The organism is Streptomyces sp. 142MFCol3.1, from assembly GCF_000424945.1.
Classification (GTDB): Bacteria; Actinomycetota; Actinomycetes; order Streptomycetales; family Streptomycetaceae; genus Streptomyces; species Streptomyces siamensis.
Genome location: NZ_AUKV01000002.1, coordinates 399290 through 456325, shown reverse-complemented (window position 1 = coordinate 456325; position 57036 = coordinate 399290). Strand labels below are relative to the sequence as shown.

The window sequence follows — 57036 nt, the reverse complement described above, 5'->3', positions numbered from 1 at the left end:
AACAAGGGTTTGACCATCAAACTCACTGACGAGCGCGAGTCGGCGAAGGCCACCTCCGGGGCTGACGAGGCGGGTGCGGACGACACCGCCGAGGTCAAGACCGTCACGTACCACTACGAGGGCGGCATCGTCGACTTCGTGAAGTACCTCAACTCCCGCAAGGGAGACGTGGTGCACCCGACGGTGATCGACCTGGAGGCCGAGGACAAGGACAAGAGCCTCTCCCTCGAAGTCGCGATGCAGTGGAACAGCGGCTACAGCGAGGGCGTCTACTCCTTCGCCAACATCATCCACACCCACGAGGGCGGCACGCACGAGGAGGGCTTCCGTGCGGCGCTGACCTCGCTGATCAACAAGTACGCGCGCGACAAGAAGCTGCTTCGCGAGAAGGACGACAACCTCACGGGCGACGACATCCGCGAGGGTCTGACCGCGATCATCTCGGTCAAGCTGAGCGAGCCGCAGTTCGAGGGCCAGACCAAGACCAAGCTGGGGAACACGGAGGCCAAGACCTTCGTGCAGAAGGCGGTCTACGAACACCTCAACGACTGGCTCGACCGCAACCCGAACGAGGCCGCGGACATCATCCGCAAGTCCATCCAGGCGGCCACCGCGCGCGTGGCGGCCCGCAAGGCGCGTGACCTCACCCGCCGCAAGGGCCTCCTGGAGTCGGCGTCCCTGCCGGGCAAGCTCTCCGACTGCCAGTCGAACGACCCCACCAAGTGCGAGATCTTCATCGTCGAGGGTGACTCCGCCGGCGGTTCGGCCAAGTCCGGCCGCAACCCGCAGTACCAGGCGATCCTCCCGATCCGAGGAAAGATCCTCAACGTCGAGAAGGCGCGGATCGACAAGATCCTGCAGAACCAGGAGATCCAGGCGCTGATCTCGGCCTTCGGCACCGGAGTCCACGAGGACTTCGACATCGAGAAGCTCCGCTATCACAAGATCATCCTGATGGCGGACGCCGACGTCGACGGCCAGCACATCAACACCCTGCTGCTGACCTTCCTGTTCCGCTTCATGCGGCCGCTGGTCGAGGCCGGACACGTGTTCCTCTCCCGTCCCCCGCTCTACAAGATCAAGTGGGGCCGGGACGACATGGAGTACGCGTACTCCGACCGCGAGCGCGACGCGCTGCTCGAGATGGGCCGCCAGCGCGGAAAGCGCGTCAAGGAGGACTCGATCCAGCGCTTCAAGGGCCTCGGTGAGATGAACGCCGAGGAACTGCGCATCACGACGATGGACCAGGAGCACCGCGTCCTCGGCCAGGTCACTCTCGACGACGCCGCCCAGGCCGACGACCTGTTCTCGGTGCTGATGGGCGAGGACGTCGAGGCGCGCCGCGCGTTCATCCAGCGCAACGCCAAGGACGTCCGCTTCCTCGACATCTGAGTCGGTCTCAGCTGACCGCACCAGAAAGGATCTTCACCAGCAATGGCCGACGAGAACATTCCGAGCATCCCTGAAGACGAGGGTCTGGCTCTCCGTGTCGAGCCCGTCGGGCTCGAGACGGAGATGCAGCGCTCGTACCTCGACTACGCGATGTCCGTCATCGTGTCGCGCGCGCTGCCCGACGTACGGGACGGCCTCAAGCCTGTCCACCGCCGCGTCCTGTACGCCATGTACGACGGCGGCTACCGGCCCGAGAAGGGCTTCTACAAGTGCGCCCGCGTCGTCGGCGACGTCATGGGCAACTATCACCCGCACGGCGACTCCTCGATCTACGACGCGCTGGTCCGCCTCGCGCAGCCGTGGTCGATGCGGATGCCGCTGGTGGACTCCAACGGCAACTTCGGTTCCCCGGGCAACGACCCGGCCGCCGCCATGCGGTACACCGAGTGCAAGTTGATGCCGCTGTCCATGGAGATGGTCCGCGACATCGACGAGGAGACCGTCGACTTCACGGACAACTACGACGGCCGCTCCCAGGAGCCGACCGTTCTGCCGGCTCGCTTCCCGAATCTGCTGATCAACGGCTCCGCCGGTATCGCGGTCGGCATGGCGACCAACATCCCGCCGCACAACCTCCGTGAGGTCGCGGCCGGCGCCCAGTGGTACCTGGAGCACCCCGAGGCCTCCCACGAGGAGCTGCTCGACGCCCTTATCGAGCGCATCAAGGGCCCCGATTTCCCGAGTGGTGCCCTGGTAGTGGGCCGCAAGGGCATCGAGGAGGCGTACCGCACGGGCCGCGGCTCCATCACGATGCGCGCGGTCGTCGAGGTCGAGGAGATCCAGAACCGCCAGTGCCTGGTGGTCACCGAACTCCCCTACCAGGTCAACCCGGACAACCTCGCGCAGAAGATCGCCGACCTGGTGAAGGACGGCAAGATCGGCGGCATCGCGGACGTCCGCGACGAGACGTCGTCCCGCACGGGCCAGCGGCTCGTGATCGTGCTCAAGAGGGACGCCGTCGCCAAGGTCGTCCTGAACAACCTCTACAAGCACACTGACCTGCAGACGAACTTCGGCGCCAACATGCTGGCGCTGGTGGACGGCGTCCCGCGCACGCTGTCGCTCGACGCGTTCATCCGCCACTGGGTGACGCATCAGATCGAGGTCATCGTCCGCCGTACGAAGTTCCGGCTGCGCAAGGCCGAGGAGCGCGCGCACATCCTGCGCGGCCTCCTGAAGGCCCTGGACGCCATCGACGAGGTCATCGCGCTGATCCGGCGCAGCGACACCGTAGAGATCGCGCGCGAGGGCCTGATGGGCCTCCTGGAGATCGACGAGATCCAGGCCAACGCGATCCTCGAGATGCAGCTGCGCCGGCTGGCCGCCCTGGAGCGTCAGAAGATCATCCAGGAGCACGACGAACTCCAGGCGAAGATCCGCGAGTACAACGAGATCCTCGCCTCGCCGGTGCGCCAGCGCGGCATCATCAGCGAGGAGCTCGCCGCGATCGTCGAGAAGTTCGGCGACGACCGCCGCTCGAAGCTGGTGCCCTTCGACGGCGACATGTCCATCGAGGACCTGATCGCCGAAGAGGACATCGTCGTCACCATCACGCGCGGCGGCTACATCAAACGAACCAAGACGGAGGACTACCGCTCACAGAAGCGGGGCGGCAAGGGCGTACGCGGCACGAAGCTGAAGCAGGACGACATCGTCGACCACTTCTTCGTGTCGACCACGCACCACTGGCTGCTGTTCTTCACCAACAAGGGCCGCGTCTACCGCGCGAAGGCGTACGAGCTTCCGGACGCCGGCCGTGAAGCGCGCGGCCAGCACGTCGCGAACCTTCTCGCCTTCCAGCCGGACGAGGCGATCGCCGAGATCCTCGCGATCCGTGACTACGAGGCGGCGCCCTACCTGGTCCTGGCCACCAAGGGCGGCCTGGTGAAGAAGACGCCTCTGAAGGATTACGACTCGCCCCGTTCGGGCGGCGTCATCGCCATCAACCTCCGTGAGACGGAGGACGGTTCCGACGACGAACTGATCGGAGCCGAACTCGTCTCGGCCGAGGACGATCTGCTGCTGATCAGCAAGAAGGCCCAGTCGATCAGGTTCACCGCGACGGATGACGCATTGCGCCCCATGGGCCGTGCGACCTCGGGCGTCAAGGGGATGAGTTTCCGCGAGGGCGATCAGCTTCTCTCGATGAATGTTGTTCGACCCGGTACGTTCGTGTTCACTGCGACAGACGGTGGGTACGCGAAGCGGACCGCTGTCGACGAGTACCGCGTCCAGGGTCGCGGTGGCCTCGGTATCAAGGCCGCCAAGATCGTCGAGGATCGCGGCTCCCTCGTCGGTGCGCTGGTGGTCGAGGAGACCGACGAGATCCTCGCCATCACACTGTCGGGCGGTGTGATTCGTACGCGAGTCAACGAGGTCAGGGAGACGGGCCGTGACACCATGGGTGTCCAGCTGATCAACCTGGGCAAGCGCGATGCCGTGGTCGGTATCGCTCGTAACGCCGAGGCCGGTCGTGAGGCGGAGGAGGTCGACGGTGACATCACCGTGGACGAGTCCGCCGAAGGCGCCGAGGCCATCGGTACGGACGAGGGCGAGCAGTCCTCGGCCGAGTAGCGCGAGGAGTGAGTCATCGTGAGCGGAGCCACGGGCGCCGGATCGACCGGTACGGAAACGGACGGCGGCCGTGGCCCCGCCACGGATGCGACTGACTCCCATGACTCTCATGTTTCCCAGGGGGGAACTGTGACCGACACCCGAGGCCCGCAGGCCCAGCAGTACGCGGGCGGCCAGCCGGCCCCGGCAGGGGCGCCCCTGGCGCCGGGTTCGCCGCTGCCCGGGGAGCGACAGCCCCAGCAGCCAGGCCAGCCCTATCACCCGCCGCAGGCCTACCCGGCCCAGACGCCTTCGGGCGCGGTGCGCCGGCCGCGTACGGGCGCACGTACGGCACCGCGGACGCGCAAGGCGCGACTGCGGGTGGCCAAGGCCGACCCCTGGTCGGTGATGAAGGTCAGCTTCCTGCTCTCCATCGCGCTCGGCATCTGCACGATCGTGGCATCGGCGGTGCTGTGGATGGTCATGGACGCGATGGGCGTCTTCTCGACCGTCGGCGGCACCATCTCCGAGGCGACCGGGTCGAACGAGTCCAACGGCTTCGACCTCCAGTCGTACCTGTCGCTCCCGCACGTCCTGATGTTCACGTCCGTCATCGCGGTCATCGACGTGGTCCTGGCGACCGCGCTGGCCACGCTCGGAGCCTTCATCTACAACCTCTCCGCGGGCTTCGTCGGCGGTGTCGAGCTGACGCTCGCCGAGGACGAGTGAACCCCCGTTCAAACGTCTCCCGACTATCGATTTTGGGACTGGCCGCGTCGTGCGCTAATCTTCAGAGGTCAGCGCGCGGGACACACACCGCAAAGCGCGGCGGGGCTATAGCTCAGTTGGTTAGAGCGCATCCCTGATAAGGATGAGGCCACAGGTTCAAATCCTGTTAGCCCCACCAGCACGAAGACCCCCGGTCCATACGGACCGGGGGTCTTTGACGTCTACGGCTGACATCAACCCATGAGGCGCGATGACTGATCCATCCCGACGGCTTCCCGCTCGCTGTCGCCGACCGCGTGCGTGTAGACGTCCATGGTCATGCTGATCCGGCTGTGCCCGCAGGATCGCTTGGGAGACGGGATGGACCTTCAGAAGGACGAACAGGGTCCCGCGGCTCCGCCTGCCGGTGCATCGACCGGCGGTCGGATCCTCCGGGGGCTCACCGGGCTCACCGGGCTCACCGGGCTCACCGGGCTCACCGGGCTCACCGGGCGCAGGGGGCGCAGGGGGCCAGGTGAACCGGGACCCGGTCCGGTGCAGGCCGACGCGTTCCACGGGCCGGACGATCGCGTTCCGAGCCCTCTTCGCACCGGAGCGTGCGCCGTGCAACCTTCCCCCCGGCTCACGAGTCTTCACGCTGTACTTCGTCCCGCACAGCGTGAAAGACCTCCGTGCTCCGGAAGAGTCTCGTCGCCGCCCGGACCGGTGCTGCCCTGTGCGCCGTCGTCCTCGGCAGCCTGCTGACCGCCGCTCCGCAGGCTGCAGCCGCCGACGTCACCTGCTCGACCAACGTCTACAAGCGGACGTTCTACAAGAACACCTCGTTCTCCGGCTCTCCGGTGAAGACCGACTGCGACAGTGCGATCAGCCAGAGCTGGTCCGGCAGCCCGGTCTCCGGAGTGCCGTCGAACGGCTTCGGCGTCCGCTGGTCGGTGACCCGCGACTTCGGCTCCGGCGGCCCCTTCACGTTCACCGCCTCCGCCACCGACGGCGTCCGCGTCTATCTGGACGGCGTCCGCAAGATCGACCTGTGGACGGGCACCGGTGACACCGCCCGCTCCAAGAGCGTCAATCTCACCGTCCCCTCCGGCAAGCACACCCTCCGCGTCGACTACGTGAACTGGACCGGCGCCGCGAAGGTCAAGTACACGTACACACCGCGGACCTCGGCCACGTACGACAAGACGAAGCCGCTCGCCCCCACCGGCGTGAAGACCGCCTACAACACCACCACCCGCAGGACGACCGTCTCCTGGTCCGCCAACAAGGAGATGGACCTGGCGGGTTACTCCCTCTACCGGCGGCCCGTAGGTTCCGGCACCTGGACGAAGGTCACCACGACCACCGCCCGCAGCCACACCGACCCGCTGGTCAACCCCGACGACCGCACGCCCTACTACTACGAGGTCCGCGCCCAGGACAAGGCGGGCAACGCCTCGTCGGGCAGCACGGACACCGTCGTCCGGCCTCTGCCCGTCGTCGCCTCCCTGACCGGCACCTACGACAAGGCGACCGGCAACGTCACCCTGAAGTGGCCCCTCAACACCGAGGCGCACTTCGACCACTACACCGTCCTGAGCAACGACAAGGTGGACGGCTCCTACGTGTGGGTCCCGCTCGGCACCACCAAGGGCAGCACCTGGACCACCGGGCCCGTCACCGCCGACGGCGAGACCCGTCACTACCGCGTCCTCGTCACCAACGACGGCGGCACCACCACCTACAACCCGCTCGGGCTCGACTCCACCGCCACCAACGAGCTCTGGCTGGACATCCCCGACGGCATAGCCCCCGCCTACGCCCCCGATCTGACCCTGGGGACCTGTGCGGGCGGCATCCAGGCGACCGCCAGCCACAGCACGCCGGCTCCGATACGCGACTTCGTCGGCTTGGAGGTCGAGCGCCGCGAAGCGGGGACGGGCACCTGGTCGGTGGTCCTGCACAAGGGGTTCGACCCGCGCCTCGCCACCGCCACGGCCACCGCCTGTGACCCGCTGCCCGCCGACGGGCGCAGCTACGACTACCGGGCCCGTACCTATGACGCGGCCGGCAACTACTCGCCGTCCAGCACGATCGAGACCGTGCGGATCGGCTGACAGGCACGGGGGCCACGCCCTGCGGGTGGGTCCACCGGTCCGAAGGCCCCCGACCGATCAGGGCCGGGGGTCTTCGTCGTGCCGGTCACGCGCCGCGTACACCGCGCGCGGGGGCTCATCAGCCGCCGTGGCGCACTTTCCCAGGCGAGGAGATGCGCCCGCTCCCGGTCCAGGGCGTCGCTCAGCCGCTCGTACGCGTCGGCGTGCCGCTGCCAGGCGGGTCACCTCGTGGTGGGAGGCGTGCGGTCCGCGCTCCTTTGTCACGGAGGTTCGTGGATTCGGCGCAGGCTTCGCGAGCCGTAACGAGAAGTACTCAATCTGCGTGTAGATGTAGATTCACACGGTGTGGGTGAGGGGTTGCGCGAGGCGCCTGATCCGTCTGCCGCCGTGCGGTGGCGGCTGGGGTGGCGGGGGCTCAAGTGATCGAGGCTATCTACAGTACTCGTGTAGATGTAGATTCAGTCAAGAGTGCGAGGCCCGTGCGAACTGGCGACGGGGGTGTGGGGCGTGCGGTAGTGCGTGAACAGGGCGGAGTGCTCCGTGCTCCGAGAAAGCCGGATGTCAATCTGCGATCTACTTGCGCATGTGGATGTTGTCGGTCGATGCTCGGGAACGTGACCAAGCAGCCTCATCAACCCGGCGAACCCGGCTCCGGCGAAGGTGTCGCCCACGGGGGTGAGGACCTTGCCGCACTGCTGGAACGTCTCCTTGCTCAGGTGCCGGACAGGACGCAGAAGGATCTGGCCGAGCAGGCCGGCATCTCGTATCCCACGCTCAACGCGTGGATGAATCGGACCCGTGGAACGTCCCGTATCGATCCTGAGAAGCTCCGCGCGATGGTGGAAGTGTTCCGTCGTTGGGGCGTGAAGACCACGCCGCGGGAATTCTTCGCGACCGTCGGCCGACCGGTTCCCGGCCCCAGTGGGGACGAGCGGGAGGCCCAGCTGCTGAAGCTCTACCGGCAACTGCCCGAGTCCAGGCAGCGCGCCCTGGTCAAGAACGCCGAGGCGATGCTCCAGCTCAGTCGCGTCATCTGAAAGTGGCTCACGTCTGAGGGTCGTTCACATCTGAGGGTCGTTCACGGTCTGCGTTCGTTCAGGTCTGAGGTCGGCTGGTCGTGCGCAGGCCGTCCGTCGCCCGAAGGCCGTATGTCGTCTGCGGGTCGTATGTCGTCCGTGGGTCGTGCGTCGTCTGAAGGGCCTGCGCCGGCCGGTTGGCCCGGACGCATCGGTGGAAAGTCCTGGGGGTGGTCCGGGGCACGGCCTTCTGCGTGGTGCGGACATCCGGGCGGAACACGTCGACGGCTCTCGTACGGCTTGGACGCGTGAGCACGAACGGCGGGCCGCTGGCCTCCCGGAGCGGGATCACTTCATGCCTGGGGGCATTTCCTGGGGAGGTAGCCGTGGGCATCCTGATCTGCGTGGCGGACGATCTGCCGAAAATCGCCGTCCGGGACCCTGACGAGGTCAGCGTCCTCGTGGCGAGAGGCGGCGAGACCGGCGAACTGCCGCGGGAAGTGCAGGAGATCCTCACGATCGACCTCGGTGCGCCGGCCACTGCCGACGCGGCATTTCTCTGCTTCTGCGGCACACGAGTGGAACTGCCGGGCGAACTCGCACGTCTCGGTGCGGTCGAGGCTTCCGGCACCCGCTGACACGCAGAGCGGTCGATGCCCGTCACTGTGTACCGGTGTGGCAGCCGACCATGGAGGGGGAGCCGGCCGTGTCGACGTGGTCGGGGGCGGCCGTGGAGTCGTTCAGCGCGTTCATGAAGGCGGTCGTGTCCGTGGAGGGTCGGTGACGGCATGCGGGGGAAGAGCCGTGTGCCTCGGCGCGGATCCGCTGCTTCATCGTCGGCGGAAGTCCCCTGTCGGCGGACAAGGCCGGGGACCAGCTCCGGGGCGACGGCTCCGGGAGCCTCGGGGCCGGGACGCCGGTGTTGCGCTCGGGCTCGGGCTGGGGTACCGCCGCGGCGGCGGTCGTGGTGACGAGGCCGAGTGTCGTGCACAGGGCGAGGAAGGCGGTGACGATGGCGGTCCACAGTTTCATGACCTGGTTCCTGGCCATGTTCCCTCACTTTCGGGTTGGGCGATTTGCGTACTTTCCTCATGATGTGTATGGGGTCCTCGAAGTGGTGGACCCACGCTCGTGGCGCGTCGATCTTCTGATGAACACCCACTCGGATGGGTGCATGAGAGCTGCAAAGTGGAGGAGAAGGGCTTAGAGGGGACAAAGTCACCTTCCGTGGAGGTGTGCTCACCCTCTGGACGCAGCGGATCGAGTGACTTCTACTGCGCTGTACCGGCCGTGAGTTGGGGGGCCGACGCAGGTCACCGATCGATATCGGGCGGTGTGTATAGTCGGGCGCCAGAGGTCCCCTACGTCAACGAAAGACGAGGTCGCGCGGTGAAGAAGCTTCTCCTGGTCGCACTGGCCGCCATCGGCGGGCTCCTCGTGTACCGCCAGATCCAGGCGGATCGCGCCGAGCAGGATCTGTGGACGGAGGCGACTGACTCCGTGCCCACGGGTTCGTGAGTATCGACAACAGTCTCAGAGCAGACCCCGGCCGCCCTCGCGGTCGGGGTTTTGTGTTCTCCGCGGGCGTTTGCGGCGCCGTCGGTTCTCCACGGCACATGAAGTGACGACCGACGGCCTGCGTGTGTTCGGCGCACCGCGCGACGAGAGCCGCGTGCGTCTTGGGCGTCGCGCCGTTTCGGCCGCTTGTGCGGATAGCGCGGGTGGTGCGGCGGCGGGCGGGGCAGGATGGGCCCACGATTCCGGGGCCTCGACGAGGGGGTGGCGCGTGATGGGGCGGCGCACGGTGTGGTGGCTCGGCCGGGTGCTGCCGGCCGCCGGAGCTGCGCTGGTCGCGATGCTCGCGCCGACCTGGCAGACCGCCACGGCCGACACGCAGCCGGTCGGGGGCGACCGAGGTGGCGCGCGCCCGATCGCGGCCGATGCGGGCACGATGCGCACGGTCAGCGCCGATGGGGGTGGCACGCGTACGGCCGGGGATGCCGCGGTCGACGCGGAACCGACGCCGTACGCCTTCGCCGAGGACGCCACGAGCGTGGACGGCGCCACCGGCACCACGGGCGCCGCACGACTGGAGCCGGGCGAGGCCTACCGGAGCTCCATCGGCAAGGACGGCAAGCTCTACTACCGCCTCGTGCTCGACGACGTGTCCAATGCCTACGTCTCCGTCACCGCCGTCCCCAGGCCGGGTACGAGGGTCTCCTACTCCGACGGCATCAAGGTGTCCGTGCAGGACGGCAACAGCCGCAACTGCTCCTTCTCCGGGACCGCGCACTTCGGCGCCACGCAGAGCTCCCACCCGATCGCCGCCTGGGCGACCCGGGAGACGAGCGGCCATCCGTACGCGTGCCAGACGGCGGGGACCTACTACGTGGTCGTCGAACGCAGCGGCACGGCCGGGTCCTCGTCCGGCGTCTGGGACCTGGAACTCGACTACGTCTCGGAGCCGGGCCTGCGGAAGGCCGGCTCGACGAGCGCCCCGGAGACCTGGAGATCCGCCACACCGGAACCCCTCACGGGCGATCCGGAGCGCCGGCGCGGCGGCGCCGGGTTCAGCACCGCGACATCGCTGCGCCAGGGCATCTGGCAGGACGGGATCAGCCCCGGGCAGACGCTGTTCTACAAGGTGCCGCTCGACTGGGGACAACAGCTGTACGTCACCGCCGCGCTGGGCAGTTCGGGCCGGGGCGAGGGCTCGGTGGGCACCGCGCTGGTCATGTCCCTCTACAACCCCGTGCGCGGTTTCGTGGACGACGTCGGCTCCGGATACGACGGCGGGCAGCGGTCCGCCGCGCTCGAACCGCTGCCCGCGGTCGCCTACGAGAACCGGTACGCCCTCAGCGACCGGGTGAGCGGCATGCGGTTCGCGGGCTCGTACTACCTCGTCGTCCATCTCGCCGCTCAGGTCGCCGACCGGTTCGGCGACGGGCCGCTGGGCCTGACGCTGAGCGTGCGCAGGGACGGTGCCGTGCGGGCCGGGCCGTCGTATGCGGGGCGACCCGAACCCCGCGACGCGTTCGACGTCCCGGCGGACGACTCCGACGACCAGGCCGACGACGGGGCCGGCGCCGACGGTTCGGTGGGCGGTGCGAGTCCCGGGGAGGGCGGCAGTGACCGGGCCGACGGCGCGGATGCCGGCAGCGACAGCGCCACGATGAAGGTGGTCGCCGTGGGCGGGATCGGCACGGGGAGCCTGCTGATGCTGATCCTCGGGGTCTGGACGGTGACCGCCCGGCGGCGCCCTCTTCCCGCACCCGAGGACGCGGACACGGCCTCGGCCGCGGTGCCGGCGCCGGCGCCGTGGGAGCGCGGGGCGCCGAGGAGTCGGTAGCGCCCTCCTGGTTCGGATCTGACCGGTTCGGATCTGGCCGGTTCAGATCTGCGTGAGCGCCCAGAAGCCCACGGCGAAGCAGGCCAGCGCGATGAGGAACATCGGGACGGCCACCTTCGGGGGCGGTCCCGGACGTGGCCGGGCCCGCCTCGCACGATGCACCGGAACCCGTCGGGCCTGAGGCGGAACCTGCGGGGACCGAGCGGTGTATGAAGCAGTAGAGGCGTACGCGGGCTGGTGCATCGTGGCGGCAGGAGCCGCGGGCCGCTGGGGGGAGGGCACGTGGGTGGGCGTTGGAGTGGGCGCGGCGGTGGGCGTGGGGGTCGGCGTCGGTTCGAAGGCCGGGGGATGCAGGGGAGCGGGCACGGGCGGCACGACCGGGGCGGGAGGGGCGAGCGGCCGGGCCTTGTGCCATGCCTGCTGGGCCTGTGCCTGGGACAGGGCCTGATCCTGTGGGTGGGGCGGCTGCTGTGGGAACTGCTGGGCGTCCCGCTCGGGCTGTCGCCGTGCCTCCCCGTCGGCGACGGCCGGCTGCGGCGGAGGAAGATGGAAACTGCCGGTGTCGGACATCGAGGCCGGCAGCGCAGGGACGGCGCCGGCCGCGGACCGAGACGCGCCATCGGGGGATGGGCATACGGACTCCGGCCCCGCGGCACGGGAGGCGGACTCCGGGCCTACGGTGCGGGGTTCGGACTCCGGGGCCACGGTGTGGGGCTGGGACTCCGGACGCGCGATGCCGGACGCGGGCTCCTGGCCCGCGGTATGGGCCGCGGGGCCTGGCTCGACGGTGCCGGACGCGGACAGCCGCTGTCCGTTGCGAAGAGCGGACCCCGGGTGCTCGTCGCCGAGAAGGGCGTTCGGCTGCGCACCGCGCGGTGTGGAATCCGCCTGTACGGCGTTGTGGGCGGACTCGTCTTCCGCGTCACCGGCACGGACGGCAGGCCGTATGTGATCGGCGCGCGGTTCGGGACTCGCATACCTGGTACGGGACCCCGTCCGCCCGCTCCTGGAGACGCTGCCCCGGTACGGGCCGTCCCCATACCCGCTGTCTCCGTAAGCGGTGCTCTCGGACGCGGTGTTCTCGGACGCGGTGTCCTCGGGCCGCGGGCCGGAGGCGCGGGACGGGGATGCGGAGAGCGGCTCGCCACTGGAGCGCGGGCCGTCAGCTGTGAAGGACCTGGCGGCGGATGGAGACCCGGCTCTGGGACCCGAATCTTCTTCGGAACCCGGACCGGCGCCGGGGCCTGAGGCGGGTCCCGAACCGGCTTCGGAAGCTGGACCGGCGCCGGAAGCCTGCCCGTGGCCCGCACCCGGGTCGGGCACGGAGGCGGAGTCGGGCCCGGACCAGGGCGGGGTGCCGTCCGTGGGGAGACGGGCCGCGGTGGTCTCCTGCCGGCGCCGGGAGAAGGCGCCGCCGGAGGCCAGTCCCGGCGCGGTCCTGAGCGGTCCCTTCGGCCCGAACCCTTCCGGGACCGGCCCGAGTTGGTCGAAGACCTCGATCAACTCGTCGTCGGGACCGGGCTCGGGCAGCAGCTCGGCGGCCGAGGCGAGCGCCTTGCGCGCTCCCGTCGCGGTGCGGAACCGCGCGTGCGGGTCGGGCTGCACCAGCGTGGCCACGACCTGCCACAGCGGCTCGGGTATGCCCCGTGGGGCGGACGGGGTGCCGTGCGCGGCGAAGTACTCGATCAGGGCCTTGGCGTCGGGCTTGGCGCCTTCCAGCAGATACAGGGCGACCAGCCCCACGGCGAACAGATCGGCGGGGAAGTCCGGTTCGGCGCCCAGCATCTGCTCGGGCGCGAAGTAACCGGGGGTTCCCACAACGTAGTTGGTCTCCGTCAGCCGTGGCTCGCCGAGGCGCATCGCGATGCCGAAGTCCGACAGCCGCAGTCGCGGACGGGCCATGCCGGTAGCCTCGAGCAGCACGTTGGCGGGCTTGATGTCGCGGTGTATGACGCCTTCCGCGTGCACGGCGGCAAGGCCCGCGAGCAGCTGGTCGAGCAGGACGCAGACGAAGGGGGCGGGCAGGGGGCCGTAGTCGTTGACCAGGTGGACGAGGGAGCCACCCGCGACGAGGTCCATGGTGAACAGAACCTTGTCGTCGTCGGCGGCCCAGCTGGCGGGAGCCAGCACATGCGGATGGTCGATCCGCAGCGCCTGCTCCCGCACGAAGCGGAGCAACGCGTGAGCGTCGCTCTGCTGCAACACCTTGGCGGCCACGTACCGGCGGCGGCGGTGGTCCCAGGCGCGCCAGACCGCACCGACTCCCCCGCGGCCGATCGGGTCGACCAGTTCGTACCGGCCGGCGAAGACCTCACCCATGGTCGTGTATCGCTCCCCTTCGGCGGTCGGTCAGGAGACCTCTCCCGAGATGCCCGGCCGCCCGAGTCGGGCAGCTGGAGAAGATGAGGGTCTCCAGCTGCCGTGCTTTCGGCGGCAGGGTGTTCGGCGGCCGGGCGGTCGGCTCAGCTCTGGTGCGACTGGTAGTGCGCGACCGCGTCGGAGGTACGGCCGGCGCCGTACACCCGGAGGAACTCTGCCAGTTCCGGGTGGGTCGGGGCGAGGGTGTCCGCCGCGTCGATGATGTCCCCGGCCGCGGCCACCGAGCGCAGCAGCGACTGGATCTCGCGCACCACGCGCTTCACCGTCGGCGCGCCCGAACTGCTCGTCGACTGCGTGGTGTTGCTGAGCACCGATCCCCCCTGGGACTTCTTGATCTCGTCCATGCGCTCGGTCGCCTCGGCGGCGCTGACGCTGCCGTCCGCGACCTGCCCCGCCAGGTCCTGCAGAAGCTGCACGCGCTGGACGACCGCCGGATTGCCGATCTTGGCTCGCTGACCGCTCATCAGCTGCGACAGCATGGGCGCCGACAGGCCCAGCACCCCGGCCAGGCGCGCCTGGTTGAGCCCAAGATCCTCGATGAGCCTACGGAAGAGTGCCCCCAACGGCTCCCCGTACCAGTTCCGCTGCAGCTCCCGGGCTCTTGCGGTTGCTTCCTGCTGTGCGGCGTCCATTGCGTCTCCCCATCGCTTCCCCAAATACCGCGGTTCGCTGTAGCGAACCACGTCGAGCATCTTACGGAGAGTGGTCGTCCACGGGGACCCCCAATCTTTTTGCGAGATCCCGGGGGTGACCCGGTACTCTGGTCTGCGGCGCCCGTCGACAGGTGGTTCCTGTGGCCGGACGTTCCTCTTCCGGGGCCTTAGCTCAGTTGGTAGAGCGCTGTCTTTGCATGGCAGATGTCAGGGGTTCGACTCCCCTAGGCTCCACGTCTCGGACCGGCCAGACGCCTTTTCGGCGGCTGGCCGGTTTTTTGATGTCCTCTTTTGGTCCGGGTGCGAGCCGGCGGTGAGGCCTGCGTCGGACGCCTGAGAGACCAGCGGCGTGCCTCATGCGGCGGTGGTGGTGACGTGAGTCACATGGAAGCCTTTGCAGTTGTTGCTTTTTCTTTGCGCAAACGAGAGCGGTGGTGTGGCCCGGGTGTCTGCCGCGAGGGTGGGTTCTCCGGCTCGGGTGGCCGGGCATACCGACTCGGGCGCCTTGCGTGAGCTGGCGTGTAGATATGCGGGTAGTCGTATCAACGCATTCTGTTAACAACATCTGCACGGATATTGCACATGCCGGTCGTTGCAAACGTCATCATGGGCCGACTCAGTAAACGGGGAGCGGACGGCCGTGGGGCCGGGAGAGCGTCCCTTGGCGGGCGGTGTACCTGCGTTCCACGTGAAACATCGCCGTGGGGCAGGAGAACTGACAAGTCTCCTGCCCCACGGCGATGTTGAGAGAGCGGTCGGTCAGCGGCGGTCGTCGCGCTCCGCCGCCTGCTCCTCGGCCTCCTTGGCCTGAACCTCGGGGTCCAGATCGGACCGGCCACTGCCGTCGACCGCCGTCAGGCGTCCGCCTTCGGGTACTTCGGTGGCGGCGGGCGGCTCGACCAGCCAGTCGGGGTTGGCCTGCTTATCCCACCACTTCCAGGCGGCGAACGCGCCGGCCGCGAGGACTCCCGCGATCACCAGTCCCTTGGCGAGACGGCCGACCCTCGCCCGCCGCTCGTGCTTGCGGACCAGCTTCTCGATCTCCTTCGGTGAGACCTGGCCGCGCAGCGCGGCGATGGCCGCGATGCTCCGTGCCGCGGCCTCTTCCCGGACGGGCTGGGACGCGGCGATCGCCTGTTCGATCCGCGGCCTGGAATAGTCGGCCGCCTGCCGGGCCGCGATACGGGTGCGGACGGCGGCCTCATGCGCGGCCTGGTCCACCTTCGGTGGCACATGGGTGCGGGCCTGTTCCAGGCGCGGCGCGAGATGGGCGTCGTACTGCGCACGGGCCTGTTCGGCGGCCTGCGAAACCTTCGGTGCGAGCCGTACGCGCGCCTCATGCGCATAGTGCGAAGCCTTGTCCTTGGCCGTGTCGGCGTAGGGCGCCACCACTTCCGCGGCGTGCAGCACGCTGTCCTTCGCCGAGCCTGTCGCGGCGCGCACGCTGTCGATGCGGGTCACGGGTTTCCTCCTCCTCGGTGGCGTACGTCGGGGGTCTGAGGTGCCCCCAATGACACACAGTTCACCTTTCCACCCTTATCGGGATCATGCCCTCTCACGAGGTCCGGGGCATGTGAAGACGGGCATCCGGGTCACGGGTACTGACTCCGGGTGACTCGGAGCAAGATCCGGTCGGGTGTCGATCTTGTGAGATAGCGGATGAATGCGGGGCAACAGGAGCTTGTCGTCGACAATGCCACGGATCGTCGTGCCGTGCCCCTGTCCCGGGGGACTCGACCGTCTTTCTGTTCGTGCCACACGCGGACCTTCGCTCGGAGGTGAGGAACGGGTGACCGGCAACGGGAGCGTGAAACCCCTTGAAAGAGTGGTGACGGGAGACGGGCAGGGCTGTCCGTGCGAGGATCGGGGAGTCAAGAGAAGGCAACGGAAGGCAGATCGTGGCTGAGCAGCTGTACGCCACCCTGAAGACCAACCAAGGCGACATCGAAGTCCGGCTCCTGCCGAACCACGCCCCCAAGACGGTCCGGAACTTCGTGGAACTCGCGAAGGGCGAGCGTGAGTGGGTCAACCCGACGACGGGTGCGAAGTCCACGGACAAGCTCTACGACGGCACGGTCTTCCACCGGGTGATCAGCGGATTCATGATCCAGGGCGGTGACCCCCTGGGCAACGGCACCGGCGGTCCCGGCTACCAGTTCGAGGACGAGTTCCACCCCGACCTGGCCTTCGACAAGCCGTACCTGCTGGCCATGGCCAACGCCGGGCCGGGCACGAACGGCTCGCAGTTCTTCATCACCGTCTCCCCGACGGCCTGGCTGACCCGCAAGCACACGATCTTCGGCGAGGTCACCGACGCGGCGAGCCAGAAGATCGTGGACGCCATCGCGAGCACCCAGACCAACCCGCGCACCGACCGCCCCGTCAACGACGTCGTCATCGAGGCGGTCGTCGTCGAGACCCGCGAAGGCTGAGCCGAGCGGGCTCGCACCGCCGAGTCCGAAGGATCCCGCAGGGAACCAAACGCCCCGTTCATCCGTAAGGATGGACGGGGCGGTGCGTTGCGCACACAGACCCTGTTCGCCGCGCGTGAGCCCGCCGTACGGAGATTGAGGGGAACCCATGGACCAGGCGCCAGGCAGCCCGCAGGACCCGCGGGACCAGGGACCGCAGAACGCGCAGAGCCTGCCGACCTGCTACCGGCACCCGGACCGTGAGACCGGTGTCCGGTGCACCCGCTGCGAGCGCGCCATCTGTCCCGAGTGCATGGTCAGCGCCTCTGTCGGCTTCCAGTGCCCCGAGTGCGTGCGCACCGGTTCCGGCACAGGACACTCCCCGGCGGCCAATCAGCCCCGCACCCTCGCCGGCGGCAGAGTCACCTCCGACCCCCGGCTCGTCACCAAGATCCTCATCGGGGTGAACCTGGTCGTGTTCCTGGCGCAGCAGGCGCTGGGCGACAGCTTCACGGACCGCTTGTACCTCTTCGGGCAGGCTCAGCTCGACGGCCGTGTCCAGGGCGTCGCCGAAGGCCAGTGGTACCGGATGCTGACGTCGATGTTCCTGCACGCCGGCATCGTCCACATCCTGTTCAACATGCTCAGCCTGTGGTGGATCGGCGGCCCGCTCGAAGCGTTCCTCGGCCGCGCCCGCTATCTCACGCTCTATCTGCTCTCGGGCCTCGCGGGCAGTGCGCTGACCTACCTCGTCGCCGCCACCAACTCGCCCTCGCTCGGTGCCTCCGGCGCGATCTTCGGCCTGTTCGGAGCGACCGCGGTGCTGATGCGCCGGCTCAACTACGACATGCGGCCGGTCATCGCCCTGCTGGCGATCAACATGGTCTTCACCTTCAGCCCGGCGTTCAACATCGCCTGGGAGGCACACGTCGGGGGCCTCGTCGGAGGCGTCGTCGTCGGGTACGCGATGGTGCACGCGCCGCGCGAGCACCGGAACGCGATCCAGTACGGCGTCTGCGCCGCCGTCCTCGCCGTGGTCGTGGTCCTGACGCTGGTCAGGACCGCTCAGCTCACCTGAGGGACCTTCCGACCCACTGAGCGCGCGTCCGGATCGCACGGGAGTCGATGTTGTCCACAGATCGTGGCGGATCTTGTGCACGCTGTGCGGGAACAGCTGTGCCCCCTGTCACTGACCTGAGTTTTTGCAGGTCAGGCAGGGGGCGAACAGATTTGCGGATCGCGGTAGGTCAGTCACACCGGCGTCAATCCCGGATGAGTTATCCACAGATCGTCGTTCTTTTTCCACCTGTGGAAAACGGCTGTGGATAACTCAGTGGATAGCCGTGGGCAGAGCTACTTCCACTGTGTGGAGACGCCGAATCCCGCCGCGATGAAGCCGAAGCCGACCACGATGTTCCAGTTGTCCAGGGCGTCCACCGGCAGCGATCCGTCCGTCACGTAGAAGACGACGATCCAGGCGAGGCCGATGAGGAACATGGCCAGCATGACCGGCGCGACCCAGGCGCGACTGGTCAGCTTGAGATTGGTCGCCTGCTTCGCCGGAGGCGGCGTGTAGTCGGCCTTCTTGCGGATACGTGACTTCGGCACGAGGGTCTCTCCTGTCGATGCGCTGCGTGGCCGCGCAGGGAACTTGGGCGGGCTCCGGGGCAGCGTACAAGGGGACACTGAGCGCTCCCCCGGGCGTCCGTTAGCGTAGTGCTTCCGCGGCGCCTAAGGAGATAAGGGTACGTTGAGCAATTCTGCCGACTCCCCAGGGACGGGTACGAGTCCTGCCGGTACGCGCCGTTTCCGGCCTGTACGTGTGCTCACGGCGGCCGTCTTCGCGCTCGCCGGCCTGATCTTCTTCACCAGCTTCGACACGGCCAAGGGGACCAACATCCGGTCGGACACCTCCCTGCTGAAGCTCTCCGACCTGATTCAGGAGCGCAGCCACAAGAACGCGTCGCTCGACGACTCCAACGGTGCGCTGCGCGACGAGGTGGACGGGCTCGCCGGACGAGAGGACGGCAGCAGCAAGGCGGAGGACGCCAAGCTGGCCGCCCTGGAGGAGAACGCCGGCACCCAAAAGCTCAAGGGGAAGGCCGTCACGGTCACCCTCAACGACGCCCCGCCGAACGCCACGGCCAAGCTGCCGGGCTACCCCGAGCCCCAGCCCGACTACCTGGTCATCCACCAGCAGGACCTCCAGGCCGTCGTGAACGCGCTGTGGCAGGGCGGCGCCGAGGGCATCAAGGTCATGGACCAGCGGCTGATCTCCACGAGCGCCGTGCGGTGTGTCGGCAACACCCTGATCCTCCAGGGCCGGGTCTACTCGCCCCCGTACAAGATCACCGCGGTCGGCGATCCGGAGAAGCTCAAGAACGCGCTCGCCGCTTCCCCTGCGATCCAGAACTACATGGTCTACGTCAACGTCTACGGGCTCGGCTGGAAAGTGGTCGAGGACGGGACGGTGACTCTTCCCGGCTACTCGGGCACAGTGGATCTCCACTACGCGAAGCCTGTGGAGTAGTACGCCGAGCCTGTGGAGCAGCTGCCGCTGGGGGGCCTTTGTGTCGGTGCGGGTGGTCGTCCGGACGGTCAGCGAACTGTGCATCACCGTCGGCACTCTGATCGTGCTCTTCGTGGTCTACGTGCTGTTCTGGACCGGGGTGAAGGCCGACAACGCGATGGACCACCAGATCGACGAGCTCCAGAAGCAGTGGTCGAAGGGTGCCGTCGCGCAGGGGACGCAGGCTCCGTCGGGCGCTCGGGCGACCGCGAGCCCGAAGCCCCCCGGCCCGTACACCTACGGCAGGCCGTTCGCGGTGATGTACATCCCGCGGCTTGGTTTCACGTGGAACAAGCCCCTGCTCGAAGGCACCGCCACGGACGTGCTGAAGAAGGGGCTCGGTCACTACCGGGGCACGGCCCAGCTCGGGCAGACGGGCAACTTCGCCGTAGCCGGCCACCGGCGCACCTACGGGGACCCCTTCAAGGACTTTCCCGAGCTGCGCCGCGGTGACGCGGTGGTGCTGACCGACGGGACGACGTGGTTCACGTATCGGATCGACAAAGGCCCCTACAAAACTCTGCCGTCGGACATTGAGGTGATCGACCCTGTCCCACGTAAGTCGGGGTATACGCGGCCGGGCCGCTATCTCACGCTGACCACGTGCGAACCGGAGTGGGGACACAGCCACCGGCTGATCGTCTGGGCGCACCTCGACTCCACGCAGCCTGTGGAGGCTGGGAAACCGCGGGCTCTACGCCGTTAGTCTGGTGCAGTACGGCAGGAGTCCGAGGGTGCGAGTGGCGACTCCGGTGCCGTGGTGCGACGGAAGGGACGGCATGTACGGCTGGATCTGGCGGCATCTGCCGGGGAACGTATGGGTGAGGGCACTGATCTCGCTCGTACTCGTCCTCGCGATGGTCTACGTGCTCTTCCAGTACGTCTTCCCGTGGGCGGAGCCGCTGCTTCCCTTCAACGATGTGACGGTGGACAACCAGTGAGCACGCGGATTCTCGTCGTCGACAACTACGACAGCTTCGTCTTCAACCTGGTCCAGTACCTGTACCAGTTGGGTGCCGAGTGCGAGGTGCTCCGCAACGACGAGGTGTCGACCGCGCACGCCCAGGACGGCTTCGACGGCGTGCTCCTGTCACCCGGTCCGGGCGCGCCCGAACAGGCCGGCGTCTGCATCGACATGGTCCGGCACTGCGCCGCGACCGGAGTGCCCGTCTTCGGCGTCTGCCTCGGCATGCAGTCGATGCAGGTGGCGTACGGCGGTGTGGTGGATCGTGCGCCCGAGCTGCTGCACGGCAAGACCTCGCTCGTCGAGCACCACGGCAAGGGGGTCTTCGCGGGCCTGCCGTCCCCGTTCACGGCCACGCGCTACCACTCGCTGGCCGCCGAGCCGGAGACCGTCCCGGCCGAGCTGGAAGTCACCGCCCGCACCCACGACGGCATCGTCATGGGCCTCAGGCACCGCGAACTTCCCGTCGAGGGCGTTCAGTTCCACCCCGAGTCGGTGCTGACCGAGCACGGCCACCGGATGCTCGCCAACTGGCTGGAGGAGTGCGGCGACAAGGTGGCCGTGGCGAGGTCGGCGGGGCTCGCCCCGGTGGTGGGCAGGGCCACGGCGTGACCGCACTGCGCCCCGAGCGCGACAGCTCCCCGTACGGCGGCGAGGCCGCGTACGGGGGCGCTGACGCGTTCGAGGGCGCGGGGGGCTTCGAGGCGGCCGTCGACCGGCTCGCGGACCCGCTGACGGACCCTCTGCCGGGACAGCCGCGCACAGAGCGGCCCGTGCCCGCGGGACGCCAGGAGGACTGGTACGACCCGGAGGGGTACGCGCGCGACTGGTACCCGGGACAGAACCAGCCCCAGCCGCCGGCACAGACGCCGCCGCGGCAGCCGCGGCACGCGGCACAAGCACAAGCACAACCACAGGCACAGGCACAGGCACAGCAGCAGTCGTACGAGGAGGCGTACGCCCCGTCGTACGAGGAGCCCGCGGCCGTCCCGTACGAACAGCCGGCTGCCGTCCCGTACGAGGGCCCCGGCACGGCCATGCACGGCCAACCCGTCGGCGCCGCGCTGCCGTTGGACGACGAGACGGTGGCGCTGCGCCTCCCGGACGCGCCGGAGAAGTCTCGAATAGGCGAGAGCGCCACACCCGCCCCAGGGGGCCGCGCGGCGCGGCGCAAGGCCGCCCGGCGCCATGGGCGGCACGGAGGCGCCCAGGAGGCCTCGGAGGGCCTGGAACTCGCTCAGAAGGGCACTGAGGCCCCTCTGAGCCGGTTGGAGGCCCGGCGTGCGGCACGAGCGCGCAAGCCCAGCGCGGGTGTCCTCGCGAGCCGGGTGATCGGCGAGGTGTTCATCACCACCGGTGTGCTGATGCTGCTGTTCGTGACCTACCAGCTGTGGTGGTCCAACGTGCGGGCGCACCAGCAGGCGGGCAGCGCCGCGCACCACCTCCAGGAGGACTGGGCGAAGGGCAAGCGGAACCCGGGGACCTTCTCGCCGGGCCAGGGCTTCGCCATCCTGCACATCCCCAAACTGGACGTGGTCGCGCCGATCGCGGAGGGCATCAGCAAGACGAAGGTGCTCGACCGCGGGATGGTGGGCCACTACGGCGAGGGCGACACCAAGACCGCGATGCCGGACGCGAAGAGCGGGAACTTCGGGCTGGCGGGACACCGCAACACGCACGGCGAGCCGTTCCGCTACATCAACCGCCTCAAGCCCGGGGACGAGATCGTGGTCGAGACGCAGGACGACTACTACGTCTACGAGATGACGTCGATCCTGCCGGTGACGCCGCCGAGCAACACGAGCGTGCTCGACCCGATACCCAGGGGCTCGACTTTCACCAAGCCGGGCCGCTACATCACACTGACCACCTGCACGCCGGAGTTCACCAGCAAGTACCGGATGATCGTCTGGGGCAAGATGGTCGAGGACCGCCCGCGCGGCAAGGGCAAACCGGACGCGCTCGTCGGCTGAGAGCGCACGAGCGCTCGACGATGCGTGCACGTGGGTGCGTGAGCACCCGAGACAACCTGAGACAGACCAGACGGGGCAGATGCACAGTGGCAGCGAGGACCGACCACGACGAGCGTGCCGGATCGCAGGGCGGTTCGGCGGCCCACGCGGGCGCGCCGAGGCGCCGCGGCGGCCGCATCGCGATGGCGGTCAGCGTCTTCGGCGAACTCCTCATCACCGCGGGTCTGGTGCTCGGACTGTTCGTCGTCTACTCCCTGTGGTGGACGAACGTCGTCGCCGACCGCGCGGCGCACAAGCAGGGCGACAAGGTGCGTGACGGCTGGGAGCAGGACCAGGGCGCTCCGGGTGCCCTGGACACCAAGGCCGGCATCGGCTTCCTGCACGTCCCGTCCATGAAGAACGGCGAGGTGCTCGTCGAGAAGGGCACCTCGACCGAGGTCCTCAACGACGGTGTCGCCGGCTACTACACGGACCCGGTCAAGTCGTCGCTGCCGATGACGGGCAAGGACGGCAACTTCACCCTCGCCGCCCACCGGGACGGCCACGGTGCCAAGTTCCACAACATCGACAAGGTCAGGAAGGGCGACGCGATCGTCTTCGAGACCAAGGACAAGTGGTACGTCTACAAGGCGTACGCCATCCTCGCGGAGACGTCGAAGTTCAACGTCAAGGTCCTCCAGTCGGTGCCCGAGCAGTCCGGCAGGAAGAAGCCCGGCCGGTACATCACCCTGACGACCTGCACCCCCGTCTACACGTCCCGCTACCGCTACGTGGTCTGGGGCGAGCTGGAGCGCGTGGAGAAGGTCGACAGCGACCGGACGCCGCCGAAGGAATTGCGCTGACGTGATCGTGTGTCCCTCCACCCGAGGGACACACGACAAGAACCGGGCCCGGAGTCGCATTTTCCCCAATGCGACTCCGGGCCCGGTCTTTTATCGCAGGCAATTCATTTTGTTCAGCCATTCAACGACTGAACCGTGCCGTTCAGCTGGTGAGGTTGTGCTTGAACCCGCTGAACTTGTCGCCGCTCTTGATGAGGGAGACGCGCACGCCGACCTTGATGTTCTCCGGGACCTTGTCCGAGAAGCACTTGTACGCGTGAGAACCGCCACCCTGTGTGGTGTGGAGCTCAGCGATGGTCTCGTACGTGCTCATACGGAAAAGGTGGATCTCGACGTTGTAGCCGTCCTTCTGGTTGTCGTACACCGTCAGGCAGTCACCGTCGTGGCCGAACGCTCCCTGGCCACCCGGGTCCCAGTCAGTGGTGTAGACCCAGCCGCTGTTGGTGCCGGCCGAGGCCGTACCCGTCGCGAGGAACGTGAGAGAACAGGCGGCACCGAGTACCGCCAAAATGCGCTTCTTGATTTTTCTACCCCCGAATCGGTCCGGGCGGACACTTTCCCGCCCGCCCCGGACATTACCAATTCATGAGAAGTTGATCAACATGTGCCTTTTGCTTCCCCGAGTGACGCGCGACACGTGGTGCGGAAATCGCGGCAGGAGATGCGGAAAGATGCGGAAATGGAGAAGGGCCCCGGTACTCGATGCGAGTACCGGGGCCCTTCTCATCGATTCTGGGACGTCAGTTCCTGGCGTGGAACGCCGTCCCGGTCATTCAGCCGGTGACACCGCCGAAGATGCCGCCGTTGTCGCCGCCCTGGTTGTTGCCGCCGTTCTGGCCCACCGTCGTCAGGTTGACAGGGGTGCCCTGGGCGAGTTGCGTGCCGGCCTGCGGGTCGGAGGCCACCACGAGGGCGTTGTCGTCCGAGGGGCCGTTGATGTTCCCGACGCTCAGCCCTTTGTCCTGGAGAGCCTTCCTGGCGTCCTTGAGCCGCTGGCCCGCCAGGGGCGGCACCGTGGCCTGCTGCTGCTCCTTGGCCTTGCCGATCTGGATCGACACCTTGGAGCCCGGGTCGGCCTGGGTGTTGGCCGTCGGCGAGGTCTGGATGACCTTGCCGACCTGGTTCGGGTCGTCCGTCTCGACGTCGGTGCACTCGCCGACCAGGTTGTTGGCCGTCATCTGCGCCTTGGCCTCGTCACAACTCTTGCCGGTGACGTCCGGGACGACGGACTGCTTCTTCTCCTTGGCGACGGTGAGGGTGATCGTCGATCCCTTCTGCACCTCTTCGCCGAGCTTCGGGTCCTGCTCCAGGACGGTGTTCGGCTCCTCGTCGGACTCCTGGAACTTGGTCTTCACCTCGAACTGGTACTGGTCGCCCTCAAGGGTGTCCTTGGCCTCGCTCAGCTTGTCGCCGACGACGCTCGGGACCGCGACCTTGGGCGCTCCGGTCGACACCACCACATTGACGGTGTCGCCCTTCTTCACCATCGTGCCCGCGGCCGGATCCTGGGAGCAGATGTTGCCCTTCGGCTCGTTCTCGCAGGCCTTCCTGGTCTCCGAGAGCGTCAGGTCCCGGTTCTTGGCCATCCGCCTGGCGTCCGGCAGGGTCTGGCTCACGAAGTTCGGGGCCTTGAACGAGTCGTTGCTCGTCCCGCCGCCGCCGAACGCCCACTTGCCGATCAGGATCGCGCCGATGAGGACGAGGACACCCGCGACGACCAGAAGGATCGTCGAGGTGTTGTTCTTCTTCTGGCGGCGGCGGTCAGGGCGGTCGTCGTAGCCGTAGCCGCCGTCGTCCGGGTTCGTCGGGGGCAGCATGGACGTGGCCTGAGCGTCCGTGGAGCGCAGCGCCGTCGTCGGCTGGTCGTCGGGGTAGCCGCCGTAGCCGACGGAGCCCATGGCCGCGGTGGCCCCGACGGGCTGGCCGTCGAGGCAGGCCTCGATGTCGGCGCGCATCTCGTCGGCGGACTGGTAGCGGTAGTCGGGGTCCTTGACGAGCGCCTTCAGCACGATCGCGTCCATCTCGGGCGTGATCTCGGGGTCGAAGACGCTCGGCGGCTGTGCCTCCTCCCGCACGTGCTGGTACGCGACCGCGACCGGGGAGTCGCCGACGAAGGGCGGCCGGACGGTCAGCAGTTCGTACAGCAGGCAGCCGGTGGAGTACAGGTCGGAGCGGGCGTCGACCTGTTCACCCTTGGCCTGCTCCGGCGAGAGGTACTGGGCGGTGCCGATGACCGCCGCCGTCTGCGTCATCGTCATCCCGGCGTCGCCCATGGCGCGGGCGATGCCGAAGTCCATCACCTTGACCTGGCCGTTGCGCGTCAGCATGACGTTCGCCGGCTTGATGTCGCGGTGGACGATGCCGTTGCGGTGCGAGTACTCGAGGGCCTGGAGGATGCCGATGGTCATCTCCATGGCCCGCTCGGGCAGCAGCTTGCGCCCTGAGTGCAGCAGCTCGCGCAGCGTGGACCCGTCGACGTACTCCATCACGATGTACGGGATGGAGGTGCCGTCGATGTAGTCCTCACCCGTGTCGTACACGGCGACGATCGCGGGATGGTTGAGCGAGGCGGCCGACTGGGCCTCCCGGCGGAACCGGGCCTGGAACGACGGGTCGCGCGCGAGGTCCGCCCGCAGCGTCTTGACCGCCACGGTGCGGCCGAGCCGGGTGTCATGCGCGAGGTAGACCTCCGCCATGCCACCACGGCCGAGCACCTGGCCCAGCTCGTACCGGCCGCCGAGGCGACGCGGCTCTTCCATAGCTACCTACCAGCCCTCTCCGTCGGTCCCGACCGCACAGGTGTGCGGTCCGGCGGTGTGCCGTCCGGGCATACCGTACCCGGCTCGAAGTCTGTGACCTGGCCAAGCCCGTCACCCGATACAGGACCGGTATCGCAACGTGCACCGATGTGAAGGGGACGTGAGCGGGGTCACTTCTTGCTGTCGATGACTGCCTTCATCACGTCCCTTGCGATGGGGGCGGCGAGACCGCCACCGGAGATGTCGTCACGGTTGGCGCTGCCGTCCTCGATCACCACGGCCACGGCGACCGGCGAGCTGTTGTCGCTCAGTTTCGCGTAGGAGATGAACCACGCGTAGGGCTTCTCACTGTTTCCGATGCCGTGCTGCGCCGTACCCGTCTTGCCACCGACCGTGACACCCGGGATCCGGGCGTTCGTGCCGGTGCCGGACTGGACCACGGTCTCCATCATCGACTGGAGGATCTGGGCGTTGTCCTCGGACAGCGGCTCGCTCATCTTCTCGGGCTCCGTCTGCGAGATGACGTCCAGGTTGTGCGTGCTCAGCTCGCTCACCATGTACGGCTTCATGAGCGTGCCGTCGTTGGCGACGGCGGACGCCACCATGGCCATCTGCAGCGGGGTCGCAGCGGTCTCGAACTGGCCGATCGAGCTCAGCGCCGTCTGCGGCTTGTCCATGTCCGTGGGGAAGTTGGAGGCGTTGGAGCGCACCGGCGTGAACTGCTCGGAGTTGAAGCCGAACTTCTTGGCCTCCTCCAGCATCTTGTCCTTGCCGAGGTCCGCGCCGATCTTGCCGAAGACGGTGTTGCAGGAGACCTTGAGCGCGACCCGCAGCGTGGCGTCCTTGCACGGCAGGTTGCCCTCGTTGGGCAGCTTGGTCGTGGTGTCCGGCATGGTCCACGGGTCCGGCGAGTCCGTCTTGGTGTCCGCGTCGGGGTACAGCCCGTTCTCCAGGGCGGCGGCGGCGGTGACGACCTTGAAGGTGGAGCCCGGCGGGTACGTCTCGCGCAGCGCCCGGTTGAGCATCGGGTCGTCGGGGTTGTTCTTCTTCTGGAGCTTGTTCCAGGCCTTGGCGTCCTCGTCGGAGTTGCCGGCGAAGGCCGACGGGTCGTACGAGGGCGTGGAGGCCAGCGCCAGGATCGCGCCGGTCTTCGGGTCGAGCGCCGCGACGGCGCCCTTCTTGTCGCCGAGGCCCTCGAAGGCCGCCTTCTGGGCGGCGGCGTTCAGCGTGGTGACGACGTTGCCGCCCTGCTTCTTCTTGCCCGTGACCATGTCCAGGGTGTTGCGGAAGAAGAGCCGGTCGTCGTTGCCGGTGAGGATGCCGTCCTCGAGCTTCTCCAGCTGGCTGGCGTCGAAGGCCTGCGAGGCGTAGCCCGTGACGGGCGCCCACATGGCGCCGTCCTTGTACGTGCGCTTGTATTCGTAGTCACCGGTCTTGGACTTCGAGGAACCGGTGATCGCCTTGCCGTCCACGATGATGTCGCCGCGCGGGGTGGCGTAGCGCTCGATGTTGACCCGGCGGTTCTTCGGGTCGGCCTTCAGCTCGTCGGCCTTGACGTACTGGAGCCAGTTGTCGCGGATGAGCAGGGCGAGGACGAGAAGCCCGCAGAAGATCGCGATCCGGCGCAGGGGCTTGTTCACGGGCGGACCACCTGGGTCATTTCGGCGTCGGGGTTCGGGGCGGGGGCGGGCGCCGGCCTGCGGGCCGTGTCGCTGATCCGGATCAGGATGCCGATCAGTGCCCAGTTGGCGATCACGGAGGAACCGCCGTAGGCCAGGAACGGCATCGTCATACCGGTGAGCGGGATCAGGCCCATGACGCCGCCGGCGACGACGAAGACCTGGAGTCCGAAGGCGCCGGACAGGCCGACCGCGAGGAGCTTGCCGAACGGGTCCCGGGCGGCCAGGGCGGTGCGGATGCCGCGCTCGACGATCAGGCCGTAGATCAGCAGGATCGCCATGATGCCGGCCAGGCCGAGCTCCTCGCCGAAGGTGGCGAGGATGAAGTCGGAGTTGGCGGCGAACCGGATGAGCTCGGAGTGGCCCTGGCCGAGGCCGGTGCCGAGGGTCCCGCCGGAGCCGAAGGCCCACAGCGCCTGCATGGCCTGCTCGGAGTGCACGCCGGGGGCGCCGGCCTGGCTCAGCTTGTACTCGCGCATGGGGTCGAGCCAGGCCTGGACACGCTGCTGGACGTGCGGTTCGAAGGAGGCCACACCGACGGCGCCGGCCGCGGACATCAGCAGACCGAAGACGATCCAGCTGGTCCGCTCGGTGGCGACGTACAGCATGATGACGAACATTCCGAAGAACAGCAGCGACGTACCGAGGTCGGTCTCGAAGACCAGGATCAGGATCGAGATGAACCAGACCACGAGAATCGGGCCGAGGTCGCGGCCGCGCGGCAGATACAGGCCCATGAAGCGGCGGCTGGCCAGCGCGAGCGCGTCCCGCTTCACCATCAGGTAGCCGGCGAAGAAGATCGCCAGGACGATCTTCGCGAACTCACCGGGCTGGATGGAGAAGCCGGCGACGGAGATCCAGATCTTGGCGCCGTAGATGTTGGCGCCGAGGCCCGGGACCAGGGGGAGCAGCAGCAGGAACAGCGCGCCGACCATGGAGATGTACGTGTAGCGCTGCAGGACGCGGTGGTCCTTCAGGAAGATCAGCACGACGACGAACAGGGCGATGCCCAGCGCCGTGTAGAGCAGCTGGCGCGGCGCCGCGGTGCCCGCCTGGTCGATCGACTGGAGCAGCTTGGACTGGTCGAGCCGCCAGATGATCACCAGGCCGAGGCCGTTGAGCAGCGTGGCCAGCGGCAGCAGGAGCGGGTCGGCGTACGGCGCGAACTTGCGCACGACGAGGTGGCCCACGCCGGCCAGCAGACCGAGGCCCAGGCCGTAGCTCAGCAGGCCCGCGGGGACCTGGTCGTCGATGGCCAGGCCTACGTTGGCATAGGCGAACACCGGGATGACAACGGCGAACACCAGCAGTGCCAGCTCGGTGTTGCGCCGGCTCGGTGTGCCGATCGAGCCGATCGTGGACGTGTGGTGCGTCGGCGTGTTGGTACTACTGCTCATCGTGTGACAGGGCCCCTCACGGCTGCTTACTGCTTACCGCACAGCGAGACCAGCTTCTGCTCTTCGTCGGAGAGGCTGGGGCCGGGTGTGGGAGTGGGTGCGGTCGTGGACTTGGAGGACGACGGTGCCGAGTTCGACGGTGTCGGCGTCGGCGTGGACGTGGCCTTGGACGTGAGGGAGGTCTTTGTGGTTCCCGTGGTCCCGCCGGCCTCGCCCTCACCGGTCTTCGCGTTCTTCTCGGTCTCGGCGCGGCGGCGCTCGGCGTCCTTCTTGCACGCGGACGCCTGCACGGCGAGCTCGTCGATCTTCGACCGGGCGTCGCCCAGGCCGCCTTCGGCGATGGTCGCCTCGACCTGCTTCTGCTGGTACGGCGGCAGGTACTTGAGTTCGATCTCGGGGTGGTCCTTCTCCACCTTCGAGAGCGAGACCCAGGCCAGGTCCTGGCTGATGCCCCGGTACAGGGCGACGTGCTCGCCCTTGGTGCCGACGTAGTACTGCGTCTGCGTCCAGCGGTAGCCGCCGTACAGGCCGCCGCCGATCACGGCGAGGGCCAGCGTGATGTAGAAGGACCGCTTCAGCCACTTGCGCCCGGTGCGGGGCTTGACGAAGTCCTCGTCGGAGTAGGCGTTGAAGCCGTCGGTCGGCACGTACCCGGTGGTGTCGCCGCTGCCGGGCGGGCCGAACTCGCCGCCCCCGCCCTGCCCGGGCACCGGACGGCCGAGATTGGAGGCACGGCCCGCCGGCGTCTGCATGGCGCCGTTGTCGTGCAGCTGGAGCTGGTTCTCGGCGACCGCGCCCACCACGACCGGGGTGTCGGACAGCTGCCCGGCCAGGGTGTCCCCGGAGTCGATGTCGAGGACGTCGGCCACGATGACCGTGATGTTGTCCGGGCCACCGCCGCGCAGCGCGAGCTGGATGAGCTCCTGCACGGTCTCCTGCGGGCCCTGGTAGCTGGCGAGGGTGTCCTCCATCGTCTGATGGGAGACGACGCCGCTGAGGCCGTCGGAGCAGATCAGGTAACGGTCGCCGGCGCGGACCTCGCGGATCGAGAGGTCGGGCTCGACGTGGTCGCCACTGCCCAGCGCGCGCATCAGCAGGGAGCGCTGCGGGTGGGTGGTGGCCTCCTCCTCGGTGATGCGTCCCTCGTCGACGAGCCGCTGCACCCAGGTGTGGTCCTGGGTGATCTGCGTCAGCACGCCGTCCCGCAGCAGGTACGCGCGGGAGTCGCCGACGTGCACGAGACCCAGGCGCTGGCCGGTCCACAGCAGTGCCGTGAGCGTGGTCCCCATGCCTTCGAGCTGGGGGTCCTCCTCGACCATCATCCGGAGCTGGTCGTTCGCCCGCTGCACGGCGGTGCCGAGCGAGGTGAGGATGTCGGAGCCGGGCACGTCGTCGTCGAGCGCGACGATGGTGGAGATCACCTCGGAACTGGCGACCTCGCCGGCGGCCTGGCCGCCCATCCCGTCGGCGATCGCGAGCAGCCTCGGACCGGCGTAGCCCGAGTCCTCGTTGCCCTCACGGATCATGCCTTTGTGCGATCCGGCGGCAAAGCGCAGTGACAGACTCATGCGCACCTCGCCCGTCGGCTCCGGGTACATCCGCACGGTGCCCACCCTCCGGTCGGGAGCGCGCCGGGGTCCGTCGTGTGGACCGCCGCTGCGTGCTCGCTCCGCTCGCTCATTGTCGTACTACTTCCGAAGCTCGATGACGGTCTTGCCGATGCGGATCGGCGCGCCCAGCGGTACGGGCGTGGGAGTCGTCAGTCGGCTCCGGTCGAGATACGTGCCATTGGTGGAGCCGAGGTCCTCGACGATCCACTGACCGTCCCGGTCCGGGTAGATCCTGGCATGCCTGCTGGACGCGTAGTCGTCGTCCAGCACGATCGTGCTGTCGTGCGCGCGGCCCAGCGTGATCGTCTGCCCCTGGAGCGCCACCGTGGTGCCCGTGAGGGTGCCCTCGGAGACGACCAGCTTGGTGGGGGCACCTCGGCGCTGCCGGCCGCCGCTGCTCGGTGGCTGCTGCTGGCGCTGGGGCGGAGGCGCGGCCTGGCGCGCGGCCTGCTGCGGCCTGTTGGCGTCCCGGCGCGAGCCGCGCTGCGTGACGCGCGTTCCGAACAGGTCGCTGCGGATGACCTGCACGGCCACGATCACGAACAGCCACAGTACGGCCAGGAAACCCAGCCGCATGACCGTGAGGGTCAGCTCTGACATTGCCCCCGCTTCACCCTTCGGCTTGCCGGTAAATGATGGTGGTGCTGCCCACGACGATCCGCGAGCCGTCGCGGAGCGTAGCGCGGGTGGTGTGCTGCCCGTCCACCACGATGCCGTTGGTGGACCCGAGATCCTGGATCGTCGAGGGCGTTCCGGTCCGGATCTCACAGTGCCGGCGCGAGACGCCGGGGTCGTCGATCCGCACGTCGGCGTCGGTGCTGCGACCCAGCACCAGCGTCGGGCGGGAGATCTGATGGCGGGTGCCATTGATCTCGATCCAGTGCCGTGTACGGGCGCCGGGCCCGGGGCCGGCCGGCGGCCGGGCCCCCATGGGCGCGCCTCCGGGTCGGCCGCCGGGCGGCGGCGTGGACGGCATGGGAGGAGCGGCCGCGGGCGGGTAGCCGTAGCCACCCTGGCCGCGGGGGGCCGCAGGGGCCGGGCCCGCGGGGGCACGCTCCGGAGCCTGACTGGTGGACGAGGCGAGCGTACGGCTTCGCACCCGGTACAGACCGGTGTCGAGGTCGTCCGCCTTCTCCAGGTGGACCTTGATGGCGCCCATGAAGGTGTAGCGCTGCTGCTTCGCGTAGTCGCGCACCATGCCGGCGAGCTCGTCGCCGAGCTGGCCGGAGTAGGGGCTGAGCCGCTCGAAGTCCGGCGTGCTCAGCTCCACGATGAAGTCGTTGGGGACGACGGTCCGGTCGCGGTTCCAGATCGTGGCGTTGTTGTCGCACTCGCGCTGGAGCGCGCCGGCGATCTCCACGGGCTGGACCTCGGACTTGAACACCTTGGCGAAGGTGCCGTTGACCAGACCTTCGAGACGCTGCTCGAACTTCTTCAGGACTCCCATGGGGCACCTCCTCCTTCGTAGCCGTCCTGGTACAGCTTGCTGCCTTCTTCGTCCTGGCGGCGGACGCTGTCCCGGTACTGCCTGTCGCTGTCGTCCTGGTACTGCTTACTGATCGTATCCACGCGTCGGGAAATCGGCTGGTTCCCCCTGTCGGCCCGGTCGACGGGTTGTCGACGCCTTCCGAAGTCCCCTCCCGAGGTTCCCGCGGGGACCCCTCTTCGAACTCTTCCCGGCACTACTCCTGCCCAGGATCGTAGAGGCGCCCCACAACCAGTGTCCCGCACCTGACTGCGCGGGCCGTCCGGCTCCTGGGGAGATGCTCAGGACCGGTACGAGGTTGATACGTGAACAGGTTCCGCTCGAGACGCGCGGCGGGCGCGGGGGCCCTCACGGGCAAGGTGGCCTGGGCTGGAGCGGGGTCCGCCGGCCCCCTGGGGCAGCGGGAAAGGGATGTGAATCCACCCCTGACAGCGTGCTAATGTTCTGGATGTCGGCAGGCGCTCGCACCACGGTGAGAGACGGACGACACACCCAATGCGCGGGTGGCGGAATAGGCAGACGCGCTGGATTCAGGTTCCAGTGCCCGAAAGGGCGTGGGGGTTCAACTCCCCCCTCGCGCACCAGTTGAAAGCCCCGCAGGTCTCGGACCTGCGGGGCTTTCGCGTTGTCCGGGGTGTTTCCGCGCGGCGGGCTTCGACTTCCGTGAGGCTCGTCTCTCGTGAGCCTGCTCTCTCGGGCTTCCGTACGCTTCGTGAGCTTCGCGCCTGGCCTGCCCGCTGCGCTGGCCCCGGGGCCTTCTCGGGCTTCGCTTCCCCTGAGCCCGAGCCCTTCCTGGGCCCGGCTTTCCCTGACCTGAGGACCTTCTTGGGCCTGGCTTTCCCTGACCTGGAGCCCTTCCTGGGCTTCGCTTTCCTGAGCCGCGGCACTTCCCGGGCTGCGTCTCCCGTGAGCCTCGGAGCCTTCGTGAGGCTTGTCTCGCGTGAGCCCGTGCCCTTCGTGAGCTTCGCCGCCCGTGAGCTTCGCGACTCCGGAGACGCGAGAGCGCGCCGCTTGATCGTCTCGGGTGAGGACAATCACACGGCGCGCTCGTCGTTAGGTGCGCTCGAAACGCTCTTCAGGGTGGGATCTCACGCCGCGCCTCGTGCCGCCTCGGGTGGTCCGCGTGGTCCGCGGGGCTTGGCGTGAGTCGGCATGCCTTTGTGCTGCTCGTGCCGCCGCGCGCCGCCGAATGTGGCGGCATTACGCCGCGGCCGTACGGGCCCGTCCCGGGCGCCGAGGCGATGGCGGCCTCACGCGGCCGGTCGCGCGGGCCCGTCTCAGGCGGCGAGGCGCGAGGCGAGCTCCTTGGCCTTGCTGCTCGCCTCCTCGTGGGCCTTGGTGCGGGACGCCTCGAAGAGGGGGATCAGCTCGGACATCGCCGGGTTCTGCGGCGCCATCGTCAGCTCCGGGACGATGAAGGAGAGGTCCAGGGCGAGGGTGTCGCGAAGGACGGCCTCCAGGTAGTTCTGCACGTACTCGTAACCCTCGCGCGGGGTGCCCGGCGCGTAGGAGCCGCCACGGCTGGCGACGACCGTGACCGGCTTGCCCTTCAGCTTCGAGTCCTCGGCCATGGCGGTGCGGCCCATGAGGAGCACGTTGTCCACCCACGCCTTGAGGGTCGAGGGGATGGCGAAGTTGTACATGGGGGCGCCGATCAGGATCGCGTCGGCGGCCTCCACCTCCTCGATGAGCTTCAGACGCTCGGCGAAGGCCGCGGCCTGCTCGGGGGTGTGCGCGTCCGGGGCGACGAAACCGGCGGTGTGGGAATCGGCCGTGATGTGCGGCACGGGGTCGGCGGCGAGGTCGCGGTAGACGACCGTGCCCTCCGGGTGCTGCTCCTCCCAGTTCTTGCGGAAGGTGGCCGTCACCGAACGGGAGGAGGAGGCGGAGCCGGTGAAGACGGACGAGTCGATGTGCAACAGGGTGGCCATGGGTTCTCCAGACAAAGGGGTGAACCGGGGGCGTCCAGGGGTGCGCGGGGGCATCCGCGCACGGCTGGGGCCGGGTCGGTGCAAGAAACTCGGTGGCTTCTTTTTCGTACTCAACTATGGATAACACAGCTGCTTACTTTTTTTCACCCCCCAACGGGGACGCAGTACTCTGGAGCCATGCCGGAACGGGGAATCCACGAAGCGGGGCCGTGCCAGAAGGTCGACGACGGCATGGCGCGCGTCTTCCATCTGCTCGGAAAGCGCTGGACGGGCCTGGTCGTGGCCGTCCTGCTGCAACGGCCGGTCCATTTCACCGAGCTGCGCCGGGCGATCCCGGGCATCAGCGAGCGGATGCTCTCCGACCGGCTCACCGAACTCGGGGCGGCGGGCATGGTGGTGCGTGAGGTCGACGAAGGTCCCCCGCTGCGGGTCTCGTACCACCTGACGGAGGCGGGCGCCGCGCTGGAACCCGCGCTCAAGGAGCTCGGGGCGTGGGCCGAGCGCTATCTCCCCGAAGAGGGGACGTGCCCGGAGGCGCTCAGGAAGTGACGGGCCGCCCTGCGGGGGCGGCGAGCCGTGGACTTGTCCACAGGCCCTGCGGCGGAGTTGTCCACAGGGTCTGACGTGTTTCGCCGACCGGCTGTACGGTCAGCACGAGTTGATGTTCGTGCACGGGGGAGGCGGTCGCAGTGACCGAGCTCGGTACAGCGGTTCCGGACCAGCACAAGCACGCGGAGGGGCAGCGGCCGCAGGGGCGGCGGCGACCGGAGTCCGGGACCGCGGCGCGCGGGTATGCCGTGCCGGGGTTCGCCGCGTGGCCGGTGCAGGGTTCGCCCAAGGACGCGGGCAAGGCCCTGCGCAGTCGGGTGCCGCGTGCCGCGCACGCCGAGCTGACCGAGGACGCCGACCGGCCCGGCGCCGTGGCCGCCGTCGAGGAGTCCAACCGCGGCCGCATCGCCGGCCTCACCCCGATACGGGTCGGCAGGATGGCAGCCACCCCCTTCGCGTTCCTGCGCGGCTCGGCGGGTCTCATGGCGTACGACCTCGCGCGCACCCCCATGACGGGCATCGACGCCCAGATCTGCGGAGACGCCCACGCGGCCAACTTCGGCCTGTACGGCGATGCCCGGGGCGGCCTCGTCATCGATCTGAACGACTTCGACGAGACCGTCCACGGCCCCTGGGAGTGGGACCTCAAGCGGCTCGCCACCTCGCTCGTGCTCGCCGGCCGGGAGGCCGGGGCGGACGAGGACACCTGCCGCACCGCCGCGCACGACACGGTGGGCGCGTACCGCCGCACCATGCGGCTGATGGCCAAACTGCCGGTCCTCGACGCGTGGAACGCGATCGCCGACGAGGAACTCGTCTCGCACACCGACGCCCACGACCTGCTCGGCACGCTGGAGCGGGTCTCGGAGAAGGCGCGGGCCAACACCAGCGGCCGGTTCGCGGCCAAGGCGACGGAAGTGGTGGAGGGCGGCGGGCGCCGGTTCGTGGACGCCCCGCCGGTGCTGCGCCGCATACCCGACGCGGAGGCTGCGGCGGTCGTCGCGTCCCTGGAGCACTACCTGACGACGCTCTCCGAGGACCGTCTCCCCCTCCTCGCCCGGTACGCGGTGCACGACGTCGCCTTCCGCCTCGTCGGCACCGGCAGCGTGGGCACCCGGTCCTACGTCGTCCTGCTGCTCGACCACCGCGGTGAACCCCTCGTCCTCCAGGTGAAGGAGGCCCGCCCCTCGGCGCTGCTCCCGCACCTGGCGACCGCCGGTCACGCGACGCCCGAGGTGCCGCACGAGGGCCGCCGCGTCGTCCTCGGACAGAAACGGATGCAGGTCGTCAGCGACATCCTGCTCGGCTGGACCACGGTCGACGGCCGTCCCTTCCAGGTGCGCCAGTTCCGCAACCGCAAGGGCAGTGTCGACCCTGCCGCGCTGGCCGCCGACCAGATCGACGACTACGCCCGCATGACCGGAGCCCTGCTGGCCCGTGCCCACGCCCACAGCGCCGACCCACGCCTCATCGCCGGCTACTGCGGGAAGAACGAGGAGCTGGACGAGGCAGTCGCGTCGTTCGCCGTGGCATACGCCGACCGCACGGAGGCCGACCACGCGGAGCTGGTCGCGGCGGTCCGGGACGGCCGGATCGCGGCGGAGCTGGGTGTCTGACGGTTCGGTGGCCGACATCGACGGCCCTGCCCTCGGGGGTCGGGCGGCGAGCGGGGAAACGGCGCTCTCGCCAGGGCCCCGGAGCACCGTGGCCTACGCTGGTCGGGTGACGACGCCGGAAGCCGAGCAGAGCCAGTCCGAGCCCACCGACGAGGGGGTTCGTGAGCAGTCCGGTGCCCAGGAGGGCGCGATGTCCGAGCAGCGGGAGCCCGCCGGGGGTGAGGTCTCCGGACAGGAGGCGTCCTCCGGTGGTGAGGCTTCGGTGCAGAGTGCGCCCGCTGGGAGCGAGGCCTCCGAGCAGCCGGCACCCGCTGGGGGCGAGGCTTCCGAGCTGGGAGTGGCCGGCGGGGACGAGGCTTCCGGGCAGGAGGCGTCCGCCGAGGGTGAGGCCGCCTCGCAGTCCGCTCCCGAGGGCGATGTACGGCCCGAAGAGCGGCTGGAGCGGGCCGTGCGGGCGGCCGAGCAGGCGTTGATCGAGTTCGAGATCGCCGTGGAGACCTTCCGCGTAGAGGTGGACAACTTCTCGCGGCTGCACCACCAGAAGCTCGGCCCGATGTACTCCCGGCTCGACGAGCTGGAGGCCGAGATCGCGGAGGCCAGGGCCGCGCGCACCGGCGACCCGGAGGACGTGCGCAAGGCGCACGAAGCGCGGGCTCGGGTCATGCCCATGCCCGGGGTCGAGGAACTGTTCCACGGCTGGATGGACTCGGAGGGGCTGTTCCCCGAGGCCGTGGCCATGCTCACGGACCAGCCCGTACGGCCTCCGCAGCGTGTGCGCCCCAGCGAGGAGGCTCGCAAGCTCTACCGCGAACTGGCCCGCAAGGCGCACCCCGACCTGGCGCAGGACGAGGACGAGCGCAAGCGGCGCGACGAGTTCATCGCCCGGGTGAACGCCGCCTACGGCCGGGGCGACGAGGCGCTGCTGCGGGAGCTCTCCGCGGAGTGGGCCGCGGGGCCCGTGCCCGAGGAGTGGAAGCCGACCCGGAGCGAGGAGCTCTACGCCCGTCTCGAATGGCTCGCCCAGCGCAAGGAGATGCTCGCCTTCGTCGCCCAGGAGCTGGAGGAGAGCGCCATCGGCGCGATGCTGAAGCTGGCACCGGACGACCCGGACCGTCTCCTGGAGGAGATCGCCGAACAGCTGCTGGCCCAGGTCGGCGAGCGCGAGGCGGAGCTGGCGGCGCTGATAGCCCAGGCTCAGTGAGACCGCGAGGGGCCTGAGGGACCTGGAAGGCACCGGGGGAGTCCCGGGGGATCGGGTTGTCGCCGTGGTCGGGTAGCGTCGGGGACATGAGTTTCGGAGCTGCTGTGCCCACCGTCGGGATCGGGGATCTCACGGACGAGAACTTCCTGCTGGACGTCCGGGAGGACGAGGAGTGGGACGCCGGGCATGCCGAGGGGGCGCTGCACATCCCCATGAGCGAGTTCGTCGCCCGCTACGGCGAGCTGACCGAGGCCGCCCCGCAGGACGGCCGCGTCAACGTCATCTGCCGGTCCGGCGGCCGCTCCGCCCAGGTCACCATGTACCTGGTCCAGCAGGGCATCGACGCCGTGAACGTCGACGGCGGCATGCAGGCCTGGGAAGCGGCCGGCCGGCCCGTCGTCGATGCCAAGGGCCAGCCCGGCGTCGTCGTCTAGCGATTCCATCGCCCGGCGCCCATCGGCCGGTGCTCGGTGCCCGTCAGCCGGTGTCCGGCGCACGACGTCCATCGGCCGGCGACCGGGCTTCGCGCCGCGGCCGGGTTGTCGGGAGAGCTGCCGGAGATGGTCGGGGGAGCTGCCCGGTCCTCGTCCTCGGGACGCCACCGGGCATACGGAAGTTCCGTCAGGCATGCGGGAAAGCCGTCCCGCGAGGCCGGCCGTGACGCCCGGCGCGGCATGTGCTCGGACTCAGCCCAGTGGATGCGCCGCGAGCAGGTCCCCCAGGGCCTCCTCGTGCGCCGCGGCCGGGCCGAGCGAGAGCTCCAGCTGTTTGGCCCAGGCGTGGTACCGGTGCAGCGGACAGTCGGTGTCGGCGCCGAAGCCCCCGTGCAGATGCTGTGCCGTCTGCACCACCCGTCGTACGCCTTCCGAGGCCCAGATCTTGGCGACGGCCACGTCCCCGGACGCCGGGAGCGCGCCCCCCGCGCCGGTCCCGATCCGCCACGCGGCCTGCCACAGAGTCACCTCCATGGCACGCAGGTCGATGTAGCGGTCGGCGGCCTGCACGGCGACCGCCTGGAAGGTGGCGACGGGGAATCCGAACTGCTCCCGCTTGCCGGTGTATTCACTGGTCATCCCGAGCACGGCCTCCCCGAGCCCGAGCGCCAGTGCGCACGTGCCGGTGGCCAGCAGCTCATGCAGGGCATCCCAGGCGCCCTCAGCGTCGATCACATGCCGGTCGGCGATCCGCGCCGACTCCAGGCGCAGCTGTCCGAGTCGCTCGCCGGTGGTGGAGATCTGCTCGGCGAGCACGGCGCCTGCGTGGTCGCGGGGAACGAACGCGAGGACGGTCCGGTCGGCCTCCGTGTGCGCGGGTACGACGACGAGGTCGGCGTCGTACGCCCAGGGCACCGCCGTCTGGGAGCCGTCCAGCACCCACGTGTCACCGTCCCGCCGTGCCATCACGGCGCGTTCGGCCGGGTCGTGACCCGTGCGGCCACTCGCGGCGACGGTCAGGACGAGCTCGCCCCGCCCCGCGCGCTCCAGCAACTCGGCCTTCAACTCCTCGCCGCCGTACGCCTGCACGGTCACCGCCGCCGCGCTGCTCTCCAGCAGCGGTACGCGCGCGAGGACCCGCGCCGACTCGCGCAGCACCAGGCACAGGGCCACCACGTCGAGCCCCGCTCCGCCGTACTCCGTGTCGAGCAGCAGACTCAGCAGATCCGCGTCGGCGAGCTTCGCCCACAGGCCGCGGTCGAAGTCCTCGGCGACGGCGCCGGGGGTGAGCGCCGGGCTGGGCACCCCGTCCGGCGCGACCCCGGCGAACACCGCCTGCGCCGCCTCGACCGCCGCCTGCTGCTCCTCGGTGAAGGTGAAGTCCACGGGTCCTGTCCTCCCACGCGCCGGCCAACCGACCGGAGGCCCGAAGCGGGGGCAAAAGGCCTCCGGAGCCTCCGATCTGACGGAGCGTCAAGATAGAACAGGTTCTACAAGAAGGGAACGGCCGGTGCCGGCAGGCCTACCGGTCGAAGTCCAACTCCACCTTCTCCGTGGCCGGATGGGACTGGCAGGCCAGCACATACCCGGCTTCGGTCTCCTCCGGTTCCAGCGCGAAATTGCGGTCCATCCGGACCTCGCCCGAGACCAGGAAGGCCCGGCAGGTGCCGCACACGCCACCCTTGCAGGCGTACGGCGCGTCCGGCCTGTTGCGGAGCACCGCGTCCAGCAGCGACTCGCCCTCCTGGACGGGCCAGGTCCCACCGCGTCCGTCGAGCCGCGCGGTCACCGTGCTGTGTGCCGGCGCGGGGCGCGTGGAGGGGACCGCGGCGGCGGCACCGGCGTCCACGTGGAAGATCTCCTCGTGGATCCTGGTCCGTGACACCCCGAGCCCGCGCAGCGCGCGCTCCGCTCCCTGCACGAGCCCCATCGGCCCGCACAGGAACCAGCCGGCCACCCGGTCCACCGGCAGCAGGGCCGGGAGCAGTCCGGTGAGCCGTTCCTGGTCGAGCCGTCCGGTCGGCAGTCCGGCCTGCTGCTCCTCCCGGGAGAGCACCGTCACCAGCTGGAACCGCTGCGGATAACGGTCCTTGAGGTCGGCGACCTCCTCCAGGAACATCGTCGAGGCGGTCGTCCGGTCGCTGCGGACGAGGCAGAACCTCGCCTCCGGCTCCCTGGCCAGCAGCGTGGAGACGATCGACAGCACCGGGGTGATCCCGCTGCCGCCCACCACCGCCGCGTACAGCCCGGTGGCCGGCTCCAGGGTGAAACGGCCCGCCGGAGTCATCACCTCGACGTCGTCGCCGACGGCGATCTCCTTGTGCGCGTGCGTCGAGAAGGCTCCGCCGTCGACCAGCCGCACTCCGACCCGCAGGGTGTGCGGGCCCTCGTCGCCGGGTGCGGGCGCCGGTGAGCAGATCGAGTACGTACGGCGAATCTCCTCGCCGTCGATCGTGCAGCGCAGGGCGAGGTGCTGGCCGGCTGCGTGCCGGTACTCCTCGCGCAGGGCGGGCGGCACGGCGAGGGTCAGGGCCACCGAATCGTCGGTGAGCCGGTCGACCGCGGCCACCGGGAGCGCGTGGAAGCGGGCCATCACAGCTCCTTGAAGTGGTCGAACGGCTCGCGGCAGGACAGGCAGCGCCGCAGCGCCTTGCACGCGGTGGAGGAGAAGCGGCTGAGCAGCTCGGTGTCCGCCGATCCGCAGAGCGGGCAGTGGACGGGCTCGGTCTGCTGCGGGCGCGTGCCGGACGGGGTCGTCCGGGTCGGACCCAACTGGACCGTCACGGGGCCCGTGGGACGGCCGCCGCGCGGTGGCGCTATCCCGAACTCCCGCAGTTTACGGCGGCCTTCGTCGGAGATGTCGTCGGTCGACCATGCGGGGCTGAGCACCGTACGGACGGCGACCTCCCGTATGCCGTGCTCGTGAAGCACCCGCTCGATGTCCACGGACATCGCCTCGATGGCCGGGCAGCCGGTGTACGTCGGGGTCAGGTCCACCTCGACCGAGTCCGCGTCATGCACCCGTACGGCGCGCAGCACGCCGAGCTCCTCCAGGGTGAGCACGGGCAGTTCGGGGTCGGGCACGGACCCGGCCAGCCGGCGGAGCTCTTCTTCGAGAGCGGTGGTCGTCACCATGTCGCCCCCGGGTGACTGCGGTGCAGATGCTGCATCTCGGCGAGCATCCGCCCGAAGGACTCGGTGTGCAGGCCCTGTCGTCCGGCACCGGCCGTCCACGCTCCGGACGCCGGCCCCTCGGGGAGCGCGAGGGTCGCGCGGCGCAGGACGTCGCCCACGGACTCCAGCCAGGCGGCCCGCATCCCTTCCCAGTCGACGTCCACGCCCTCGACCGGCTGGAACATCTCGCCGGTGAACCGCCACAGCGCCTCGGTCGCACGCAGCATGCGCTCATGGCTGAGGTCCGTGCCGTCGCCGAGCCGCAGGGTCCACTGCTCGGCGTGGTCCTGGTGGTATTCGACTTCCTTCACGGCCTTCGCGGCGAGCGGCGCGAAGGGACCGGGGCCCTCGGCCAGCTGGGTGTACAGGAGCCGTTGGTAGGTGGAGAAGTACAGCTGGCGGGCGATCGTGTGCGCGAAGTCGCCGTTCGGCTGTTCGACGAGCTGGAGGTTGCGGAAGGCGCGCTCCTCGCGCAGATACGCCAGCTCGTCCTCGTCACCGGCCATGGACAGCAGAACCCGTGCCTGGCCCAGCAGGTCGAGCGCGATGTTGGCGAGGGCGACTTCCTCTTCGAGGACGGGCGCGTGGCCGGCCCACTCCCCCAGCCGGTGCGAGAGCACCAGGGCGTCGTCGCCCAGGGCGAGGACCGCGGCGGTCGCCGTCTCGGACGTGGAGGCGGTCACAGGTGCTTCACCCCTTCCGGGATCTCGTAGAACGTCGGGTGCCGGTACGGCTTGTCCGCGGCGGGCTCGAAGAACGGGTCCTTCTCGTCGGGCGAGGAAGCCGTGATGGCGGAAGAGGGGACGACCCAGATCGAGACGCCCTCGCCGCGGCGGGTGTACAGGTCGCGTGCGTTGCGCAGGGCCAGCTCCGCGTCCGGCGCGTGCAGGCTGCCGGCGTGCGTGTGGGAGAGGCCGCGGCGGGAGCGCACGAAGACCTCCCACAGGGGCCAGTCGTTGGTCGTCATGCTCGTGCCTTCCCGTGCTCGTCGGCCGTGCCCGCGGGCTCGTCGCCCTGGGGGCTGCCCGTGCCGTTGCTCTGCTGGTCGGTGTGTCCGGCGGGCGGCTCCGCCCGGGTGGCCTGCTTCCCCGCGTACGCCGCGGCGGCCTCCCGTACCCAGGCGCCCTGGTCGTGTGCGCGTCGGCGCTGGGTGATGCGCTGTTCGTTGCACGGGCCGTTGCCCTTGAGGACCTCCCAGAACTCCGTCCAGTCGATCGCGCCGAAGTCGTGGTGTCCCCGCTCCTCGTTCCACACGAGGTCCGGGTCGGGGAGGGTCAGGCCCAGCGACTCTGCCTGGGGCACGCAGATGTCCACGAAGCGCTGACGCAGCTCGTCGTTCGAATGGCGCTTGATCTTCCAGGCCATCGACTGCGCGGAGTGCGAGGACTCGTCGTCGGGCGGGCCGAACATCATCAGGGAGGGCCACCACCAGCGGTTCACCGCGTCCTGCGCCATCTCGTGCTGCTCGGGGGTGCCGCGGCTGAGGGCCAGCAGCAGCTCGTACCCCTGGCGCTGGTGGAAGGACTCCTCCTTGCAGATGCGGACCATCGCGCGCGCATACGGTCCGTACGAGCAGCGGCACAGGGGGACCTGGTTGGTGATCGCGGCCCCGTCCACCAGCCAGCCGATGGCGCCGACGTCCGCCCAGGTCAGCGTCGGGTAGTTGAAGATCGACGAGTACTTCTGGCGGCCGGTGTGGAGCTTGTCGAGGAGCTCGTCGCGGCCGGTGCCGAGAGTCTCGGCCGCGCTGTACAGGTACAGGCCGTGCCCGGCCTCGTCCTGGACCTTGGCCATCAGGATCGCCTTGCGGCGCAGAGAGGGCGCGCGTGTGATCCAGTTGGCCTCGGGCTGCATGCCGATGATCTCGGAGTGCGCGTGCTGCGCGATCTGCCGGACCAGGGTGGAGCGGTAGGCGTCGGGCATCCAGTCACGCGGCTCGATGCGCTCGTCCGCCGCCACCGCGGCGTCGAAAACGGCTTCGTACGCCGCCTGCGCGGCTTCGTCCCGTCCCTCCGCCTGCGCGCGGGCCGTGTGGTGCGCTGCTGCTGTCGCCATGCGGTCCCCCTCGACCTCTCTCCCGACCGACCGATCGTTCGGTTCGCTTCGAATCAATGGTCGGTCGAGCGCCGTAAGGTGTCAACCGCTGTGGAAAACCTCGTGGGCCGCACGGTGACCGCCGTGGTTCAGGAGGCTGTGCCGGACCTGCCGGTCCGAGTACGGTTCCGGTGCGGACCTCGCGGTGCTGTGCGCAGCGGTGGTACAGGTCGGGAGCGGCGTGAGCGCACGGTGCCTGCGGCCCACCGGGATTCGGGTCCGGGATCGTGAATCGGGGCGGAATTGGACGCGTACGACGAGGGACCGAAGACACGGGCGGGGGCGGACGGGCCGCCCGGCGACTCCGCCGGGGACGGGGCCGCAGGTGCCGGGGCCGGGCCCGACGGGGCCGTGGGCGACGCCCCGGCGTCCGAGAGAGCCGTGGGCGACCACGCGGAGCCTGATACCGCCGTCCGGGGTGACGCGGAGCCCGACACCGTCGCACGGGGCGATCTCGGTCCCGGTGAGCTCAATGCCCCCAGTGCTCCAGGCGGCCCCGGTGACCCGGCCCCAGGCGGTCCTGGCGGCCCCCTGGCTCCGGGCGGTCCCGGTCCCGGTCAGCCCCGCGGCGCGACCGCGGGCATAGCCGCCCTCCCTCTCCGCTCCCAGGTCGCCGCCGCCTTCGCGCTCGCCGTGGTCGCCGTGGTCACCTTTGTGCACCTCGGCATGGTCTTCCTGCACGTCGCGCCGTCGAACACGATGACCAAGCAGCACGGCCGCGCGATCGACGACTGGATCTACCCGGAGTTCGAGCAGAACTGGAAGCTCTTCGCTCCCAACCCGTTGCAGCAGAACATCTCGGTCCAGGTCCGTGCCCTGGTCCGCACCCCGGACGGCACCAGCCGCGAGACCGGCTGGTACGACCTGTCCGCCCTCGACGGCGAGGCCATCGAGGGCAATCTGCTGCCGAGCCACACCCAGCAGAACGAACTGCGCCGGGCGTGGGACTACTACGTCGGCACGCACGACAGCAAGAACCGCCCCGTGGGCCTGCGCGGCGACCTCTCCGAGCGCTATCTGCGCCGGATCGCCGTCATGCGCCTCGCCCGCGAGCACGCGGGCGGCGCCGGTGCCGTCGTCGAACGCGTCCAGATGCGTTCCAGCTCCACCAACGTGCCGGCCCCCGAGTGGAGCGAGGAGAAGGTGCCCGACAAGCCCGTCGTCCGCGAGTTGCCCTGGTGGATCGTCCCCGACAGCGACCGCGAGGGCGGGCTGACGGAGGCGAGCGCCCGATGAACCGGTTCGCCACGACGGTCTCGCGGGGCATCAGCCGGGTCACCGAGTCCGCGCTCGGCCCGTACCAGAGCGCCGTGATCCGTATCGGCTTCTCCGCCACCTGGCTGCTGTTCCTGCTGCGCGAATACCCGCACCGCCAGGAGCTGTACGGGCCCGAATCGCCGTGGAGCTGGGACTTCGCCCAGCAGTCCGTCTCGGGCAACGGCGCTTTCTCGGCACTGCTGTGGTCGGACGGCCAGGGATGGTTCGAGACCGTCTACGCCCTCGCCGTCCTCTCCAGCGCCCTGCTGCTCGTGGGCTGGCGGACGCGCACGACGTCCGTGCTCTTCATGATCGGGGTGCTGTCCCTCCAGAACCGCAGCGTCTTCATGGGGGACGGCGGGGACAACGTCATCCACCTGATGGCGATCTACCTGGTGCTCACGCGCTGCGGCCAGGTGTGGTCACTGGACGCGTGGCAGGCACGGCGCGCGCGGGAGACCCGCGCGCCGGGACGGCCTCCCGCTCTCGACCGGGTCGGGATCGCCCTGTGGGGGGTGATGTGCCTGGCGCTGGCCGCGGCCTCGCTCGCGGGCCGGCTGAGCACGGGCTGGCTGGTGATCTTCTGGGGACTGCTGGCGGTGCAGGCCCTGTGGTGGGTCGTCGGCAGCCGGGCGCGTACCGCCGAGCCGCGCATCCTGCTGGACGTCGTGGCCAACCTCGTGCACAACGCGGCCCTGGTCGTCGTCATGGCCGAGGCGTGCCTCATCTACGCGACCGCCGGCTGGTACAAGATCCAGGGCTCACGCTGGCAGGACGGCACGGCGGTCTACTACCCGCTGAACCTGGACTACTTCTCGCCCTGGCCCGCCCTGTCGCACCTGATGGCCTCCCACGGCACGATGGTGATGCTCGTGACGTACGGGACGGTCATCGTGCAGGTCGCGTTCCCCTTCACACTGTTCAACCGGCGCGTCAAGAACGTCCTGCTGGCAGCGATGATGACCGAGCACGCCGTGATCGCCGTGGTCCTCGGACTGCCGTTCTTCTCGCTCGCGATGATCGCGGCGGACGCGGTGTTCCTGCCGACCTCCTTCCTGCGGCGCCTCGGCGGATGGGCGGCACGCGGGCGTGCCGCGCTGGCCCCGGGCTACCGTCCCGCGCTGCCGGGGCCCCGGGTGCCCGAGCCCCGCTCCGGCGAGCAGAACGAGCACACGCACGTAGGCTTCACGGCATGAACGAGAGGGACGCGGACGCGCCGGAAACCACAGCCGGGGCGGACGCCGTCGACCGGACGGGGGCCTTCGCCCGGCCAGAGTCCGGCGTCGGCCCGTCCGCTGCGGACGGACCGGGCGACGAGGGTCGACCGGATGCCGTACGCACCTGGCACCGGCTAGCCGACGGCTCCGTGCTGCTCGACGGATTCCACGCCCTCAAGCACGCGGTGCGCTTCCGGGCCGACGTCCCGGTGGCCGTCACCACCGACCGGCGGGCGGCTCTGGAACTGGCCGGCGAACTCGCTCCCGACGTGCGTGACGCTCTCGAAGCGCTCCTGGCCGAGGTCCCGGAGACGACGCTGAAGGCGCTCGTGCCCCGCCCGCATCCCACCTCCGTCGCCGCGCTGGCCGTACGGCCCTCCCGTGCCGCCAACCTGGAGATCCTGGCCCGCACGCCGCGCAGCACGCCTGTGGTGGTCCTCGACAACCCCCGCAACCTGGGCAACGCGGGCGCGGTGATCCGGCTGGCCGCGGGCTTCGGCGCGACCGGAGTGGTCACGACGGGCACGCTCGACCCCTGGCACCCCACGGTCGTGCGCGGCGGGGCGGGACTGCATTTCGCGACCGCCGTGGAGCGGCTGACGGTCGACGAACTCCCACCGGGGCCGGTGTTCGCCCTTGATCCCGAGGGCGAGGACATCCGCGGTCTGAAGCTTCCCGACGACGCGGTGCTCGCCTTCGGCTCGGAGCGCACCGGGCTGTCGGCCGAACTGCGCTCCCGCGCTGACCACTTGGTGGCCCTGCCGATGCGCCCCCAGGTCTCCAGCTACAACCTCGCGACCAGTGTGGCCATGACGCTGTTCCACTGGAGCGCGACCGGGGGCGTACCGGCCTGAGCCGCTGTTACGCCTCCCGGCGCACCTCGACCACCCGGAAGCGGTTGGCCACGAACGCGCCGTCGCACAGTGCCGCGTTCGCCGCGGGGTTGCCGCCGGAGCCGTGGAAGTCGGAGAAGGCCGCCGTCTGGTTGACGTAGACCCCGCCGGTCAGGTTCAGGGAGAGCTGGGCGCACTCCTCCAGGCAGGCCTCCTGCACGGCCTGCTCGACCTCCTCGTCGGTGGTGTACGCGCCGACGGTCATCGCTCCCTTGTCCCTGATCGTCCGCCGCAGCAGCTCCACGGCGTCCGTGGCCGAGTCCATCGCCACGGCGAAGGAGACGGGTCCGAAGCACTCGTTCATGTAGGCGGCTTCGTCGTCCGGCTTGGCCCCGTCGAGCTTCACGATGACGGGGGTGCGCACGACCGCGTCCGGGAATTCGGGGTTGCTGATCTCCCTGGAGGGCAGGGCGACTTCGCCGAGACCGGCGGCGGCCTCGAGGCGCGCCTTCACGTCCGGGTTCACAATGGCGCCCAGCAGTGCGTTCGCCCGGGCGTCGTCGCCGAGCAGGCCGCCGACCGACTTCGCGAGGTCGGAGACCACCTCGTCGTAGGACTTGGGGCCCTCGTCCGTGCGGATGCCGTCGCGGGGGATCAGCAGGTTCTGCGGGGTCGTGCACATCTGGCCGCTGTACAGGGACAGGGAGAAGGCCAGGTTGGACAGCATCCCCTTGTAGTCGTCGGTCGACTCCACGAGGACCGTGTTGACGCCGGCCTTCTCCGTGTAGACCTGCGCCTGGCGGGCGTTGCTCTCCAGCCAGTCACCGAAGGCCGTCGAGCCGGTGTAGTCGATGATGCGGATCTCGGGCCGCACGGCCAGGGTCTTGGCGATGCCCTCACCGGGACGCTCGGCGGCCAGCGCCACCAGGTTCGGGTCGAAGCCCGCCTCGGCGAGCACCTCGCGCGCGACCTGGACGGTGAGCGCGAGCGGCAGCACCGCGCGCGGGTGGGGCTTGACCAGTACCGCGTTGCCCGTGGCGAGGGAGGCGAACAGGCCCGGATAGCCGTTCCACGTCGGGAAGGTATTGCAGCCGACCATCAGCGCGATGCCGCGCGGCACCGCCGTGAACTGCTTGGTGAGCGCGAGCGGGTCGCGCTTGCCCTGGGGCTTGGTCCATTCCGCGGTGTCAGGGGTGCGGACCTGCTCCACATAGGCGTACGCCACGGCCTCCAGGCCACGGTCCTGGGCGTGCGGGCCGCCCGCCTGGAACGCCATCATGAAGGCCTGGCCGCTGGTGTGCATGACAGCGTGCGCGAACTCGTGCGTCCGGTCGCTGATCCGCTTGAGGATCTCCAGACAGACCACGGCGCGGATCTCCGCGCCGGCGTCGCGCCAGGCACGCTGTCCGGCCCGCATGGCGGGCAGCAGGACGTCGATGTCCGCGTGCGGGTAGGTGACGCCCAGGGCGATCCCGTACGGCGAGGTCTCGTCGCCCACCCAGTCGTCCGTGCCGGGCTGGCCGAGGTCGAGGCGGGTGCCGAGCAAGGCGTCGAAGGCTTCCTTGCCCTCGGCCATGCCCAGGCTGCCGTGCTCTCCGTACGCCTTGGGGTGCTCGGGGTGGGGGGACCAGTACGCGCGTGTGCGGATCGCTTCCAGCGTCTGGTCGAGGGTGGGCCGGTGCTGGGCGATCAGCTGGTGCGCGGTGAGTTCGGCGGCCATCAAGGACCAACTCCTCGTCTCAAGAGCTCTTCTTTGAGCCCACGAGCTGGGCAGGAATGGACGGACAGAGTTAGAGTAACCGAACGATCGGTCGGGACAAGGGGGTCCGCCGCATCTGTGGAAAACCCCGTGCGGGAGGATCGCGCACATGACAGCTATCGACCTCAGCAGCCCCGTGGCCGTCGTCGGCACCGGCACCATGGGCCAGGGCATCGCCCAGGTCGCGCTGGTAGCGGGCCATCCGGTGCGGCTCCACGACGCGCTTCCCGGGCGGGCCGAGGCGGCCGCCGAAGCGATCGGCGCCCGGCTCGACCGGCTCGTCGAGAAGGACCGGCTGACCGGCGCCGAGCGGGACGCCGCGCGCGCCCGGCTGCGCCCTGCCCGAGACCTCGCCGAGCTGGCGGACTGCGCGCTCGTCGTCGAGGCCGTCCTGGAGCAGCTCGACGCGAAGCAGCAGCTGTTCCGGGAGCTGGAGGACGTCGTCGGCGAGGACTGCCTGCTCGCCACGAACACCTCCTCCCTCTCCGTGACGGCCATCGGTGGCGCCCTGCGCAGCCCCGGCCGCCTGGTCGGGCTGCACTTCTTCAACCCGGCTCCCCTGCTGCCGCTGGTCGAGGTGGTCTCCGGCTTCGCCACCGACGTCACGTCGGCCACGCGCGCGTACGAGACGGCCCGCGCCTGGGGGAAGACCCCTGTCGCCTGCGCGGACACCCCCGGCTTCATCGTCAACCGCATCGCGCGGCCCTTCTACGCCGAGGCCTTCGCCGTCCACGAGGCGCAGGCCGCCGACCCGGCCACGATCGACGCGGTCCTGCGCGAGTCGGGCGGGTTCCGGATGGGGGCGTTCGAGCTGACCGACCTGATCGGCCAGGACGTCAACGAATCCGTCACGCACTCCGTGTGGCAGTCCTTCTTCCAGGACGTGCGCTTCACGCCCTCGCTCGCCCAGCGGCGCCTCGTCGAGTCGGGCCGGCTCGGCCGCAAGTCCGGCCACGGCTGGTACGACTACGGGGACGGCGCGGGGCCCGCCGAGCCGCACACCGCGGAGAAGGCGCAGCCGCCCGCGTACGTCGTGGCCGAGGGCGATCTGGGCCCCGCCGCGGAGCTCCTGGACCTGATACGCGAGGCCGGCATACAGGTCCGCGAGGACGAGGAGGACCACGGGACCCGCCTCGTACTGCCCGACGGTGGCCAGCTGGTCCTCGCCGACGGCCAGACCTCGGTCGAGTTCCGCGACGTCGTCTACTTCGACCTCGCGCTCGACTACCGGAAGGCGACCCGGATCGCCCTCTCCGCTTCGCAGGACACCGCTCCCCGGACGCTCTCCGAGGCCGTCGGCCTCTTCCAGGCGCTCGGCAAGGACGTCAGCGTCATCGGGGACGTGCCCGGCATGATCGTCGCCCGTACGGTGGCCCGGATCGTCGACCTCGCGCACGACGCCGTCGCCAAGGGTGTGGCCACCGAGGAGGACATCGACACGGCGATGCGCCTCGGCGTGAACTACCCGCTCGGCCCCTTCGAATGGTCCCGCAGGCTGGGCCGGAGCTGGGCGTGCTCCCTGCTGGACGACCTGCACCAGCGGGACCCCTCCGGGCGCTACGCGCCGTCCCTCGCGCTCTACCGCCACGCGTACGCCACCGAGAAGCGGGAGGGCACCTCATGACCACCGCCAAGCGCGACACCTACACGCCGGAGACGCTGCTCTCCGTCGCCGTGCAGGTCTTCAACGAGCGTGGCTACGACGGCACCTCCATGGAGCACCTCTCCAAGGCGGCCGGCATCTCCAAGTCCTCGATCTACCACCATGTCGCGGGCAAGGAGGAGCTGCTGCGCCGCGCCGTCAGCCGCGCCCTCGACGGCCTCTTCCGGATCCTCGACGAGGAGCACGCGCGCGAGGGGCGTGCCGTGGAGCGCCTGGAGTACGTCGTGCGGCGCATGGTCGAGGTGCTCACGGCCGAGCTGCCGTACGTGACGCTGCTGCTGCGGGTGCGCGGCAACACGGACACCGAGCGGTGGGCCCTGGAGCGGCGCCGTGACTTCGACCACCAGGTGGCCGCACTGCTGAAGGCGGCCGCCGCCGAGGGCGACGTGCGCCCGGACGTGGAGGTCCGGCTGGCGACCCGGCTGGTCTTCGGGATGATCAACTCGATCGTGGAGTGGTACCGGCCGGACGGCCGGGGCATGGGCGAGCGCGAAGTGGCCGAAGCGGTCGTGCAGTTGGTCTTCGGCGGACTGCGCAAGGAGTCCTGAGGACCCCCGGTGCCGCGAGGCTCAGCCCTCCGGCTCCAGGTCCTCCTCCTCGAACACCAGCAGCGTGCGTGTGCTGAGCACCTCCGGGATGGCCTGGAGACGGGTGAGCACCAGTTCGCGCAGCGCCCTGTTGTCCGGCGTGTGCACCAGCAGCAGGACATCGAAGTCGCCGCCCACCAGCGCGATGTGGGAGGCCCCCGGCAGCAGCCGCAGCTGCTCGCGCACGGTGCGCCAGGAGTTCTGCACGATCTTGAGGGTGATGTAGGCCGATGTGCCCTGCCCCGCGCGCTCGTGGTCGACACGGGCACCGAAGCCCCGGATCACGCCGTCCTCGATGAGGCGGTTGATCCGCGCGTAGGCGTTGGCCCGCGACACATGGACCCGTTCGGCCACGGAGCGTATCGACGCGCGACCGTCCGCCTGGAGCATCTGCAGGATGTCCTGATCGATGGCATCGAGCGGTCGGGCGGGCGGCGGGAGCGGGCCGGCCCCCGGTGGCTCGGCCATTTGTTCAGGTGCCATGTCCCCCCGCCTCCCTACCATGGACGTACTGCGTCCATCTCAGGCTGTGCAGAACCGTTTGTCCACAGCCTGGCGGCGCCTGTAGCCAAAATGTGCCGACGACCGAACAATCGGTAGGTGAGGCGCGTCACACCCGTGAGGCGTCCGAAGCCGCTCCCACGAGGAGGTGCCGTCATGACGGTCATGGAGCAGCGAGGCGCTTACCGGCCAACGCCGCCGCCCGCCTGGCAGCCCCGCACCGACCCCGCGCCGCTGCTGCCCGACGCGCTGCCGTACCGCGTCCTCGGCACCGAGGCAGCCGCGCAGGCCGACCCGGGCCTGCTGCGCAGGCTGTACGCGGAGCTGGTGCGCGGTCGCCGTTACAACACGCAGGCCACCGCCCTGACCAAGCAGGGCCGTCTCGCCGTGTACCCCTCCAGCACCGGCCAGGAGGCCTGCGAGGTCGCAGCCGCACTCGTCCTGGAGGAGCACGACTGGCTCTTCCCCAGCTACCGCGACACCCTCGCGGCCGTGGCCCGTGGCCTGGACCCGGTCGAGGCCCTCACGCTCCTGCGCGGGGACTGGCACACCGGGTACGACCCGCGTGAGCACCGCATCGCGCCGCTGTCCACCCCGCTCGCCACCCAGCTTCCGCACGCCGTGGGCCTCGCGCACGCCGCGCGCCTCAAGGGCGACGACGTGGTCGCGCTCGCCCTGGTCGGCGACGGCGGCACCAGCGAGGGCGACTTCCACGAGGCACTGAACTTCGCCGCGGTGTGGCAGGCCCCGGTCGTCTTCCTCGTGCAGAACAACGGCTTCGCGATCTCCGTACCGCTCGCCAAGCAGACCGCCGCCCCGTCGCTGGCCCATAAGGCCGTCGGCTACGGGATGCCGGGCCGCCTGGTCGACGGCAACGACGCGGTGGCGGTGCACCAGGTGCTCGGCGAGGCCATCGCCCACGCGCGCGCGGGCGGCGGTCCGACGCTCGTCGAGGCCGTGACCTACCGCATCGACGCCCACACGAACGCGGACGACGCCACCCGCTACCGGGGCGACGCCGAGGTCGAGACCTGGCGGGCGCACGACCCGATCGCGCTCCTGGAACGCGAGTTGACCGAGCGCGGCCTGCTCGACGACGAGGGCGTACGGGAGGTCCGTGAGGACGCCGAGACGATGGCCGCGGACCTGCGCGAGCGCATGAACCAGGACCCGGTGCTCGACCCCATGGACCTGTTCGCCCACGTCTACGCCCAGCCCACCCCTCAGCTCCTGGAGCAGGAAGCACAGTTGAGGGCGGAACTCGACGCCGAGGCGGACGGTCCGCACCACCACGGGCCCGAAGGAGCCGGCCGATGACCACCGTTGCCCTGAAACCGGCCACCATGGCCCAGGCCCTCGGCCGCGCGTTGCGTGACGCCATGGCCGAGGACCCGGCGGTCCACGTCATGGGCGAGGACGTCGGCACCCTCGGCGGCGTCTTCCGGGTCACCGACGGGCTCGCCAAGGAGTTCGGCGAGGACCGGTGCACGGACACCCCGCTCGCCGAGGCCGGCATCCTCGGCACCGCCGTCGGCATGGCCATGTACGGCCTCAGGCCGGTCGTCGAGATGCAGTTCGACGCGTTCGCCTATCCGGCCTTCGAGCAGTTGATCTCGCATGTGGCGCGGATGCGCAACCGCACGCGGGGCGCCATGCCGCTGCCGATCACCATCCGCGTCCCGTACGGCGGCGGTATCGGCGGTGTCGAGCACCACAGCGACTCCTCCGAGGCGTACTATATGGCGACTCCGGGGCTCCATGTCGTCACGCCCGCGACGGTCGCCGACGCGTACGGCCTGCTGCGCGCCTCCATCGCGTCCGACGACCCGGTCGTCTTCCTGGAACCGAAGCGGCTGTACTGGTCGAAGGACTCCTGGAACCCGGACGAGCCCTCGGTCGTGGAGCCGATCGGCCGCGCGGTGGTGCGCCGCCCGGGCCGCAGCGCCACGCTCATCACATACGGGCCGTCCGTTCCCGTCTGCCTCGAAGCCGCCGAGGCCGCACGCGCCGAGGGCTGGGACCTCGAAGTCGTCGACCTGCGCTCACTGGTGCCGTTCGACGACGAGACGGTCGCCGCGTCGGTGCGGCGCACCGGCCGCGCGGTGGTCGTGCACGAGTCGGGCGGCTTCGGCGGCCCCGGCGGCGAGATAGCGGCGCGGGTCACCGAGCGCTGCTTCCACCACCTGGAGGCACCGGTGCTGCGCGTCGCCGGGTTCGACATCCCGTATCCGCCGCCGATGCTGGAGCGGCACCACCTGCCCGGCGTCGACCGGATCCTGGACGCCGTGGGGCGCCTGCAATGGGAGGCGGAGAGCTGATGGCCCAGGTGCTGGAGTTCAAGCTCCCCGACCTCGGGGAGGGTCTCACCGAGGCGGAGATCGTCCGCTGGCTGGTGGAGGTCGGTGACGTCGTCGCGATCGACCAGCCGGTCGTCGAGGTCGAGACCGCCAAGGCGATGGTCGAGGTCCCCTGTCCCTACGGAGGTGTGGTCACCGCCCGCTTCGGCGAGGAGGGCACGGAACTGCCCGTCGGGGCACCGCTGCTGACCGTCGCCGTGGGCGCGCCGGCTCCCTCCGCGCAGGACGGCGGCGACACCGCGGCCGACGAGGGATCGGGCAACGTACTGGTGGGGTACGGCACGGGCGCGCCTCCGGCGCGGCGCAGGAGGGTGCGGCCGCCCACGGGCGCGGCTCCGGTTCGCCGGACCACCGGTCCGTCCGCGGGCGGGAACCGCAACGGGACGCCCGTTCCGGCGGGCCGCGAGGCGGCGCCGGCCGCGCACCCGCATGCCGATGGCCCCGTCCCCGTCATCTCCCCGCTCGTCCGCAGGCTCGCCCGGGAGAACGGGCTGGATCTGCGGGAGTTGGCGGGCTCCGGCCCCGACGGCCTGATCCTGCGGGCGGACGTCGAGGACGTGCTGCGCGCGGGCAGCGGGCGGGCTCGGACGCCCTTGCCGGCGTCGGCGTCTCCCGCTGCCGCTTCCGAGGGAATCCTGCACACCCCGCCCTCGTCCCGCGGGGCGGCCCTGCCCGTCGCGCCGGTGCCCGCGGGGGCACCGTCCTCCGCGCACGGCCTGCGCGTGCCCCTCCGGGGTGTCCGCGGTGCCGTCGCCGACAAGCTCTCCCGCAGCCGTCGCGAGATACCCGACGCGACCTGCTGGGTGGACGCCGACGCGACGGGACTCATGCAGGCGCGTGCCGCGATGAACGCGGCCGGCGGTCCGAAGATCTCCCTGCTCGCGCTGCTGGCCCGGATCTGCACGGCCGCGCTGGCGCGCTTCCCCGAGCTCAACTCGACCGTCGACATGGACGCCCGCGAGGTCGTCCGGTTCGACCAGGTGCACCTGGGCTTCGCCGCGCAGACCGAGCGGGGGCTCGTCGTCCCCGTCGTCCGGGATGCGCACACGCGGGACGCGGAGGGGCTGAGCGCGGAGTTCGCCCGGCTGACGGAGGCCGCCCGGACCGGGTCCCTGACACCGGCGGACCTCACGGGCGGCACCTTCACGCTCAACAACTACGGAGTGTTCGGCGTCGACGGTTCCACGCCGATCATCAACCACCCCGAGGCCGCCATGCTGGGGGTCGGCCGGATCGTCCCCAAACCGTGGGTGCACCAGGGCGAGCTTGCGGTGCGGCACGTCGTCCAGCTCTCGCTCACCTTCGACCACCGGGTCTGCGACGGCGGCACGGCGGGCGGTTTCCTGCGCTACGTGGCGGACTGCGTGGAACAACCGGCGGTGCTGCTGCGGACCCTCTAGCGCTTTTCGGGTCTGCCATCCCCGTCCACATGCTGTGCGCGGGGGTGGCAATGATCCTTCGGGCGCTCATACTCGGGGGATGACCGCCTACGAGCCACCGGGCCGCTTTGGCCCCTCGGTGGCCCCCGGACTGCCGGGTACGCCCTACCGCGTAGCCGCGTACGACGCCGTCGTGCTCGCGGGCGGCGGCGCGCGGCGGCTCGGCGGCGCGGACAAGCCCGGAGTGCGGGTGGGCGGCCGGGCGCTGCTCGACCGGGTGCTGGCGGCCTGCGCCGACGCCGCCACGACGGTGGTCGTGGCCGAGCCCAGAACCACCGCGCGTCCTGTGGTGTGGGCCCGCGAGGACCCGCCCTGCGGGGGGCCGCTCGCGGCGCTGGACGCGGGCCTGAGCCACACCTCCTCCGAACACGTCCTGGTGCTCTCCGCCGATCTGCCCTTCCTCGACGAGGGGACGGTGGGACGCCTGCTGGACGCCCTTCGCCCCGAGGGTGCCCCGGCGCCCTCAGGAGGCCCCGACGCCGCCCCCGCGCAGGCCGCCGTGCCGGACGGCGTGCTGCTCGTCGATGACGACGGGCGTGATCAGCCGCTCGTCGCCGCCTATCGGGCGTCGGCCCTGCGCCGCGAACTGACCGCGCTCGCCGCCGCTCACGGTGGTCTCACCGGGCTGCCGCTGCGGCGGCTCGTCGCCGCGCTCGACCTCACCCGCATCTCCGACCCGGTCGCGTCCTTCGACTGCGACACCTGGGACGACATCGCCGCCGCACGGGCACGCATCAGGGAGCATGGACACGTGTTGGATGAATGGATCTCCGTAGTCAAGGACGAGCTGGGCATCGACCTGGACGTCGACACCGGCGCACTGCTCGACCTGGCCCGGGACGCCGCGCACGGCGTGGCCAGGCCCGCCGCCCCCCTGACCACCTTCCTCGTGGGATACGCCGCCGCACAGGCAGGTGGAGGCCCGGACGCGGTGGCCGAGGCCGCCCGCAAGGCCGCTGCGCTGGCGCTGCGTTGGGCGGACGAGGACACCACCGACGCCAAGCCGGACGCCGGATGACGGCCGCCCGCACCCCGGACAGTCAGGAGGCGGACGACCTCGATGTCGAGGAGGCCCTCGCCCTGGTGAAGCCGGAGACCAGGACGGCCGCCGGGACCGGTTCCGTGCCCGCCCCCGTGCCCGAGGGCGGGTCGAAGGCAGGCAGGTCCGACGCGCACCACAAGGCCACGCCCTGGCCCGAGGCCCGCGTCGTCGCCGAACGCGCCGCCCGTGCGCTGCCGCGCCGGACCCCTGTCTCCGTGCCCCTCGACGCCTCGCTCGGCCTCGTCCTCGCCGCCCCCCTCACCGCGCTCACGGACCTCCCCTCCTTCGACACCTCCGCGATGGACGGATGGGCGGTCGCGGGACCCGGGCCCTGGGAGGTCCGGGAGGAAGGGGTGCTCGCCGGACAGGCGGAGCCGGAGGCGCTCACGGACGGCGAAGCGGTGCGGATCGCCACCGGGGCCCGTATCCCGCAGGACGCCACGGCCGTCATGCGCAGCGAGCACGGGCGGATCGACGACAAGGGCCGGCTGTTCGCGACCCGGGAAGTCGTGCACGGGCAGGACATCCGCCCGCGTGGCCAGGAGTGCCGTACGGGCGACCAGTTGCTCCCGGCCGGTGTGGTGATCACCCCCGCCGTGCTGGGTCTCGCGGCGGCCGCCGGATACGACACGCTCGCCGCCGTTGCCCGCCCACGCGTCGAAGTCCTGGTCCTCGGGGACGAGTTGCTCTCTTCGGGGCTGCCCCAGGAGGGGCGCATCAGGGACGCGCTCGGCCCGATGCTGCCGCCATGGCTGCGGGCGCTCGGCGCCGAGGTCGTCGCGGTGCGCCGGCTCGGCGACGACGCCAAGGCATTGCACAAGGCGATCACCGGCTCCTCGGCCGACCTGGTGGTCACCACCGGTGGCACCGCCGCGGGTCCTGTCGACCACGTGCACCCCACCTTGCACCGCATCGGTGCCGAACTGCTCGTGGACGGCGTCAAGGTGCGCCCCGGTCATCCCATGCTGCTGGCCCGTACCAAGGAGGACCAGCATCTCGTCGGCCTGCCCGGCAACCCCCTGGCCGCCGTTTCCGGGCTCCTGACGCTCGCCGAACCCCTGCTGCGCACCCTTGCCGGACGCGTGGCCCCCGAGCCCTACACGCTGCCCCTCCAGGAAGCCGTGCACGGCCACCCGTACGACACCCGGCTCGTCCCCGTGGCGCTGCGTGCCGACCGGGCCGCTCCGCTGCACTACAACGGCCCGGCGATGCTGCGGGGCATCGCGGCGTCCGACGCCCTCGCCGTGATCCCGCCGGGCGGGGCACGGGCGGGGCAGGAGCTCGAACTCCTGGACCTGCCCTGGGCAACCGCGGGTATCGACGTGTGCGTCACATGACTCCGGGCGGGATCCGGTTCCGGTGAACGCGAGCGGCGTGCAGATCCGAAGAGCCCGAGACGGGGGGCGGTTCCGATGAGACCGAACGGGGTGTGTTTCACGTGAAACTACCGGGCCATGATGCGATC

At 70.0% G+C, this 57036-nt stretch carries 53 protein-coding genes and 3 tRNA genes (2 of these 56 only partly in view); 34 read left to right on the top strand and 22 right to left on the bottom strand.

Going from position 1 to position 57036, the window contains the following annotated elements; translation table 11 throughout:
- The 7 genes from gyrB to H305_RS0104575 form a co-directional block, all read left to right on the top strand.
- Window positions 1-1392, top strand: partial view of a DNA topoisomerase (ATP-hydrolyzing) subunit B gene (gyrB, locus tag H305_RS0104615; protein ID WP_028799382.1) — the 3' portion only. Its footprint begins 672 nt before the window's first position; only the last 1392 of its 2064 coding nucleotides appear in the window; its start codon lies beyond the left edge, outside the window; it ends in the stop codon at window positions 1390-1392.
- A 42-nt stretch (window positions 1393-1434) separates the two neighbouring features.
- Entirely contained in the window at window positions 1435-4026 is a 2592-nt protein-coding gene (gene gyrA / locus H305_RS0104610) for a DNA gyrase subunit A (protein WP_028799381.1), read from the top strand.
- Window positions 4027-4044: 18 nt separating this feature from the next.
- Window positions 4045-4734 (top strand): DUF3566 domain-containing protein, encoded by a 690-nt coding sequence (locus H305_RS50125; RefSeq protein ID WP_078628870.1) that lies wholly within the window; start codon window positions 4045-4047, stop codon window positions 4732-4734.
- Between the two features lie 101 nt (window positions 4735-4835).
- Window positions 4836-4912 (top strand) — tRNA-Ile (locus tag H305_RS0104600).
- A 493-nt stretch (window positions 4913-5405) separates the two neighbouring features.
- On the top strand, window positions 5406-6830 hold the full coding sequence (locus H305_RS55955) for a PA14 domain-containing protein (RefSeq protein ID WP_051370358.1): 1425 nt from the start codon (window positions 5406-5408) through the stop codon (window positions 6828-6830).
- Window positions 6831-7444: 614 nt separating this feature from the next.
- The gene (locus H305_RS0104585) at window positions 7445-7867 is read left to right on the top strand and encodes a helix-turn-helix domain-containing protein (protein WP_028799379.1); all 423 of its coding nucleotides are present in this window, start codon (window positions 7445-7447) and stop codon (window positions 7865-7867) included.
- A 365-nt stretch (window positions 7868-8232) separates the two neighbouring features.
- Window positions 8233-8484 (top strand): hypothetical protein, encoded by a 252-nt coding sequence (locus tag H305_RS0104575; protein ID WP_028799377.1) that lies wholly within the window; start codon window positions 8233-8235, stop codon window positions 8482-8484.
- Window positions 8485-8506: 22 nt separating this feature from the next.
- Here the strand turns inward: H305_RS0104575 and H305_RS0104570 are convergent, their stop codons facing one another.
- Window positions 8507-8896 (bottom strand): DUF6344 domain-containing protein, encoded by a 390-nt coding sequence (locus H305_RS0104570; protein WP_028799376.1) that lies wholly within the window; start codon window positions 8894-8896, stop codon window positions 8507-8509.
- Between the two features lie 339 nt (window positions 8897-9235).
- Between H305_RS0104570 and H305_RS54420 the strand changes: the two genes are divergently transcribed.
- Together H305_RS54420 and H305_RS44445 are read left to right on the top strand one after the other, a co-directional pair.
- The gene (locus H305_RS54420) at window positions 9236-9364 is read left to right on the top strand and encodes a DLW-39 family protein (protein ID WP_003999697.1); all 129 of its coding nucleotides are present in this window, start codon (window positions 9236-9238) and stop codon (window positions 9362-9364) included.
- Window positions 9365-9635: 271 nt separating this feature from the next.
- Window positions 9636-11195: a hypothetical protein gene (locus tag H305_RS44445; RefSeq protein ID WP_234020614.1), complete on the top strand. Its 1560-nt coding sequence runs from the start codon at window positions 9636-9638 to the stop codon at window positions 11193-11195.
- A gap of 42 nt (window positions 11196-11237) precedes the next feature.
- On the opposite strand, the gene H305_RS53915 is transcribed toward H305_RS44445, so the two are convergent.
- Window positions 11238-13514 carry a serine/threonine protein kinase gene (locus H305_RS53915; protein WP_028799375.1) on the bottom strand — a complete coding sequence of 759 codons (2277 nt, stop codon included), beginning with the start codon at window positions 13512-13514 and terminating at the stop codon, window positions 11238-11240.
- A 143-nt stretch (window positions 13515-13657) separates the two neighbouring features.
- Window positions 13658-14206 (bottom strand): helix-turn-helix domain-containing protein, encoded by a 549-nt coding sequence (locus H305_RS0104550; protein ID WP_028799374.1) that lies wholly within the window; start codon window positions 14204-14206, stop codon window positions 13658-13660.
- Between the two features lie 182 nt (window positions 14207-14388).
- Here H305_RS0104550 and H305_RS0104545 point away from each other — a divergent pair.
- Window positions 14389-14461: transfer RNA gene (locus H305_RS0104545), tRNA-Ala, on the top strand.
- A gap of 525 nt (window positions 14462-14986) precedes the next feature.
- Here the strand turns inward: H305_RS0104545 and H305_RS0104540 are convergent.
- Window positions 14987-15688, bottom strand: coding sequence for a DUF5324 family protein (locus H305_RS0104540; protein ID WP_028799373.1), 702 nt, complete (start codon window positions 15686-15688; stop codon window positions 14987-14989).
- A gap of 437 nt (window positions 15689-16125) precedes the next feature.
- Between H305_RS0104540 and H305_RS0104535 the strand changes: the two genes are divergently transcribed.
- Together H305_RS0104535 and H305_RS0104530 are read left to right on the top strand one after the other, a co-directional pair.
- The gene (locus tag H305_RS0104535) at window positions 16126-16659 is read left to right on the top strand and encodes a peptidylprolyl isomerase (protein ID WP_028799372.1); all 534 of its coding nucleotides are present in this window, start codon (window positions 16126-16128) and stop codon (window positions 16657-16659) included.
- Window positions 16660-16807: 148 nt separating this feature from the next.
- A complete protein-coding gene (locus H305_RS0104530) occupies window positions 16808-17716 on the top strand; it encodes a rhomboid family intramembrane serine protease (protein WP_028799371.1) in 909 nt (302 codons plus the stop codon).
- Between the two features lie 275 nt (window positions 17717-17991).
- Here H305_RS0104530 and crgA read toward each other — a convergent pair whose 3' ends face one another.
- Window positions 17992-18246: a cell division protein CrgA gene (gene crgA, locus H305_RS0104525; RefSeq protein WP_028799370.1), complete on the bottom strand. Its 255-nt coding sequence runs from the start codon at window positions 18244-18246 to the stop codon at window positions 17992-17994.
- 142 nt (window positions 18247-18388) lie between these two features.
- On the opposite strand from crgA, the gene H305_RS0104520 reads away from it, so the two are divergent.
- The 6 genes from H305_RS0104520 to H305_RS0104495 all read left to right on the top strand — a co-directional run bounded on the left by H305_RS0104520 (window position 18389) and on the right by H305_RS0104495 (window position 22986).
- Window positions 18389-19168, top strand: a complete 780-nt coding sequence (locus tag H305_RS0104520) for a DUF881 domain-containing protein (protein WP_028799369.1) — start codon at window positions 18389-18391, stop codon at window positions 19166-19168.
- A 46-nt stretch (window positions 19169-19214) separates the two neighbouring features.
- A complete protein-coding gene (locus tag H305_RS0104515) occupies window positions 19215-19913 on the top strand; it encodes a class E sortase (protein ID WP_028799368.1) in 699 nt (232 codons plus the stop codon).
- 28 nt (window positions 19914-19941) lie between these two features.
- Window positions 19942-20148, top strand: a complete 207-nt coding sequence (locus H305_RS52095; RefSeq protein ID WP_199791341.1) for a hypothetical protein — start codon at window positions 19942-19944, stop codon at window positions 20146-20148.
- Window positions 20145-20783, top strand: coding sequence for an aminodeoxychorismate/anthranilate synthase component II (locus H305_RS0104505; protein WP_028799366.1), 639 nt, complete (start codon window positions 20145-20147; stop codon window positions 20781-20783). Before H305_RS52095 ends, H305_RS0104505 begins: the two co-directional genes overlap by 4 nt.
- Entirely contained in the window at window positions 20780-22144 is a 1365-nt protein-coding gene (locus tag H305_RS0104500; RefSeq protein ID WP_028799365.1) for a class E sortase, read from the top strand. The genes H305_RS0104505 and H305_RS0104500 overlap by 4 nt, the downstream gene beginning before the upstream one ends.
- 182 nt (window positions 22145-22326) lie before the next feature.
- Window positions 22327-22986 carry a class E sortase gene (locus H305_RS0104495; RefSeq protein ID WP_234020624.1) on the top strand — a complete coding sequence of 220 codons (660 nt, stop codon included), beginning with the start codon at window positions 22327-22329 and terminating at the stop codon, window positions 22984-22986.
- 142 nt (window positions 22987-23128) lie between these two features.
- On the opposite strand, the gene H305_RS0104490 is transcribed toward H305_RS0104495, so the two are convergent.
- The 8 genes from H305_RS0104490 to H305_RS55675 form a co-directional block, all read right to left on the bottom strand.
- Window positions 23129-23494 (bottom strand): hypothetical protein, encoded by a 366-nt coding sequence (locus H305_RS0104490; RefSeq protein WP_028799363.1) that lies wholly within the window; start codon window positions 23492-23494, stop codon window positions 23129-23131.
- A 265-nt stretch (window positions 23495-23759) separates the two neighbouring features.
- On the bottom strand, window positions 23760-25745 hold the full coding sequence (gene pknB, locus H305_RS0104485) for a Stk1 family PASTA domain-containing Ser/Thr kinase (RefSeq protein ID WP_028799362.1): 1986 nt from the start codon (window positions 25743-25745) through the stop codon (window positions 23760-23762).
- Between the two features lie 170 nt (window positions 25746-25915).
- The gene (locus H305_RS0104480) at window positions 25916-27385 is read right to left on the bottom strand and encodes a peptidoglycan D,D-transpeptidase FtsI family protein (protein WP_028799361.1); all 1470 of its coding nucleotides are present in this window, start codon (window positions 27383-27385) and stop codon (window positions 25916-25918) included.
- Entirely contained in the window at window positions 27382-28821 is a 1440-nt protein-coding gene (locus H305_RS0104475; RefSeq protein ID WP_028799360.1) for an FtsW/RodA/SpoVE family cell cycle protein, read from the bottom strand. Before H305_RS0104475 ends, H305_RS0104480 begins: the two co-directional genes overlap by 4 nt.
- A 26-nt stretch (window positions 28822-28847) precedes the next feature.
- A complete protein-coding gene (locus H305_RS0104470; protein WP_199791335.1) occupies window positions 28848-30389 on the bottom strand; it encodes a Stp1/IreP family PP2C-type Ser/Thr phosphatase in 1542 nt (513 codons plus the stop codon).
- 120 nt (window positions 30390-30509) lie between these two features.
- Window positions 30510-31031, bottom strand: coding sequence for an FHA domain-containing protein FhaB/FipA (locus H305_RS0104465; RefSeq protein WP_028799358.1), 522 nt, complete (start codon window positions 31029-31031; stop codon window positions 30510-30512).
- A 10-nt stretch (window positions 31032-31041) separates the two neighbouring features.
- A complete protein-coding gene (locus H305_RS0104460; RefSeq protein ID WP_028799357.1) occupies window positions 31042-31878 on the bottom strand; it encodes an FhaA domain-containing protein in 837 nt (278 codons plus the stop codon).
- Complete coding sequence (locus H305_RS55675) at window positions 31866-32000, bottom strand: hypothetical protein (protein WP_257004862.1); 135 nt, start codon at window positions 31998-32000, stop codon at window positions 31866-31868. Before H305_RS55675 ends, H305_RS0104460 begins: the two co-directional genes overlap by 13 nt.
- Before the next feature lie 414 nt (window positions 32001-32414).
- Here H305_RS55675 and H305_RS0104450 point away from each other — a divergent pair.
- Window positions 32415-32501: transfer RNA gene (locus tag H305_RS0104450), tRNA-Leu, on the top strand.
- A 693-nt stretch (window positions 32502-33194) separates the two neighbouring features.
- Here the strand turns inward: H305_RS0104450 and H305_RS0104445 are convergent.
- Window positions 33195-33848: an FMN-dependent NADH-azoreductase gene (locus H305_RS0104445; protein WP_028799356.1), complete on the bottom strand. Its 654-nt coding sequence runs from the start codon at window positions 33846-33848 to the stop codon at window positions 33195-33197.
- A 177-nt stretch (window positions 33849-34025) separates the two neighbouring features.
- On the opposite strand from H305_RS0104445, the gene H305_RS0104440 reads away from it, so the two are divergent.
- From H305_RS0104440 to H305_RS0104425, 4 genes are all read left to right on the top strand, one after another.
- The gene (locus H305_RS0104440) at window positions 34026-34397 is read left to right on the top strand and encodes a winged helix-turn-helix transcriptional regulator (RefSeq protein WP_028799355.1); all 372 of its coding nucleotides are present in this window, start codon (window positions 34026-34028) and stop codon (window positions 34395-34397) included.
- Between the two features lie 140 nt (window positions 34398-34537).
- Window positions 34538-36013, top strand: coding sequence for a DUF2252 domain-containing protein (locus H305_RS0104435; protein WP_078628867.1), 1476 nt, complete (start codon window positions 34538-34540; stop codon window positions 36011-36013).
- Window positions 36014-36203: 190 nt separating this feature from the next.
- Window positions 36204-37214 carry a J domain-containing protein gene (locus H305_RS0104430; protein WP_420708019.1) on the top strand — a complete coding sequence of 337 codons (1011 nt, stop codon included), beginning with the start codon at window positions 36204-36206 and terminating at the stop codon, window positions 37212-37214.
- 86 nt (window positions 37215-37300) lie between these two features.
- Window positions 37301-37648, top strand: a complete 348-nt coding sequence (locus H305_RS0104425; RefSeq protein ID WP_078628866.1) for a rhodanese-like domain-containing protein — start codon at window positions 37301-37303, stop codon at window positions 37646-37648.
- 252 nt (window positions 37649-37900) lie between these two features.
- Here H305_RS0104425 and H305_RS0104420 read toward each other — a convergent pair whose 3' ends face one another.
- From H305_RS0104420 to paaA, 6 genes are all read right to left on the bottom strand, one after another.
- Entirely contained in the window at window positions 37901-39034 is a 1134-nt protein-coding gene (locus tag H305_RS0104420) for an acyl-CoA dehydrogenase family protein (RefSeq protein ID WP_028799351.1), read from the bottom strand.
- Window positions 39035-39170: 136 nt separating this feature from the next.
- On the bottom strand, window positions 39171-40241 hold the full coding sequence (locus H305_RS0104415) for a 2Fe-2S iron-sulfur cluster-binding protein (RefSeq protein WP_028799350.1): 1071 nt from the start codon (window positions 40239-40241) through the stop codon (window positions 39171-39173).
- Window positions 40241-40783: a 1,2-phenylacetyl-CoA epoxidase subunit PaaD gene (gene paaD, locus H305_RS0104410; protein ID WP_028799349.1), complete on the bottom strand. Its 543-nt coding sequence runs from the start codon at window positions 40781-40783 to the stop codon at window positions 40241-40243. The genes H305_RS0104415 and paaD overlap by 1 nt, the downstream gene beginning before the upstream one ends.
- The gene (gene paaC, locus H305_RS0104405; RefSeq protein ID WP_028799348.1) at window positions 40777-41505 is read right to left on the bottom strand and encodes a 1,2-phenylacetyl-CoA epoxidase subunit PaaC; all 729 of its coding nucleotides are present in this window, start codon (window positions 41503-41505) and stop codon (window positions 40777-40779) included. Before paaC ends, paaD begins: the two co-directional genes overlap by 7 nt.
- Entirely contained in the window at window positions 41502-41789 is a 288-nt protein-coding gene (gene paaB, locus H305_RS0104400) for a 1,2-phenylacetyl-CoA epoxidase subunit PaaB (RefSeq protein WP_028799347.1), read from the bottom strand. The genes paaC and paaB overlap by 4 nt, the downstream gene beginning before the upstream one ends.
- On the bottom strand, window positions 41786-42877 hold the full coding sequence (gene paaA / locus H305_RS44435; protein WP_234020613.1) for a 1,2-phenylacetyl-CoA epoxidase subunit PaaA: 1092 nt from the start codon (window positions 42875-42877) through the stop codon (window positions 41786-41788). Before paaA ends, paaB begins: the two co-directional genes overlap by 4 nt.
- Window positions 42878-43159: 282 nt before the next feature.
- Here paaA and H305_RS0104390 point away from each other — a divergent pair, with 282 nt between their 5' ends.
- The 3 genes from H305_RS0104390 to H305_RS44430 are packed head-to-tail and all read left to right on the top strand — an operon-like array spanning window position 43160 to window position 46244.
- Entirely contained in the window at window positions 43160-44152 is a 993-nt protein-coding gene (locus tag H305_RS0104390; protein ID WP_028799346.1) for a DUF5819 family protein, read from the top strand.
- Entirely contained in the window at window positions 44149-45369 is a 1221-nt protein-coding gene (locus H305_RS0104385) for an HTTM domain-containing protein (RefSeq protein ID WP_028799345.1), read from the top strand. Before H305_RS0104390 ends, H305_RS0104385 begins: the two co-directional genes overlap by 4 nt.
- Window positions 45366-46244 carry a TrmH family RNA methyltransferase gene (locus H305_RS44430; RefSeq protein ID WP_234020612.1) on the top strand — a complete coding sequence of 293 codons (879 nt, stop codon included), beginning with the start codon at window positions 45366-45368 and terminating at the stop codon, window positions 46242-46244. Before H305_RS0104385 ends, H305_RS44430 begins: the two co-directional genes overlap by 4 nt.
- A 7-nt stretch (window positions 46245-46251) precedes the next feature.
- Here the strand turns inward: H305_RS44430 and paaN are convergent, their stop codons facing one another.
- A complete protein-coding gene (paaN, locus tag H305_RS0104375) occupies window positions 46252-47943 on the bottom strand; it encodes a phenylacetic acid degradation protein PaaN (RefSeq protein WP_028799344.1) in 1692 nt (563 codons plus the stop codon).
- A gap of 148 nt (window positions 47944-48091) precedes the next feature.
- On the opposite strand from paaN, the gene H305_RS0104370 reads away from it, so the two are divergent.
- Together H305_RS0104370 and H305_RS0104365 are read left to right on the top strand one after the other, a co-directional pair.
- Window positions 48092-49606 carry a 3-hydroxyacyl-CoA dehydrogenase gene (locus H305_RS0104370; protein WP_028799343.1) on the top strand — a complete coding sequence of 505 codons (1515 nt, stop codon included), beginning with the start codon at window positions 48092-48094 and terminating at the stop codon, window positions 49604-49606.
- Entirely contained in the window at window positions 49603-50193 is a 591-nt protein-coding gene (locus tag H305_RS0104365; RefSeq protein ID WP_028799342.1) for a TetR/AcrR family transcriptional regulator, read from the top strand. Before H305_RS0104370 ends, H305_RS0104365 begins: the two co-directional genes overlap by 4 nt.
- Before the next feature lie 21 nt (window positions 50194-50214).
- On the opposite strand, the gene H305_RS0104360 is transcribed toward H305_RS0104365, so the two are convergent.
- On the bottom strand, window positions 50215-50700 hold the full coding sequence (locus H305_RS0104360; RefSeq protein WP_028799341.1) for an Lrp/AsnC family transcriptional regulator: 486 nt from the start codon (window positions 50698-50700) through the stop codon (window positions 50215-50217).
- Between the two features lie 189 nt (window positions 50701-50889).
- Here H305_RS0104360 and pdhA point away from each other — a divergent pair, with 189 nt between their 5' ends.
- From pdhA to H305_RS0104330, 6 genes are all read left to right on the top strand, one after another.
- Window positions 50890-52050: a pyruvate dehydrogenase (acetyl-transferring) E1 component subunit alpha gene (gene pdhA / locus H305_RS0104355; RefSeq protein WP_028799340.1), complete on the top strand. Its 1161-nt coding sequence runs from the start codon at window positions 50890-50892 to the stop codon at window positions 52048-52050.
- The gene (locus H305_RS0104350; protein WP_028799339.1) at window positions 52047-53051 is read left to right on the top strand and encodes an alpha-ketoacid dehydrogenase subunit beta; all 1005 of its coding nucleotides are present in this window, start codon (window positions 52047-52049) and stop codon (window positions 53049-53051) included. The genes pdhA and H305_RS0104350 overlap by 4 nt, the downstream gene beginning before the upstream one ends.
- Complete coding sequence (locus H305_RS0104345) at window positions 53051-54490, top strand: dihydrolipoamide acetyltransferase family protein (RefSeq protein ID WP_028799338.1); 1440 nt, start codon at window positions 53051-53053, stop codon at window positions 54488-54490. Before H305_RS0104350 ends, H305_RS0104345 begins: the two co-directional genes overlap by 1 nt.
- 79 nt (window positions 54491-54569) lie before the next feature.
- Window positions 54570-55547: a DUF6457 domain-containing protein gene (locus H305_RS0104340; RefSeq protein ID WP_028799337.1), complete on the top strand. Its 978-nt coding sequence runs from the start codon at window positions 54570-54572 to the stop codon at window positions 55545-55547.
- Window positions 55544-56908: a molybdopterin molybdotransferase MoeA gene (locus H305_RS0104335; RefSeq protein ID WP_028799336.1), complete on the top strand. Its 1365-nt coding sequence runs from the start codon at window positions 55544-55546 to the stop codon at window positions 56906-56908. Before H305_RS0104340 ends, H305_RS0104335 begins: the two co-directional genes overlap by 4 nt.
- Window positions 56909-57000: 92 nt before the next feature.
- A protein-coding gene (locus H305_RS0104330; protein WP_078628865.1) for a potassium channel family protein crosses the window boundary here: on the top strand, window positions 57001-57036 show its beginning. Its footprint extends 1071 nt past the window's final position; the window shows 36 of its 1107 coding nt (coding positions 1-36); it begins with the start codon at window positions 57001-57003; the stop codon falls past the right edge of the window.

Bases quoted from the DNA above. Each gene is read 5' to 3' on its own strand.
- H305_RS0104440 (WP_028799355.1), top strand. From the start codon at position 34,026: ATGCCGGAACGGGGAATCCACGAAGCGGGGCCGTGCCAGAAGGTCGAC.
- H305_RS0104530 (WP_028799371.1), top strand. From the start codon at position 16,808: ATGGACCAGGCGCCAGGCAGCCCGCAGGACCCGCGGGACCAGGGACCG.
- H305_RS0104470 (WP_199791335.1), bottom strand. From the start codon at position 30,389: ATGAGTCTGTCACTGCGCTTTGCCGCCGGATCGCACAAAGGCATGATC.
- H305_RS0104365 (WP_028799342.1), top strand. From the start codon at position 49,603: ATGACCACCGCCAAGCGCGACACCTACACGCCGGAGACGCTGCTCTCC.
- H305_RS0104370 (WP_028799343.1), top strand. From the start codon at position 48,092: ATGACAGCTATCGACCTCAGCAGCCCCGTGGCCGTCGTCGGCACCGGC.
- H305_RS0104550 (WP_028799374.1), bottom strand. From the start codon at position 14,206: ATGGACGCCGCACAGCAGGAAGCAACCGCAAGAGCCCGGGAGCTGCAG.
- H305_RS0104425 (WP_078628866.1), top strand. From the start codon at position 37,301: ATGAGTTTCGGAGCTGCTGTGCCCACCGTCGGGATCGGGGATCTCACG.
- H305_RS0104465 (WP_028799358.1), bottom strand. From the start codon at position 31,031: ATGTCAGAGCTGACCCTCACGGTCATGCGGCTGGGTTTCCTGGCCGTA.
- gyrA (WP_028799381.1), top strand. From the start codon at position 1,435: ATGGCCGACGAGAACATTCCGAGCATCCCTGAAGACGAGGGTCTGGCT.
- H305_RS0104335 (WP_028799336.1), top strand. From the start codon at position 55,544: ATGACGGCCGCCCGCACCCCGGACAGTCAGGAGGCGGACGACCTCGAT.
- H305_RS0104385 (WP_028799345.1), top strand. From the start codon at position 44,149: ATGAACCGGTTCGCCACGACGGTCTCGCGGGGCATCAGCCGGGTCACC.
- H305_RS0104445 (WP_028799356.1), bottom strand. From the start codon at position 33,848: ATGGCCACCCTGTTGCACATCGACTCGTCCGTCTTCACCGGCTCCGCC.
- paaA (WP_234020613.1), bottom strand. From the start codon at position 42,877: ATGGCGACAGCAGCAGCGCACCACACGGCCCGCGCGCAGGCGGAGGGA.
- pknB (WP_028799362.1), bottom strand. From the start codon at position 25,745: ATGGAAGAGCCGCGTCGCCTCGGCGGCCGGTACGAGCTGGGCCAGGTG.
- H305_RS0104495 (WP_234020624.1), top strand. From the start codon at position 22,327: ATGGCGGTCAGCGTCTTCGGCGAACTCCTCATCACCGCGGGTCTGGTG.
- H305_RS53915 (WP_028799375.1), bottom strand. From the start codon at position 13,514: ATGGGTGAGGTCTTCGCCGGCCGGTACGAACTGGTCGACCCGATCGGC.
- H305_RS0104430 (WP_420708019.1), top strand. From the start codon at position 36,204: ATGTCCGAGCAGCGGGAGCCCGCCGGGGGTGAGGTCTCCGGACAGGAG.
- H305_RS44445 (WP_234020614.1), top strand. From the start codon at position 9,636: ATGGGGCGGCGCACGGTGTGGTGGCTCGGCCGGGTGCTGCCGGCCGCC.
- H305_RS0104360 (WP_028799341.1), bottom strand. From the start codon at position 50,700: ATGGCCGAGCCACCGGGGGCCGGCCCGCTCCCGCCGCCCGCCCGACCG.
- H305_RS0104460 (WP_028799357.1), bottom strand. From the start codon at position 31,878: ATGGGAGTCCTGAAGAAGTTCGAGCAGCGTCTCGAAGGTCTGGTCAAC.
- H305_RS0104415 (WP_028799350.1), bottom strand. From the start codon at position 40,241: ATGGCCCGCTTCCACGCGCTCCCGGTGGCCGCGGTCGACCGGCTCACC.
- H305_RS44430 (WP_234020612.1), top strand. From the start codon at position 45,366: ATGAACGAGAGGGACGCGGACGCGCCGGAAACCACAGCCGGGGCGGAC.
- H305_RS0104350 (WP_028799339.1), top strand. From the start codon at position 52,047: ATGACCACCGTTGCCCTGAAACCGGCCACCATGGCCCAGGCCCTCGGC.
- paaN (WP_028799344.1), bottom strand. From the start codon at position 47,943: ATGGCCGCCGAACTCACCGCGCACCAGCTGATCGCCCAGCACCGGCCC.
- H305_RS0104570 (WP_028799376.1), bottom strand. From the start codon at position 8,896: ATGGCCAGGAACCAGGTCATGAAACTGTGGACCGCCATCGTCACCGCC.
- paaD (WP_028799349.1), bottom strand. From the start codon at position 40,783: ATGGTGACGACCACCGCTCTCGAAGAAGAGCTCCGCCGGCTGGCCGGG.
- H305_RS0104340 (WP_028799337.1), top strand. From the start codon at position 54,570: ATGACCGCCTACGAGCCACCGGGCCGCTTTGGCCCCTCGGTGGCCCCC.
- H305_RS0104475 (WP_028799360.1), bottom strand. From the start codon at position 28,821: ATGAGCAGTAGTACCAACACGCCGACGCACCACACGTCCACGATCGGC.
- H305_RS0104345 (WP_028799338.1), top strand. From the start codon at position 53,051: ATGGCCCAGGTGCTGGAGTTCAAGCTCCCCGACCTCGGGGAGGGTCTC.
- paaB (WP_028799347.1), bottom strand. From the start codon at position 41,789: ATGACGACCAACGACTGGCCCCTGTGGGAGGTCTTCGTGCGCTCCCGC.
- pdhA (WP_028799340.1), top strand. From the start codon at position 50,890: ATGACGGTCATGGAGCAGCGAGGCGCTTACCGGCCAACGCCGCCGCCC.